General features: G+C 40.7%; 46 protein-coding genes and 2 pseudogenes (2 of these 48 running past the window's edge). 18 read left to right on the top strand and 30 right to left on the bottom strand.

What is annotated here, in order from left to right; all coding sequences use genetic code 11:
- The 24 genes and pseudogenes from IEY67_RS06005 to IEY67_RS05890 all read right to left on the bottom strand — a co-directional run.
- Positions 1 to 1,373, bottom strand: partial view of a hypothetical protein gene (locus IEY67_RS06005; protein ID WP_229800970.1) — the 5' portion only. The gene continues 595 nt to the left of window position 1, outside the view; the window shows 1,373 of its 1,968 coding nt (coding positions 1-1,373); the start codon lies at positions 1,371 to 1,373; its stop codon lies off the left edge, out of view.
- Positions 1,374 to 1,515: 142 nt separating this feature from the next.
- The gene (locus tag IEY67_RS06000) at positions 1,516 to 1,953 is read right to left on the bottom strand and encodes an HU family DNA-binding protein (protein WP_183669178.1); all 438 of its coding nucleotides are present in this window, start codon (positions 1,951 to 1,953) and stop codon (positions 1,516 to 1,518) included.
- A gap of 163 nt (positions 1,954 to 2,116) precedes the next feature.
- Positions 2,117 to 3,673 (bottom strand): DUF4221 family protein, encoded by a 1,557-nt coding sequence (locus tag IEY67_RS05995; RefSeq protein ID WP_183669180.1) that lies wholly within the window; start codon positions 3,671 to 3,673, stop codon positions 2,117 to 2,119.
- Positions 3,670 to 4,872 carry a DUF4934 domain-containing protein gene (locus IEY67_RS05990; protein WP_183669182.1) on the bottom strand — a complete coding sequence of 401 codons (1,203 nt, stop codon included), beginning with the start codon at positions 4,870 to 4,872 and terminating at the stop codon, positions 3,670 to 3,672. The genes IEY67_RS05995 and IEY67_RS05990 overlap by 4 nt, the downstream gene beginning before the upstream one ends.
- A gap of 233 nt (positions 4,873 to 5,105) precedes the next feature.
- Positions 5,106 to 5,441, bottom strand: a pseudogene (locus IEY67_RS05985) (S26 family signal peptidase); the annotation flags it as partial.
- Positions 5,442 to 7,460 carry a discoidin domain-containing protein gene (locus IEY67_RS05980; protein ID WP_183669184.1) on the bottom strand — a complete coding sequence of 673 codons (2,019 nt, stop codon included), beginning with the start codon at positions 7,458 to 7,460 and terminating at the stop codon, positions 5,442 to 5,444. It abuts the pseudogene before it with no gap.
- A 100-nt stretch (positions 7,461 to 7,560) separates the two neighbouring features.
- Complete coding sequence (locus IEY67_RS05975; protein WP_122356972.1) at positions 7,561 to 8,598, bottom strand: hypothetical protein; 1,038 nt, start codon at positions 8,596 to 8,598, stop codon at positions 7,561 to 7,563.
- Between the two features lie 129 nt (positions 8,599 to 8,727).
- On the bottom strand, positions 8,728 to 9,048 hold the full coding sequence (locus tag IEY67_RS05970; protein ID WP_122356970.1) for an NVEALA domain-containing protein: 321 nt from the start codon (positions 9,046 to 9,048) through the stop codon (positions 8,728 to 8,730).
- A gap of 201 nt (positions 9,049 to 9,249) precedes the next feature.
- Positions 9,250 to 9,459: pseudogene (locus IEY67_RS05965) on the bottom strand (DUF1573 domain-containing protein); the annotation flags it as partial.
- Positions 9,460 to 9,577: 118 nt separating this feature from the next.
- Complete coding sequence (locus IEY67_RS05960) at positions 9,578 to 10,690, bottom strand: BF3164 family lipoprotein (protein WP_183669186.1); 1,113 nt, start codon at positions 10,688 to 10,690, stop codon at positions 9,578 to 9,580.
- 431 nt (positions 10,691 to 11,121) lie between these two features.
- Positions 11,122 to 12,963, bottom strand: a complete 1,842-nt coding sequence (locus IEY67_RS05955; protein WP_183669188.1) for an O-antigen ligase family protein — start codon at positions 12,961 to 12,963, stop codon at positions 11,122 to 11,124.
- Positions 12,960 to 14,882, bottom strand: coding sequence for a discoidin domain-containing protein (locus IEY67_RS05950; RefSeq protein ID WP_183669190.1), 1,923 nt, complete (start codon positions 14,880 to 14,882; stop codon positions 12,960 to 12,962). Before IEY67_RS05950 ends, IEY67_RS05955 begins: the two co-directional genes overlap by 4 nt.
- Before the next feature lie 10 nt (positions 14,883 to 14,892).
- On the bottom strand, positions 14,893 to 15,762 hold the full coding sequence (gene lepB, locus IEY67_RS05945) for a signal peptidase I (RefSeq protein ID WP_183669192.1): 870 nt from the start codon (positions 15,760 to 15,762) through the stop codon (positions 14,893 to 14,895).
- Positions 15,763 to 15,790: 28 nt separating this feature from the next.
- Positions 15,791 to 17,734, bottom strand: a complete 1,944-nt coding sequence (locus IEY67_RS05940) for a transglutaminase-like domain-containing protein (protein WP_183669194.1) — start codon at positions 17,732 to 17,734, stop codon at positions 15,791 to 15,793.
- Positions 17,735 to 17,758: 24 nt separating this feature from the next.
- A complete protein-coding gene (locus IEY67_RS05935) occupies positions 17,759 to 19,270 on the bottom strand; it encodes a transglutaminase-like domain-containing protein (RefSeq protein WP_183669197.1) in 1,512 nt (503 codons plus the stop codon).
- A gap of 6 nt (positions 19,271 to 19,276) precedes the next feature.
- Positions 19,277 to 20,299 (bottom strand): hypothetical protein, encoded by a 1,023-nt coding sequence (locus IEY67_RS05930; protein ID WP_183669199.1) that lies wholly within the window; start codon positions 20,297 to 20,299, stop codon positions 19,277 to 19,279.
- A 30-nt stretch (positions 20,300 to 20,329) separates the two neighbouring features.
- Positions 20,330 to 21,451 (bottom strand): 6-bladed beta-propeller, encoded by a 1,122-nt coding sequence (locus IEY67_RS05925; RefSeq protein ID WP_122376130.1) that lies wholly within the window; start codon positions 21,449 to 21,451, stop codon positions 20,330 to 20,332.
- A gap of 84 nt (positions 21,452 to 21,535) precedes the next feature.
- Complete coding sequence (locus tag IEY67_RS05920; RefSeq protein WP_122376131.1) at positions 21,536 to 21,787, bottom strand: NVEALA domain-containing protein; 252 nt, start codon at positions 21,785 to 21,787, stop codon at positions 21,536 to 21,538.
- 207 nt (positions 21,788 to 21,994) lie between these two features.
- Positions 21,995 to 22,876, bottom strand: coding sequence for a DUF1573 domain-containing protein (locus tag IEY67_RS05915; RefSeq protein ID WP_183669201.1), 882 nt, complete (start codon positions 22,874 to 22,876; stop codon positions 21,995 to 21,997).
- A 285-nt stretch (positions 22,877 to 23,161) separates the two neighbouring features.
- Complete coding sequence (locus IEY67_RS05910; protein WP_122376449.1) at positions 23,162 to 24,334, bottom strand: DUF4934 domain-containing protein; 1,173 nt, start codon at positions 24,332 to 24,334, stop codon at positions 23,162 to 23,164.
- Positions 24,335 to 24,744: 410 nt separating this feature from the next.
- A complete protein-coding gene (locus IEY67_RS05905; protein ID WP_122376448.1) occupies positions 24,745 to 24,990 on the bottom strand; it encodes an NVEALA domain-containing protein in 246 nt (81 codons plus the stop codon).
- A gap of 207 nt (positions 24,991 to 25,197) precedes the next feature.
- The gene (locus IEY67_RS05900; protein WP_183669203.1) at positions 25,198 to 26,079 is read right to left on the bottom strand and encodes a DUF1573 domain-containing protein; all 882 of its coding nucleotides are present in this window, start codon (positions 26,077 to 26,079) and stop codon (positions 25,198 to 25,200) included.
- Between the two features lie 8 nt (positions 26,080 to 26,087).
- Positions 26,088 to 27,146: a BF3164 family lipoprotein gene (locus IEY67_RS05895; RefSeq protein ID WP_183669205.1), complete on the bottom strand. Its 1,059-nt coding sequence runs from the start codon at positions 27,144 to 27,146 to the stop codon at positions 26,088 to 26,090.
- 3 nt (positions 27,147 to 27,149) lie between these two features.
- The gene (locus tag IEY67_RS05890) at positions 27,150 to 27,386 is read right to left on the bottom strand and encodes an NVEALA domain-containing protein (protein WP_122357334.1); all 237 of its coding nucleotides are present in this window, start codon (positions 27,384 to 27,386) and stop codon (positions 27,150 to 27,152) included.
- 230 nt (positions 27,387 to 27,616) lie between these two features.
- Between IEY67_RS05890 and IEY67_RS05885 the strand changes: the two genes are divergently transcribed.
- Positions 27,617 to 29,119, top strand: coding sequence for a ligand-binding sensor domain-containing protein (locus tag IEY67_RS05885; protein ID WP_122357333.1), 1,503 nt, complete (start codon positions 27,617 to 27,619; stop codon positions 29,117 to 29,119).
- A 177-nt stretch (positions 29,120 to 29,296) separates the two neighbouring features.
- Here IEY67_RS05885 and IEY67_RS05880 read toward each other — a convergent pair whose 3' ends face one another.
- Positions 29,297 to 30,157 carry an Rpn family recombination-promoting nuclease/putative transposase gene (locus tag IEY67_RS05880; RefSeq protein ID WP_183669207.1) on the bottom strand — a complete coding sequence of 287 codons (861 nt, stop codon included), beginning with the start codon at positions 30,155 to 30,157 and terminating at the stop codon, positions 29,297 to 29,299.
- Between the two features lie 284 nt (positions 30,158 to 30,441).
- On the opposite strand from IEY67_RS05880, the gene IEY67_RS05875 reads away from it, so the two are divergent.
- The 6 genes from IEY67_RS05875 to IEY67_RS05850 all read left to right on the top strand — a co-directional run bounded on the left by IEY67_RS05875 (position 30,442) and on the right by IEY67_RS05850 (position 33,105).
- Positions 30,442 to 31,047: a DUF4373 domain-containing protein gene (locus tag IEY67_RS05875; protein WP_183669209.1), complete on the top strand. Its 606-nt coding sequence runs from the start codon at positions 30,442 to 30,444 to the stop codon at positions 31,045 to 31,047.
- Entirely contained in the window at positions 30,959 to 31,573 is a 615-nt protein-coding gene (locus IEY67_RS05870) for a DUF6633 family protein (RefSeq protein ID WP_229800969.1), read from the top strand. Before IEY67_RS05875 ends, IEY67_RS05870 begins: the two co-directional genes overlap by 89 nt.
- Complete coding sequence (locus tag IEY67_RS05865; RefSeq protein WP_122357329.1) at positions 31,566 to 31,796, top strand: DUF4248 domain-containing protein; 231 nt, start codon at positions 31,566 to 31,568, stop codon at positions 31,794 to 31,796. The genes IEY67_RS05870 and IEY67_RS05865 overlap by 8 nt, the downstream gene beginning before the upstream one ends.
- A 182-nt stretch (positions 31,797 to 31,978) precedes the next feature.
- Positions 31,979 to 32,428 (top strand): N-acetylmuramoyl-L-alanine amidase, encoded by a 450-nt coding sequence (locus IEY67_RS05860; RefSeq protein WP_122357328.1) that lies wholly within the window; start codon positions 31,979 to 31,981, stop codon positions 32,426 to 32,428.
- A complete protein-coding gene (locus tag IEY67_RS05855; RefSeq protein ID WP_122357327.1) occupies positions 32,415 to 32,648 on the top strand; it encodes a hypothetical protein in 234 nt (77 codons plus the stop codon). The genes IEY67_RS05860 and IEY67_RS05855 overlap by 14 nt, the downstream gene beginning before the upstream one ends.
- A complete protein-coding gene (locus tag IEY67_RS05850; protein WP_183669213.1) occupies positions 32,632 to 33,105 on the top strand; it encodes a hypothetical protein in 474 nt (157 codons plus the stop codon). The genes IEY67_RS05855 and IEY67_RS05850 overlap by 17 nt, the downstream gene beginning before the upstream one ends.
- A 59-nt stretch (positions 33,106 to 33,164) precedes the next feature.
- Here IEY67_RS05850 and IEY67_RS05845 read toward each other — a convergent pair whose 3' ends face one another.
- The 3 genes from IEY67_RS05845 to fabD all read right to left on the bottom strand — a co-directional run bounded on the left by IEY67_RS05845 (position 33,165) and on the right by fabD (position 35,930).
- Positions 33,165 to 34,448, bottom strand: coding sequence for a type II toxin-antitoxin system HipA family toxin (locus tag IEY67_RS05845; RefSeq protein WP_183669215.1), 1,284 nt, complete (start codon positions 34,446 to 34,448; stop codon positions 33,165 to 33,167).
- On the bottom strand, positions 34,438 to 34,770 hold the full coding sequence (locus IEY67_RS05840) for a helix-turn-helix domain-containing protein (RefSeq protein ID WP_122375743.1): 333 nt from the start codon (positions 34,768 to 34,770) through the stop codon (positions 34,438 to 34,440). Before IEY67_RS05840 ends, IEY67_RS05845 begins: the two co-directional genes overlap by 11 nt.
- Positions 34,771 to 35,048: 278 nt before the next feature.
- Positions 35,049 to 35,930, bottom strand: coding sequence for an ACP S-malonyltransferase (gene fabD, locus IEY67_RS05835; protein WP_122356142.1), 882 nt, complete (start codon positions 35,928 to 35,930; stop codon positions 35,049 to 35,051).
- Between the two features lie 140 nt (positions 35,931 to 36,070).
- Between fabD and IEY67_RS05830 the strand changes: the two genes are divergently transcribed.
- The 3 genes from IEY67_RS05830 to IEY67_RS05820 all read left to right on the top strand — a co-directional run bounded on the left by IEY67_RS05830 (position 36,071) and on the right by IEY67_RS05820 (position 39,459).
- Entirely contained in the window at positions 36,071 to 36,265 is a 195-nt protein-coding gene (locus tag IEY67_RS05830; protein ID WP_007652767.1) for a Sec-independent protein translocase subunit TatA/TatB, read from the top strand.
- A gap of 3 nt (positions 36,266 to 36,268) precedes the next feature.
- Positions 36,269 to 37,141 (top strand): twin-arginine translocase subunit TatC, encoded by an 873-nt coding sequence (tatC, locus tag IEY67_RS05825; RefSeq protein WP_122356144.1) that lies wholly within the window; start codon positions 36,269 to 36,271, stop codon positions 37,139 to 37,141.
- Positions 37,142 to 37,242: 101 nt separating this feature from the next.
- The gene (locus tag IEY67_RS05820) at positions 37,243 to 39,459 is read left to right on the top strand and encodes a GH92 family glycosyl hydrolase (protein WP_183669217.1); all 2,217 of its coding nucleotides are present in this window, start codon (positions 37,243 to 37,245) and stop codon (positions 39,457 to 39,459) included.
- A gap of 84 nt (positions 39,460 to 39,543) precedes the next feature.
- Here IEY67_RS05820 and kdsR read toward each other — a convergent pair whose 3' ends face one another.
- Positions 39,544 to 40,371, bottom strand: a complete 828-nt coding sequence (gene kdsR, locus IEY67_RS05815) for a 3-ketodihydrosphingosine reductase (RefSeq protein WP_183669219.1) — start codon at positions 40,369 to 40,371, stop codon at positions 39,544 to 39,546.
- Between the two features lie 81 nt (positions 40,372 to 40,452).
- Between kdsR and IEY67_RS05810 the strand changes: the two genes are divergently transcribed.
- Entirely contained in the window at positions 40,453 to 41,469 is a 1,017-nt protein-coding gene (locus tag IEY67_RS05810; RefSeq protein WP_122356154.1) for an isoaspartyl peptidase/L-asparaginase family protein, read from the top strand.
- Positions 41,470 to 41,825: 356 nt separating this feature from the next.
- Here IEY67_RS05810 and IEY67_RS05805 read toward each other — a convergent pair whose 3' ends face one another.
- The gene (locus tag IEY67_RS05805) at positions 41,826 to 42,689 is read right to left on the bottom strand and encodes an alpha/beta hydrolase (RefSeq protein ID WP_122356156.1); all 864 of its coding nucleotides are present in this window, start codon (positions 42,687 to 42,689) and stop codon (positions 41,826 to 41,828) included.
- Between the two features lie 136 nt (positions 42,690 to 42,825).
- Between IEY67_RS05805 and IEY67_RS05800 the strand changes: the two genes are divergently transcribed.
- The 7 genes from IEY67_RS05800 to IEY67_RS05770 all read left to right on the top strand — a co-directional run.
- Positions 42,826 to 45,087 carry a monovalent cation:proton antiporter family protein gene (locus IEY67_RS05800; RefSeq protein WP_122375739.1) on the top strand — a complete coding sequence of 754 codons (2,262 nt, stop codon included), beginning with the start codon at positions 42,826 to 42,828 and terminating at the stop codon, positions 45,085 to 45,087.
- 107 nt (positions 45,088 to 45,194) lie between these two features.
- Complete coding sequence (locus IEY67_RS05795; RefSeq protein ID WP_183669220.1) at positions 45,195 to 46,034, top strand: DUF5032 domain-containing protein; 840 nt, start codon at positions 45,195 to 45,197, stop codon at positions 46,032 to 46,034.
- Positions 46,035 to 46,181: 147 nt separating this feature from the next.
- Entirely contained in the window at positions 46,182 to 47,348 is a 1,167-nt protein-coding gene (locus IEY67_RS05790; RefSeq protein WP_183669222.1) for an alginate lyase family protein, read from the top strand.
- 48 nt (positions 47,349 to 47,396) lie between these two features.
- Positions 47,397 to 48,638, top strand: a complete 1,242-nt coding sequence (locus IEY67_RS05785; protein ID WP_183669224.1) for a glycoside hydrolase family protein — start codon at positions 47,397 to 47,399, stop codon at positions 48,636 to 48,638.
- 23 nt (positions 48,639 to 48,661) lie between these two features.
- Positions 48,662 to 51,130 (top strand): glycoside hydrolase family 2 TIM barrel-domain containing protein, encoded by a 2,469-nt coding sequence (locus tag IEY67_RS05780; RefSeq protein ID WP_183669226.1) that lies wholly within the window; start codon positions 48,662 to 48,664, stop codon positions 51,128 to 51,130.
- Positions 51,131 to 51,193: 63 nt separating this feature from the next.
- Positions 51,194 to 55,306 (top strand): hybrid sensor histidine kinase/response regulator transcription factor, encoded by a 4,113-nt coding sequence (locus IEY67_RS05775; protein ID WP_183669228.1) that lies wholly within the window; start codon positions 51,194 to 51,196, stop codon positions 55,304 to 55,306.
- Positions 55,307 to 55,466: 160 nt separating this feature from the next.
- Positions 55,467 to 57,671, top strand: partial view of a SusC/RagA family TonB-linked outer membrane protein gene (locus IEY67_RS05770; protein WP_183669230.1) — the 5' portion only. 933 nt of this gene lie beyond the right edge of the window; 2,205 of the gene's 3,138 nt are visible here — the first part of the coding sequence; the start codon lies at positions 55,467 to 55,469; the stop codon falls past the right edge of the window.

Here is a 57,671-nt window from a genome sequence, read left to right as displayed (position 1 = left end):
TCGTATGCCCTCGTACCCGAAACAAAATAAGTGCTGTCTTTAGATCTTGTGAAAGCCTCCAGCATCGGAGGGACCAGGAAACAGCCGATCGTACCTTCCCGGTAGAAACATTCTCCGTTCGAGTACCAGCCCCGGGCATATACGCCATTGGTCTGCTGGTCGTTTTTGGCGAAGTCGCAGATACCGAAAGCCAGGCGTTCGTATTCCGGCCTGTATAATCCGCATGCTTTCACGAGGTCGGCAGCTTCAAAATAATTAAGGGCTGCCGTTCCCAGGTTGCAGGCATCTAAAACGATGTTGTCATTCAGATTTTTCTGATTGGAGACGCGGTCGTAATTCGTGATAAAAAGCCCGTTGGGTAGCTGGCAGAGTTTGGCCCATGCGTCGAGGGTTGCCAATCCTTTTTCCAGGGATTCCTTATTCTTATATTTAATGTAATCGAAAAGAAGGGAATTGGCAAAAGAAGCATTTTGTCCGCACCAGCCGATCTCATAACCTTTCCGCTTGCTCCATCCCCCGCTTTTGTCCGGCGAGAAACCGATCGTAAAGCCTCTGAAAGCTCCGTCTTCCACCCATAGATACTCTTTGGCATACCGAAGACCTAAGTTCCAGATTTTTTCAGGAGGATAAATATCTGTTCCCTGCTTGTCTGCCCGGTCCCAGGCTTCGCGTAAAAAGTGGCGTATAGCGTAATGGTGCGGCTGGAGGTCGCTGACAGTAAGATAGGCAGTCAATGTGATCGTATCTCCTGCAGATAGTTTTTCCTGTTTTTGATATCCGGGTTTGTACCGGTCTCTGGCTGCATACATAACAGGTTTTTCCTCTTCCGGCCATACCAGCCGGTGTGTAGTGGTTTGTTTGTCCGGCATCAGCGAACAAGAGAAACTTTCTTTTTCATTTTGAGGAACATCGCTCCACATGGCAACGGCAAATCGGGCTCCTTCCGAGTAGGTTGCCCCGGGTATGGGTGTGCTGCGGTAAGAATACGTTCTCCATTCTCCGTTCTGTTGTGCGCCTTTGGGTTCTTTTCCACGTCCCCAGTTGTTCCCGTTGTAGGAGACGGAAGGGATCATCCAATAATCTGAAGCAGATCTGTGCACGAAATCCAGACAGATTCTGGCTCGTTCGATATTTTCCAGCGCAATATACCGGCTGGTGATCTTAAAGGTACAAGAATCGAGTTTTTCAATCTGATCCGTACGGTTCATTCCTTTGGTTACAGATGGATTCAGTTCTCCTACAATGGTCTTTCCGGACATGAGAACCATTCTGTTATCCTGATTCTTCCAGCGATATGTATCCTGGGTATGACAGGAGCAAAGGACAAAGCATAAAATGAAATAGAATGCGTGTAACTCCCTTAATGTTTTCATAACCAAATAACTGATGAATAAGTGTATACAAATGTAAATAAAATATCCGGATAAAGTGCTCAAAATGAACATAAAAAGAGAGTATGCCGGGATTTTTTGGCATACTCTCTTTTAGATTGTTTAATTTACCGTGTCGACTGCTTTATTCAATTTCCGGTCTGTCGCTGTTACCTCCGTTGTTTTTTACAACCGTTTCTCCTTTTTTCTCAAAGCCAGCGTCTTTGCGGGCTTTACGCAGGGTAGTACCCGGGCTGAAAACGATTCTCGGAATTTTGATCATATTGGTTTGAAATTCATCTTCCGTGGCAGAACCTGTCGAACCTACCCCATAGCGGAAATTTCCAAATTCGCCGAACTGTACCCGTCTTCCGGCAGCCAGGTGTTTTCTTATCAGGTAGTTCATACGGTCGATGACTCCTTTCACTTGGTTGGAGGGGATACCGGCTTCACTAATCTCACCCAATAACTCTTCAAACCCGACCAGATCGGAATAAACAGGTTGTGCATATAGCTTTACCGGAGTTTGATTTTTATCATTCCCTAAATTTTTGCGCTCAACTAAACGATACTTTACTGACATAATCTTACATTTTTTAGTGTTAATAGAATTACTTTGCTTGTTTTCGAAAACATTACAAATGTAACCCCTCTCCAAAACGCTAAAACGGTTTATCAGGGAATAGATAGGAATAAGAAGGATTAAAGAGGAATAGCATCTATCGGTAACACCTCAATAACATGATTTATTCGTTATTCTCACATGAGTTGACTTTATTTTTATGATTCTCCAGGTAGTTGTCAATAAGAAAAGGTACATGGAAAGCAAAAGTGATATTGGGATAAATCTGTTTGATTAAGTGGCCTATCCTGAGCGCTTCTTTACGAAAATTCTCATTATCGGTAGTTGTTGCTATCTCAGATATATTGTAACTTATAACATTTCCTGTACTATCACTTTCTAAAACAACATATACATATCCTTCAATCTTGTTTTCTAATTCATATTCAGGATATATCATATTCTCTTTTATAAAGTTACCGATTTTCTCAGAAGTCATTACAGGAGCCTTTCCCGGTTTAGTTGATACCTTTTTGGGGGTTTGGCTGTTTTTGTTTTTAACAGCAGTTTCCTGGGGGAGAATATTCGCTTGCGATGGACTGGGCACTTTGTAAATGTTGGAGTTTGTTAGTTCTGCATAACTGAAATAGTCTTCATCCAGACCTTTCATGAAAACGAATATTAGCCCGTTAGGTGCTATATTGAATACGGGATAAGTATTGGACGGTAATTTTATTTCATTGATTTTCTCAAACTGCGAATTTATGATAGCAAGAAATGTCTCTTTGTTATTAAATGCCGATTTGTCGTTACTTTTATCTGTATGTATGCGGTAATAAAGATTTCTATACTCGTCGTATTGCATATTATGAAAAAACAGCGAATGTAAATAGTGGTCAAATACCCTTTCCATATTGGCGTTTTTGTCTAAGCTTTCAGATAAATTGGGGGTATAATCACTTTTTATATTATATTCATAGGTCTGTTTATTTATACGATCGTATATATATACATATGATGAGTTTGCAAAATTGTATATTATACTATCCCCTTTGCTTAGTATCTGGGCAGTCGCTAATTTCCCATAATACTTATTTGTTACGGTAGAAGGAAAATACGCAGGAAGTAAATTCACAGTCTCTTTTTCTATATCTATTGTCGCAATACAGGATTTATCCTTTAGTGCCAACGGATCTGTTATATTGATGGGTATTATTAATTCATTGTATTTTTTATCGAATATGAGATTTTCAAAATTGGATAATGTAATACTTGTAGGGAAAAAAGAATATATGTTTTGATCGATGAGGTTGTTTAATTTGTCTTTGGATATTTTCCTGATGATTTCTCCCCGATGATTCATTAGTATATAGTTCGTTTCATTTTGAATGAAAATGGAATCACCGCAAACACAAAAGGCCTCTATGTTTGTTATTCCATTTGCCCCTTCACGGTCTATCTTTAATTGGTTAATGAGTTGTTTCGCCGATAGATCGAATATATCGATGCAATGTTGTAATTTATTGAAACAATAGAAGTTATTTCCATAAACTCTGTTTCTTAGTGTAGTATATGTTTGAAGACAACTGTCTCCGATCGACATCTTTACTGTATCGATCGAATAATCTTGATTGAAGGAAATTGTCTTGTGATCTTTACATGAATTGAAAGAAATGATTGCTATCAATACTATAGTCCAATTAAACAAATAAAGATCAGTTCTTCTTTTTTGGGGTATCATAAGGTAACTTTTCTGTATTTTACTAACATTATTACAGGATTTGAATCCTCTTGCAGTTCCGCTGCAATGTCTTTCAATTTCCCTTTCAATTGTCCTTTTGCATAAGCCTCAATAAGTTCATGGGGTTCCATTTTTTGCCAAAATGCGATTTCACTGTTAGTGGTTTCCTGCATTGTAAAATTCACAAGGCCTTTTTCAGGAAAATCTTTATTGAGCATAATATATTCAAATAATGTATTTTCTTTTTTGTCATATACCAACTGCGTTTTCGGGAATCCTTCATTTCTTAAAAAATTAGCTTCCATTGTTATTGTTTCCATGAAATGGTAGCGATCGGTAAAAATGCAGGGTAAGAGGAATACGGCAGGTTTCATGGATTGTATGGACGGTGTCCTTGCCATAAAAGGGGATAAACTATAATCTTGTGAGATTCTGAATATCGTATCGGAAGAAGGTTCCATAAGAAGCCAACCATCGTGATAAGGGATGATAGGATAAGGGCGAGGTGCAGCTCCTGTATTTCCTGCATGGTTGGTTATTCCCCATTCTATTTTCTTTTCAAAATAGATTCGAAAATCTTTGACAACATTTCCATTTTGTTTGGATATAAGCACAAATAGTTGATTATCTGTGTCTTTACCTTTCTGGGCAGATGGCGATTCTCTGGCGATCAAAAAATCTGAGTTATAATTACTTGCATTGATCCATTTAACTTTGTCTCTATGGATGTTTCTTAAAAAATTTCCATATAAATCATATACTAATACGTTTCTGATTACTTCGTCAACATATATTTCACCTTTATCCTCATCCAAGAAAACACTTAGGTTAAATATGTATTCTTCAGAGCCTTGGCCCTTACGGTTGAACTTTCTCAAACCTTTGCCGTTTCTGTCAAAGATAAAAATGTCACCATCGTTGATGACGTTCTTCACTAATATAATTTCTTTGCCTATAGCTTGTACAACGCCTTGGCAAAGAAATTCGTCTGTAGACTCTAACGGAATATATTCTACATCCATAATATCCTGAAGAATTAACTCCTTCAGGGGGTATTTCTTACTGACATCAACCGTGATGAAAGTGTCCTGTGTAGCAACTGTGCTGGTGTTATTATTGGAGCTGTTCGATTTTTTATTACCTCCGCACCCTGTTGCTATTATCAGGAATATAGCTAAAATTACGTCAACTCTTTTCATCTAAATCTAACTGTTTGCTATATTAAAATCAGATCATCGGTGTAAATGTATTCATTATTTATACGTTTTGAAAATATTTCTTTGAAATAAATCTGACTTATTCTAGTTCATAAATCAACCGTAAAGTGCTGTTTTCCATCTGGGAACCAATGAATCCCCGGTGCGGAAAATCTTTGTAACCGCCGCATAATGATATTTTTCTTTTCAGGATTGCTTTTTTCATTGTTTTAGATTTAATGAATGACTTTTAAAAAACGATTCCACCGAAATTTATCAGTATATGGATCGACCGATTTCCAAATAATCCAGGCTTTCCCTACAATATATTCTTCGGGCAGTAATCCCCAGTAACGTGAATCCATGTTGCCGAGAGGCATTTGTACGCCTTCCACATGAAAGAATCCGTTTCGGATGGATAAGGTATCTCCCGGTATTCCGACACACCGTTTGATGTAATATTTGAGTATATGCATTTCAATTTTATCCCAACTGTTTGGATGTGGAAAATTGAAAACCAGAATATCATTGCGTTTTATCCTTTTAAAACCGGGAATGCGATAAATTTCTGATTACCACCAATATATCCTCCCGTTTTTATAGGTGAAAATTCTTTCTGTAAAATACGGATCTGCCGGTTTGTCGGATTTTATGAGATACAATGCCTCGGATGGAATGTTCTTGAAAGTGATGCTTTCCCCATTGCCTTTGACTGTTTTTTCCTCTATCCACTTGTTGTCCCAATAATACAAAGTGTAGTTTGTCCGGTTATCCACCTGTATTCCCGACTTGGGAATAATTGATATGGCAGTTATTTCCGTTTCTTTGCCCAAATCGAATGTAAGTATCTTCTCTTTAGGGGTATCTTTATCGAAAGAACCCAGAAAGCCGGTTCCGGATAAACCATCTACGATTTTATAAAGTTCTTTTACTGAATCCTTCGAAACATTTGCGGTTACGCGGATATCCGGTATTTCTTCTGGTCGGTTCTCGTTTTTTTCATAAAACGTAATTTCACTGAGGGCAATGGTCTTTTGCGGCAAAGCCAAACAAATCTTCTGGTACTTTCTTGAGGTATCAAATGTGATATAATTGCAGTAGCTATCTATCGAATCTGTCAATGTACATAAAGTATCCTTCCGTTCTTCACTACCGGATATATAGCATCCGATCCAATGGGCACCGGCAAGTGTGTGGGTGAGACCGGTACTTAAAGGAGTTATCGTGTTGACCGTGATCTCTTCTTTTTTATGTCGGTTGGGAGTAACCTGTTTGCATTTATCGTTTTTATCAAGAATAAAAGGTGGAGCGGCAGGTATGACTTCTCCGTTTTGGTAGAAAGCCGGTAAATACACGATGCCACGTCCCATATTTTTGAAAATGACTTTTTTCTTGTTTATTTTCCCCCATTGAACAGGATGCCAGGTCATTTTCAGGGCGTTGTAGACACATAAATAACAATAACAGGTATTCTCGGGAATGTTTTCCGACAAGTCTATCGTTACGTCAGACGTTTGGAAGTATTCGGTAGAGACATCTCGTATCCAAGGGTTTTTGAATAAATTAGGAATGTTGTTCGGCTTTTCGTTCTTGTCTGCCATCGGTCCGGTCAGATAGTATTCGTATGATTTTCGGAACACTTTCGGCAGCCTGAACTTCGATGCTTTCAGATCGATAAAATCACTGTTGCCGTACAGTTTGTTGTACTTCCATCTGTCTTCATCCCAGAACGGTTCGAAGGGATGAGTTTTTCCATCAACAATTAATGCGTTCCAGCTATGTCCTTCCGAGCGGTTTCCCCACATTGGTACAAAGTCAATGGCGACAGCCATTCCCAAAGCAGACATGAGGTGCGCGTTGAATTGGGTTTGCATATCGCATATTCCTCTTTTGATCTGTTCATATCCCGCGATATTGCATATCGGCATGGAAGCCGCATAACCGGCACTATTCATTATATCGCTATACAAAAAGTGCAACGAATCGGTTACCTCCCTGAAATCTTTTGACACATCGTCGAATATCCCATGATGGCGGTCATAAAAAGTCTTTCGGTTATTATCGAGACAGAATTTGTCACTGAATCGGTAGGGTAGGATATATTTGCAAAACTCCTCAAAAGGGGCGTTTTTTGTATAAACATTTTCTTTCCAAGCCTTGAATGCCAAATTTATTTCTTTGATCAACCAATCCGCTTTAACCGTTTGGGCATCTTGTATGTTGGGATACTTATATAAATTGATTTTCACTCTTTCTTCATTCCACAATTCATTGATCTCTTTCCTCCAGTCATTCGGTCGTTTCCAATCGTATTTTTGGGAAATGGCCACATGCTTTTGGTAAACCGGTTGTAAGAGAGGGATAATGGAAGGATCATATCCCGTGTGTCCGGTCATATTCATAATCAGGAAGCGGGCGGCAGCCTGTTTCAAAGAATCACCGGCATAATATGAGAGTACTTTCTCCAACTCTCCTCGGTTGTTCCCAGCAAACGCCAAGGCTTGTTCCAGGCGTAGGTCATCTGGAGAGGTACAGGCTGTCAGGAAAAAAGACAGGATGAGGATTGTTTGTAGAAATAGTGAGTATTTCATTTGATTATTATAAATTTAATTCATTTAAATCAATATAGTACACTTCATCCGTATCATGATTTTGTGTGTAAAGTCTATTCTATATTGAAGCAAATTTTTGTTATAAGAAATCTAACTTGTATGCCAATATTTGATCGTTTTCGTCTATACCATACAGGGTCTTATTTTTTTCATTGATACAGCAGTAGGATACATTGGCATTTAAACGAACTTTATATTTAAAATTTCCATCCCAATCATACACATTCAGTATGGTTTTTGCAGCTTCGTCTTTTCTTAATCCCCAAATCAAAGAGTCTGTGGCAAAAGCCTCGTAATGTATTTGATTTTTTTGTTCTATTGCTAAAAGAGAATTTAACCCATTGTCCGATAAACCTAATTTTGTTTTCTTCTTCGTGTTTAGATCGATAATAACAATGGCATCCATATAGGTATAAAACAAAGCTATTTTATCTTTGTGACAGGGGCGAATGGCCGGATAGGCACTGTAAATTAAACGATTCTCTAAAGATATATCTTTCAAATCGTTGATGTAAATTGTGTCATATACTTCGTTGGAATGGTAATTCCATTTTACATAGAAAGGGTTGGGATTCTCTTTTATGGTTTGAGACCGAATCGGGTCTTTGGTCAGTAGAAAAACAGAATCGCTTAATTCGAATACGGCATTGGATTCTTCAAATAGGGCTTTTGATTTGCCGGAAACAAAATTGACTTTTCGCTCAAATACTACCCTATTGTTTTGTACGGACTTATTAATATCCAGTAAACCCATAAAATTAGGAAAAGATTGTATCCAAATAAAAGAGTGGTTATTTTGTTGATAATACTGGTTGAAACGTGTGAATAAGACGATTTCGTCCGGTCCATTTCCTTTGCTTAAAATATTATCGGACAACTTGCGTCCTTCCAAATCGAAAATCCTTAAGATTTTACTTTCATGTCGTTGGACAAAAACTAAAAAGCTATCCAGTGAAACGATGCCGGTTGGATTTAACAGATCAATCGGTAATATTTGGGGCGATACCTCATATTCCGTCATCTCTTCTTTTACGTATTTTATATCGAAAGAATTACTTTGTTGCTTTTTACATCCCATCAATGCAAAGCAGAATAACAAACAAAATGCATATTTCATAATCGTTAATTTTCTCTATTGTTTCAATATCATCTAAAAAGTTATTATACCATAACTTCTTAGATGATAAAGGTTAATATGTGGTGTTATTAATCACAAATACCATTATTGGCACAAATGTTACCAGTATTAAATGTATTGGTAACATTTACCAACCAGTGTTATACCCCAAGCTGGTTTTTGTGAAGTAGCTGCACCACAGGGATATTTTACGGATTCGTCAGTTGAATATTGACTACATGTTAAATAGATATTACTATCATATCCACTAAAAGCAGTATAACAAGTTTTTTCTACTATAGGTCCCCATCCTTCTTCGTTAGCCAGTGCTTCCACATTGGCTAGTGCTAAATTTGACATTTCAATTTTATTTTCATTCTGCTGGTAGTTCCAGCTTGCTGTAATTGCGAGTGCAGCTATGAGTGTTGCGCCAAAAAATTTCTTGTTCATCTTATTTATAAATTTATTTCGTTATTTTTCATTGCAGGTAATTCTCTATCTTTGTCAACCTTATTCGGATTTAGATAGTCGAATGATATCTGTATCATTCTGTTTTGCCGGTTATATTACCATCATACACCTCCTTTTCGGGGTCTCCGGGAGTTTGCTTGTACAATTTTGCCGTCGTGCAGCAAACTCCCACTTGCTCGATCACCGAACATTCCCCTTAATTTTTACTTTGACAGTTTGATTGTTCATGCTGTTGTACCTGACTGTCACGACTTCATCGAAGAAACCTATATCCTTCGGTGTCATCTTGATTCTCACGCGGAGAGTTTCTCCGGATTTTGCAGGCCGTTTCTCATAAGTGGCTGCCGTGCATCCGCAGATGGTACTTACGTCCACGATTACGAGGGGATTGCTGTTTCAGATACCATATTTTTAATTATATGATCGGATTCTCGCTTTTCCCTTCGGTAGCGAGAATGTAGTTGTCTCTTCGTTACTGTCTATGTTACTTGAAAAAGTAGGATTTTCTCTAATGAAAGATAATATCTTCTGAGTCTAAATAATACACTTCGTCATTATTCAGATTTATTGTATATAATCGTTTTCTTACTGGATCTAGCCATACACGATAGAAAGAGCGATCAGTTGTAAGTTTATAAAGGAGTTTACCGTTCCAGTCAAATACATGTATCATATTAAACTTCGGAAGTTCAACGCCAAGATGGTCATTCCATGGTTTTCTCCCCCAATAAGTTGCATAAATATAGTTGTCATCTGCATGTACACAATTATAAAACACATCCATGGACTCCATATTCGTTTCCAAAAGAGAAAAATCAGGACTGTTTTTCATTCTGTATCCTGTAAGGTTTCCTGTAGGAATGTCTAAGATATTTATTTGCGGAAGGTGTTTCATAACCTGGACAATCTTAGAGCCATCAGGTTTCACTGCATCCCATGTATAAAAAAAGAAGTTTACAGAATTTCTCTCGTTTACATTATTGTTTTGTACAGACTTTGTTTTGTAAATGGGATAATCCTGTATTAACTTGTTCGTGGAAATCGTACGTTTTTCATAATATGGAGTAGCAGCTTCGTTCGCGTTCAAATATTCAGCAGGTTTATAGGCAAAAAGTATATCATCTGATTGATAAAATTCGAAGAATATGCGATCATTGTTATATGGGACAATTGCATCATATACTGTCGTGCCTTTTTCTATAGATTGGCTGATATTCCATAAAAATAATTTACCTTCATTAGAGGCATAAAGTAAAGTCATTATATCATTTCCTTTTTTAAATAATTGCATTATACAACCGACGGATATTACCTCATTGTCGCCCCGCCCTTTGTTACAGAAGGTTCCAATTTCTTCCCCTGTATCCACATTGAAAATCTTAAAGAAATGATTTTGATAACTAGGACTCCAACAAATCAATAGTGAATCATATACAGCTATCATGCCGGTATTATTCCCATTCAATGTGAGAATTTTACTCTTGACTACTTTTGTTGTTGTACTGTTTTCTTCAAAATATTGAATATCTCCATTAAAATATTTCTTGTCACAATTATTGGAATTACAACAAATAAATAGACTAAGAAATACAACCGAAATGATAATGTTAATTGTTCTCATGTTAATATCATAATTTATGAAGCATTATTTGCCTACTTTTATTCAGCTCAGATGTTTGAATAATATTAGTATCCATTGGATACCACCATCATTCTGATTGTTGATTTTAAGTGATTTTGATATACCTCCTTTCTTTTATAGAAATACACTTCTCACGTGCAAAATATTTAGAAAAGAGTATTTTTTTGTAATATTTTAATTGATCTGTTTTTATTTCTTAATAATAAACTATCGGCAACGGGGGGCTTTAAGTCATTACATTCAATCAGATAAGCTCCGACTAGCGTTTTTCCATTGTATGGGTTACCATTCTTTTGCACTGAAAACGTATAGATAGCAATAACGTGTATTCTTTTGAAATAAATACCTGTCATTGAAATAGAACCACTTAGAGGTTTAGGATATCAAATGATTATCCTAAATTTTTAAATTTATAAGGAGTTATTATGATCTGAGATAATATGGTTATTATATTCATCTATTAACTTAGTTACTTCCGTTCTCATTTCGCGGATTGCTGTGCTCTCCACTTTCGGCTCTTTTGTCAGTACGGCATCAGCCGCTTTGATAAACTTATCTTCCTGAAAAAAAGTCGTTTCCGAGTATAGTTTAGTCAACAGATAATAGGGATAGATCCGTTCCGGCAGTATTTCTATTGCATGTAGCAATAAATTTTCTGCTTTCTGATAATTTCCCAGGTCCTGTTCATTTTTTGCCGCCATATAATGTATCATTGGATCACCACTCAGTTTCATCGCCCGTTCCAACAAACGGTTCGCCTCAGCAAACCGCTCCGTCTTACTCAAGCATTGCGCTGCTTCAAACAGTAGTTCCGGCTTATGTCCCATCAGCGGTACCAATTCTTCATACCCGTCCGCCGCCGCTTCATAAGCTTTGCTATTATATAACATCTTCAATGTATTCCATTTCTTATATCCCTGGTAATAGCCTTTCTGCTGCCAGAAAATCCATCCGCAACATACCGCCATCCCCCCGATTACGGCGACTGAAAGTATCTTTCTCCCCTCTCGAGAGGGGGTAGGGGGTGTGTCAGTGACAACAACGGAGCTATCGATAATCCCCATCAACACCACCAACACCACCCAGAACTCCGGTAGCTGCAACGGATAAGACGCCAGGCTGAATACCATCAACGCCAATATCCCTCCTGCCGCTCCTGCCTGCCTGTTTTTCACCCCCTGGAACAAGGAATAGCCTAACAACAATACAAAAACCATTAAACCCACCAACCCTTGTTCCAAACCAATTTGTAAGAATTCATTAAATCCATATTCCGGACAGCCTGCGACCATCATCTCAGTTTCCGAGGCTTTCCCGGAGGCAAAATACTGCGCCTGTGTTTCTGCATAAGCAGCTGGAAAACCTCCCAGTCCGGTTCCGGTCCAGGGTTGTTCCATTATAGCTTGTCCAGTTATTTTCCATAAAAGTAGCCGGCCATTGGCTGAATCTTTCTTTAGAAGAAAAATACCCGTCAATGCACCGGCTACAGAAATTAGTACCAAAACAGATGATATTATAGTTAAGGTTTGGAATTCATAAATGTATGTTTTTGTTTTTTTCCATCCGATCTGTTGTACCCAGTACACCCATGCACATGACATGGCGGCAGCGATCCAGGCTGTCCGGCTCATTCCGGCAGGCAATACTACGATGATTGCCAGCAAGGTAATCCATGCCAGATAATACAGATACATTTTTGTTTGCCGTAAGATCATCCACAGGCAAACCGGCAATACGATTGCGAGATATCCTGAATAGGGTCCCGGATTATAGAAATCCCCGGTCAGCCTGAACAGGGAATGGTTAGAGCCTTCAAAGCCATGCAACTGCCGCATCCCCAAAACAGCTTCGACCAATCCGGTTACAACGATCGTTGTCAGAAAAAACAATCGTAGTTGAGGCCATCCGGTAAATATAAATCGCAACAGAAACCACAGTACGACCAGTTGTCCTCCGAACAACATTTTCTCCGGTTCCGGATTCAGTTGCCAGTTATAAGTGAGCGCAACGATAGTTGCCAAAACAAGCACTAATCCGTCTGCCTTTGAAAAAGCAAACAGTTTCCCCGGTCTTGTCAGCACGGCAGCCAGCAGGCTGCATGTCGCCAGAAATAACATCGACAGATGAAACCAAAGAATTTTCCCTGTGACCACCCCGTTAGCCAGTCCTGTGTCTGTGGCAAAAACGGTGCACAGCAGAAAAATTCCGCTGATAACAAGTAATGAGTAACTTATATATTGTCTGTATTTCATAAATCAACCGTAAAATACAGTTTCCCCTCTTTATAAATAAAAACCTGTTCTTCCCGTCCTTTGGTCCGGTCGCGCAGCCATAACAACGCATTGTCCGGAACACGGTATTCCAGTTCCCAGCCGGTAGCGGTTTGAATCCCGAGCGATTTCCACCCGTTTACTCCGTCCTGATAGAAGAGCTCGTATTCATCTCCCGGCCAGACATAATTGTCATCGTTGCGTGGTGAGAAAACGACTTTTCCAATCGTTGTCGTTTTTCCCAGATCATATGTGATAAAACAAGAAGTATCTCTTGCCTGAAAATAGCTGAGTATATCTCCGTCTGTTATGTGATCCAATGCCTGTACAGGTTCTATGTCGTTCATTCGTTTTAATGGAATCTGTTCTTTGCATAAGGAATCCTTGAAAACAGAAAGTTCACTGAGTTCCATTCGTTTTCCCGATGGAGCAATATATTTTATGTATCTGTATTTCTTGTTAATATCCGGAGGTGTCAGTTTGTAATAATTGTAATCCAGTGTATCATTGAACTGATATACCAGATCCGGTTGGGTAAAAGAAAGATCTGTACTCACTTCTATTTTCGACCCGATAATGGCCCGATAAAGAAATTCGGCAATAGTTGGCATAAGCGACATTTTTCTTTTCAGTATAACTTTTTTCATGGAAATCGTATCCGGTTTTAGCAAATAAGCTGTTTCATTCTTATAAATAAACGGATAACCAGCCGCCCGGTGGTTTTGCCCGTCCGAGATCAAAGGCTGGTAAATAACATCCGGTTCCAGGTTGTGGAAAGTCACGCTTCCTTTGTGATTGAGTGCCATATCGACCGGAATCCAGCCGCCCGGACTGAAAACTCCCAGGTAAATAAATTCATCATAACCTGCCTGTACGGAAAGGTTTACTTCATTCTCCCCGAAATAATTAGCTGTCACATCCTTGATATAGCGGTTTCTGAACAGAGCAGGGACTTTTTCATCTCTTGTGATTCCGGTGAAAGGTTCTTCCTGCATACCGAAACAGTAACGATAGACTTTCCCTTTCTTTCTGCCGTCTGTCCCCGGATTCGTTCGGGAAGCTTCGAACTCATTGAAACCGAACTGTATAAACTTTCCGGTCGTATCGCGTAAGGTAGTCCAGAAATGGGGGTGCTGATATTCGGGTGAATAAACGAAATATTCACTTGCAACCGGAATGCCGCAGGCTCGCATGGCATAAAGCGTAACATCACAAGCCTCCCGGCAGAAACCGACACGGTGATAGAATAAAAAGTCTGCACTCTGATGGGGGATACTAAAATCCGTATTCCACCGATAATAGACCCTTTTCAAATCTTTATCTACGGCTTTGCAGGCTTCTATCACATCGTCGCCCTGATAGGATGAATCGAGTATAGCTGTATAATAGTCATGATACAATTTCCGCCACGATGACAACGGCTCATCCCCGATACGGTAGGGGAGGATCAGTTCGCAGAAATCATCGAAGCCCAGGTCCCGGTTCCACGGATACCTTTTCCACACATCGAAGGCCAGGTCGATATTTTCGATCAGGTAATCGGCTGTGATCACTTTGGCGTCATATACTTTCGGCAGTGAATAGAAAGAAACCCGTTGCCATTTTGCTATTACCTCTTTAGGAACGGTTTCTCCTTTTTCTTTTTGTATCAACACCGGCTTGATGGAATCCAGCTGCCAACCTTCATATCCATACCATCTAGGCATATTGCGAATCAGGAAACGGGCAGCTTCCAGTTTCTCCGTGTTATCTTTATAATGGTTCAAAACTGTCTCCAATTCTCCCCGGTTGTCTCCGGCAAAGGCAAGTGCTTGTTCCAGGCGTTTTTCTTCCGGCGAACTGCATGCCATAAGACAAACTGCTAATAGTATGTTTATTCCTGTTATAAATGCTTTTTTCATTGTTTTAGATTTAATGAATGACTTTAAAAAAACGATTCCATCGAAATTTATCAGTATATGGATCGACCGATTTCCAGATGATCCAGGCTTTTCCAACAATATATTCTTCGGGCAGTAATCCCCAATAACGTGAATCCTGTGAGTTCATGCCTTTGTCGCCTGCCATAAAATAGTAGTTTTTCCGGAAACGGTAACCATTAATCGGAGTCCCGTTAAGAAGAACCGTAGAATTTTTGTATTGAAGACTACCCTGTTGTTCCCATTCGATCAGTTTTTTATATAACCGGAAGTTTGTATGATCTAAAGTAACGGAATCATCTTTTGCTGGTATATAGAGCGGTCCGAAATCCTTGATGTTCCAGCCTATGATACTGTCGAATGGGAAACTCCGGAATATGCCGTCTTGAAATTTTTCAGTCGCTGCTATTCTTTTTTGTGAATCCATGTTGCCGAGAGGCATTTGTACGCCTTCCACATGAAAGAATCCGTTTCGGATGGATAAGGTATCTCCCGGTATTCCGACACACCGTTTGATGTAATATTTGAGTATATGCATTTCAATTTTATCCCAACTGTTGGGATGCGGAAAATTGAAAACCAGAATATCATTGCGTTTTATCTTTTTTAAACCGGGAATGCGATAAATTTCTGTTTGTTCATTTCTCATGGAGGCGAACAGATTGAATATGCGAGGTCCAACAGTTGGTTTCCAAACAAGTATATTGTCTCCTGTGATTAATCCAGGTTCCATCGAATCGCTGGGGATTTTGAAAGAGGCTAATATGAATACCTGTACAATAAACCACAAGGCAACTGTCATACATAGCCAAAAGACAATGTCAATGATTTTATTGATCAGTTTATGTGTTTGCTTTTTCATATTCGTTTGAATAAATTATGACTAATTTTTACCACCAAACTTGTTTTCCATTCTCATACGTAAATATCCGTTCCTCTTTTCCTCTGGTATAATTGCGTAGCCAGTATAAAGTACCTTGAGGGATCTGTTTATATATTAATAATTCATCCTGCTCTGCCGTTTGTTTTCCGGCAGAGGCCCATGCTCCCGATTCATCTATATAGAAAAGTTCATAGGTATTGTTTTTTCGTATTCCGTTATCATCATTCCGGATGATATAACGTATTTTGTTGATATGTGCCGGCTTTGATAACGCCAGACCAGCCCAACTCATGCTGTCGCGTGTGTGGAAGAAGGTGAGAGGGTCTCCGTCGAATACATTATATTTGGTCGCATGCGGGTTGTAGATGCTGGTGTTGTCTGTTCCGATAATTTCCCCTTTAAGTATTTCCTGACTGTTTGTATCATAAAATTCCAGTTCAGCCATATTTCCTCGTAGATTGGGAGAAGACTGGTATCTGTAATATTTGTAACTCTTTTTAGGATTCACATCGATAGCGGTGTACTTGAAGCTTGGAGCCTCTGTGAACGTATATAAATCTTCCGCTATCCGGAAATCCGCATAATCCGATCCCTGGAATTTGCCACCGACAAATGCCGGAGGTATGGCTTCAAGATGTTTGGGTTCACGGTACTTACGTTCAAGGTACAGGTCTTCTTTTTCTCTCCGGCATTCGAAAAGGGTAACCTTTCCGGTGGAATCGACGATAAAGGGAGAACTTAACGGTTGCATGGAGTTATCCTTATAACTGTTGACCTGATAAATAATATCCGAACCGATATGGTTAAATGTCACTTTTTTATCGGATATCTTTCCCCAGTCTACCGGAAACCACCCCTGCGGATCGAATACGCATAGATAGGCATATTTATTGTGGGTATTTTTTATGGTCAATGGAACGGATACGGTCTGCGGATGAATAGCAGGAAAATGTTCCGTAATATCTTTCATGAAAGGATTTTTGAAAAATGCCGGAAGTTCTTCTTTAGAGGTATTTGTCATCACTAAAGAGTTTTGTTGTACGGAAAATGTCTTTTGATAGACTTTCGGTATGCCATCAAAACGTTTGAGATGATCTCCCGGATGGTGTTCACCTCCGGCAAAATCATAATAGTTTCCATCTTCGCCATATAGAAGGTTGAATGCGTGGCTATTATTGCTATGTCCCCAATGCGGAATACTTCCTGTTGTAACAGGTATCCCCACAGATCGCATGGCATATATTGCCAGGTTGGTATAGTCGCCGCATAAACCAAATTTTATATGAATAAGGCTACTGGGTTTTATGTCTGCAGGTTTAGGGAAATCGGTAAAGACATGGATCGGTAATTTAATCAGTTCATTGTTGATGGAAATACAGGCATTGCGGGCGGTCAATATACTATCCGTTAATAATCCGGAAAAGGCATTATAGTATTCTTCCCTCCATATCTCCGGTAATTCGTTTCCAACCCGGTAGGGGAGTATCCATTCGCAAAACTCATCAAAAGAAAGATGTTTATTCCAGGGTTTTTGCCATACTTGAAAAGCAGCATCTATCTGTGTAATCAGGAAATTTGCATTTATTCGTTGTAAGTCAGCTTGTTGTTTTGCGTAGTTGTGTTGGTATTTGTTATTAGCTCTATAAGTGTTATTTATAGTCTGTTGGTCGTATTCTTCTTGTTCTATCTGGTATGCAGAATCGATAAACTGGTGGAATTTGTCAATTTTATCCCCCTCCAGATAGTATTTTCCCAACATATTCTGTATCAGAAACCTGGCAGCTTCTTCTTTCTGTTTATCCCCTTTATAATGTTGTATCACTTTTTCAAGTTGCTGGCGGTTATTACCTGCTGTTTGTAAGGCTAATTCCAATTGTCTCTTGTTCGTGTTGTCGCATCCCAACAAAAGGAACAGATATAGTATAATAGTTGTAGATAGATAGGATCTCATAGTGCTGTAATCTCCTTCATTGAATTAATAGTTTTTTATACTGTCGTTTTCAATAAAAAATATCCGTTGGTTAACGATCCTTTCCGGTATAGTGAACCATAGTAATGCATTTGCTGGTATTTGATCGTATGTTTGTGTAGTATCAGTTGAACTGACATATTCTAATGGGGTAAACCTGTCTTTCTCTGTATCCCAGAAGTATAGCGTATGTACTTGATCCGGTTTTTTCTTACGTTTATTCAATGTGAATGTTTGTTTATGTTCTTTTAGAGGGATAAATTTACGAATATTTCCGTCTTTATCCGTATAAAAGGGAGTAGTAATATTTCTCAATTTGCTCCCATCCGGTGAATCGGCAACTATGAAGATGTTATCTCCAACAACGTTTTCGAAATAACAAACGGTATCTTTTCTATGTCCGATCGCTATCGGGCACCATTCATAGTGATTGTAAGTACATAAATAGACTTGATTTGATTTTCCTTTTTTTCTGTTGTTTTTGTCGACGGAAACTTTTATCGATGTCGTTTTATCCAGATATTCATTGGTTACATCATAAATTAGAGGACTTTTTAGAGTTGTAACATATCCGTCGTCTTTTCTGTCCATAATAGAAAAGTCCGGATCAAAACGTGAACGATATACTTTAGCAGGTCGTCGATGTCTGACTTCTGAAAAAGAGCGGGCATGTGTATCGGGCTGATCTTCTCCCGGTCCGAAGCTATAAAATTTTCCATTGTCTAAAACTACACACCAGCTATGCCCCAAGTCCATTTTAGTCCAGGTTGTCTGTTCTACTGTGACCGGAATGCCGCAAGCCCGCATTATAAAAGTACCCAGATTGCATAATCCCTCGCATTGGCTGATTCCGGAATGGTAGGTTTCGTCAATGGTCGGATAAAAGGGAAGACCGGTATGTCCATATTTCATAATGCCTTTCAGATGCTCATTAAGTACGATGCATGCCTCAAGAGGGGTTTTTACTTTAGCTGAATCAAGTATGGGAACGAAACGCTCCATAATTTCTTTTCTCAAATGAGAAACCTCTTCACATTGTGCGCGGTAGGGGAGGATATATTTACAGAAATCATTGAATGAAACATTTTTTGCCCATGGTTTTTGCCTGACAGTAAAAGCTAGTTCTATATTGTCAATAAGAAAGCGGCTGTCAAGTGTCGATATATCGTATTTGTTATGCGTTTTGATTTTGTATCCTCTTCTTGTTAATGAGTCACAGTGACTTTTTATGGATTGAAATCCGTCGAAATTTATAATCTCCGGTCGATATTGTTCTTTCCCGGAAGAAGTATAATATTGTTCCTGTGTGAAATGATAGGGCATATTCTCAATCAGGAAACGAGCAGCGGCGAGTTTTGCCGAATCCTTTTCATAATGGCTAAGTACTTTTTCAAGTTCTTGCCGGTTTTCTTTAGCATTATCAAGAGCTTGTTCCAGTTTTTTATCATTCTGTGTATTACAAGCTATTAGAAAAGCTGCTAATAAGATGTTTATACTTTTTGTAAAAAGATTTTTCATGGTTTATTATTCTAAGTCATATTTAATAATATCTTGTCCATCTTTGTTGGATGCTATGGCTAGAATATACTTATCATTTTTATCTACAGCTATTGCCCGTAGATTACGGTTTGCCTGCCAAGTGGCTATATGTTTTCCATTCCATTGGAAAACTGCTATTTTTGAGGGAGCTGTGAAATCAGAAGAACCATCATATAAGCAGTAAACGTATTGGGAGGATCCGCAAATATAGGTAAAGCATTTAGGAGTATTTCTGACATCTATTTCATCCCGGTCAGGATTTACTATAGGGATGACAGGTGTTTCTCCAAATTTAATAGTCGTCTTTAATGTTCCGTCTAATTCGTAAAAAGATACATAATTGGTAAAGCGATAAGCAGAAACAATTGTGTTTTGACTTTCGTTTAGACAAATAGTATTTGTGTATGACAGATTGTCTTTTGGCATTATCTCTTCGATTGAAGGTGATGGATCTACCCAGTAGTAGCCGGAATCTGGATTGAAAAAAAAATAAGAATTTTTATTATATCGACTTACAGGGATGGCATAAATATCTTTAGAGGTGATATTAAAATCACGACAAAACATGTTTTTTAGGTCAAATAGTTTAGATATGTTTATTTTTATATTGCTGTTTTTGTTGTTTAGGGTTATGCTTTTATAATATTGATTGTTGTCGACCAAAAATGTGATCTCTGTATTATTTAAATAGTTATGTGTTTCTTTTGTGAATAAAGGCATCCATAACTTATCTTTTTCAGAACTTCTACACAAACTTCCATAAGGATAAGATATGTTACCTTGTTTGTATACCCTAAGTACGGTATCTGATCTTTCGTCAAGAAATAAGTAAAAATTATTCATTATTTTTAAATCATAAAAATAACAAGACTCATCTTTTGAAAATTGAATTTTACCGTTTAGTTGTTTATCTGTTTTTATAGGTATGCTATAATCTTTGATGTTCATTTTATCTTGACATGAAAATGTCATAAATAAAAATGAGTAAAATAGTAATATATATTTCATATGAATAGTGTTTATTTAAGTATGTAATTTTTATTTGAACTTTAATAGGCAAATTATTGGATTGTCATCTTCTTTTATTTTTTCAACGACAGGCTTTAATTCTGATGGATAACTGTTGTATGTTGTTAATATGCTGGATTGTATCATGAATACAAAATAGTTGTCATATGTGCCTTTGACTTGGCTTAGTCCGTGTAAATTAGTGTATCTTGCGAAATCAGAACCTTTTAGTTTAAAAGATTCTCCATTTTTTTTATTATAAAAACCGATATATGCATTTAGACCTTGTGCATAATATACAACACAAATATAGTCATCTGTTTCTTTTATTGTTTGTGCAGATATATATTCTGTTTTGGATATTGTTCCATAATAATTTTTTTCAGCCTCTCTTTTTAACCATTCCATTGATGCGAATTTTTGTTTGCCAAAATCTAATTCATAAACTGGGGTTATTTTTTGAGGAGTTATTTTATAGATTGTTGGAATGAAAGGTAAATTTAGAAAACTATTTTGGTTGAATGTGTAAAAAAAAGATCCGGCAACCATTAAGTACTCAGGTTTAAAATCCGTAGGATATAATAAATTGATAGTGTTTAAATTAGAATCTGTTATTTTTACATAATGTGGATCCCTTTTACCTGAATCATAACAATTTTCTTTTGCCCAAGCTATATTTCCATCTGACAACCAGCTACAATTAGAAAAATAGAATGCTTTTAGACTATTTATGTATTGATAATTATTCAAGTCGTAATATAAAAGTTTGCTTAGACCTACATCTGCAATAGTGATAATTTGTTTTTCTTTGTCAATATTGAAGTTTGAAGGTGCTACATATTCTCCAGGTCCATTTCCTAAATTGCCAATTTGGGTGATGAATTTACCGGATATATCAAATACTAATAATTTACTTCTTTTGTCATCAATAATATATATTTTGTTATCAACAATTTTTATTTCTCTGATTTCACTGAATAAGCAACTATCATTTGTTTCCAATGGAATGAACTTGTATGTAAGAGTGTTGAATATATTTGGATTAACATCTTCATTAAATACAAGTTTTTTAATATCATTTATTGGTTCTTGTTTAGAACATGAGTATAATAATATTATTGATAATGAGAGCACAATATATTTCATTGTCATAAGAATGAATTTGAGTTTATAAAATGAAAATGTAATATAATAAGAGTGTGTCAAAAAGCCTGACACACCCTTATGGAATTGGTCTTATTTAGTACAAATACTGCTGCCACCTGGATCGCAATCTATTTCAACATGTACATCACCGCCAGATATTGATCCGCCAGGGTGTACACGGACTATGTATCGATTACCGCCTGGTAATAATTCACCTTGAGCTAATGCTTCCGTATTAGCCAGTGCCAAGTCTGACAGTTCCACTTCGTTCTGACTTTGGCTGAAGTTCCAGCCTGCTGCTGCTATCGCTGCTATAGCAATGACACCAAATAACTTTTTCATATTCGTATCTGTTTAATTGTTTATTTAAATCATTATTTAATCAGGCTATTTTCTATCTTTGCTTACTCTATTCGGATTAGATAGCCGAATGTTACCTGTAGCATTCTGTTTTGTCGGTTATATTACCATCATACACCTCCTTTTCGGGGTCTCCGGGAGTTTGCTTGTACATTCTTGTCGGGATGCAGCAAACTCCCATTTGTTCGATCACCGAACATTCCCCTTTATCTTTGCTTTGACAGGTTGGTTGTTAATACTATTGTACTTGATCGTAACGACTTCATCGAAGAATCCTGTATCTTTCGGTGTCATCTTAATTCCTACCCGAAGAGATTCTCCGGGGTTTGTGGGGCGTTTGTCATAAGTGGCTGCCGTGCAGCCGCAAGTGGTACTTACGTCCACTATCACAAGGGGATTGTCCCCAATGTTTCTTACTTCTATGGTTGTTTCCTTTACTTCCGATTTTCCAAAAGTACCGAAGTCGATTTCTGTCTGTGTTGCTTCGGCTGTTATTTTTGGGATATTTTTGTTCGGATTGTCTTTGCCGGTGATCTGTTTCAGATATAGGTCTTTCACCGCCGTGTTGTGTACCGGATTTCCTAATACAGCCACTTTATTGTCTTTATCCAACAGAAATGTCTGGAAGGTCATATTTGCCGGGAACTTGTTCAATTTATTCAGTTGATCCTCTAAGTCGATGTAGATCGGACGGTCGAAGCCGTCTCGTTTCAACAGATAGCGTATTTCTTTCGTATCTTTGGGATGGAAGAAGAAAAGGAAAGGCACTTTTCCCTGTGTGGCCGAATCGGTATACTCGATCAGTTCCTTCCATTTATGCAGTTGTAATTTGCAGCTGGTACAACCAATGGAATCTACATATATTAATACCTTATAATCTGATTCCGGAATTTGGAAATCCGTAGTATCTGTCAGATAACGGATGAAGATCAGGTTTTCAGGGAACAGTATTTGCTTCCCTTGCCATTCGCTGACCAGATGTGCAATCTTATTTTCCTTCTCTTTCTGTTCGTAGTGACAGGAGAAGAAGGTGGTTGCTATTAATAATATGTAAAGATAAAAGGTTTTCATACCGTTTATTATATCATAAATTCTATGATCGGATTATCTCTTTTCGCCGCTGTGCCGACGATGGTGCTTGTTTTTTCGTTAATGTTAATACTGTTCGCTGCATACGGGGGAAGGAATTTTCTGATCTAGCTAGACTTCTCCGTATACAGAACCGATTTACTGTATAGTATATCATCTTCGGTCATTAATTCCACTTCCATTAAACCATGGAAATTTTGAATGAAGCAAACACTAACAAACTACAAAACAATTGTCATACACAGTCAAAAGATAAAATTGATTGTTTTATTTATCACTTAATGCGGAATCTAACTTGCTGATTCTTATTATCGGATTATCATCAATATGTAAGTTTGATGCTAGTTCTCTGAGATTATTGTCTTTTATTTGTGATAAATTGTCGATAAATAATTCATTATCATAAGTTGTGAAAAAGTAATTGTGTCCAGGAAAAAAATTAGCATCATATTTATTTCCGTCTATTATATATTCCCCCATAAAGCTAGGATCAAGAAGTAAGTATGAATAAATGCTAGATTTATTTATACTATCATAACAAAAAAAATATCTCTTATCATGATAGTATTTAAATAATAATTTTTTTGATGTACTTATCAAAGATGTTATTCCGTATGCAGCTGTTCTTTTAGATAATTTGTTTTGAAATTCAACGATGTTGTTGTGTTTATCCTCAAATAAAGATTGGGGTATTTTATATTTGCCAAAATCAATATAGTATAGAGGTTTACAACTTGTGGGGGAAATTTTATATATAGTATCATTATATAGCTCATAAAATAGCAAATCATTATTACTTATAGTAAAATTAGAACTACTATGAACATGTAAATAGTTTGATTTATTATTGGAGATATTAAAGAAACTATCAGTGATTTTTTGCTTAAATATGTTGAAACATATGAGTTTGTTATTGTTATTTGATGACACTTGATTACCACAGTATAATATCAATAAAGAATCGTTCAATTGCTGCATTCCTATTGCCCAACTGTCTATTTTAGATTTATCAATAAAGTTTCCATTATAGTCGTATGTTATTATTTGTTTCTTTCGAGTGTCTAACACATTAATGATTTCTCCATCTTGACTGATGTCAAAATCTGATAAACGAGCGTATTCTTCAGGACCATCACCTTGACGTTCTACTTTGTATTTAAATCTCCCGTCTTCTCCAAAAAAATAAATTGAATAATCATCTCCTATTATTATTTGGTTATTAATGTAATATATTTTTTGTATTTTCTTTATAAGGCAAGAATCATTTGTTTCAAGTTTTACAAAATGAGTATTTAGGGATAATTCAGATAAATCTAACGGTGTATTCTTAGAATTTTCTACAAAGATAGTTGTAATATTTAGATTCTCTATATTCCTATCTTGTTTAGTTGTACAACTAAATAGTAATAGACAAAAAAATAATATGTAAGTTATTTTCATACGTAAATAAATAATTATGCTCTTCTCTAAAAAGAGCTTGTTAAACTTTTCATGAATTATAAATTTAATGCGTTCATGATTTCGCTGGATAGTAGCTGTTTTTGATTTTGTTAAAGAATAATTCAAGGTGTTATGTCTATAACTTTTTACTTAAAGATCTTTACCACTTCTTGCTTATTTTATATTATTGTGGGTATCTATTCATAACCACTGTGAATAACTTGTAAGAAGATTGCTGTAATGTTGGCATATTCTTTATTAAAACTATCCATATTCACCACCTACTTTTTATTTGTTTAAATAAAATTTATTTCATGGATATCTAATCTTGATTCAAAAGGGGACAGATAGGATTTATTGGAATACAATATTTGATAAAATCTATCTGTCGCCCTATATTTATTATGTTGTTAACATTTAGCGCAAGCGGATGCTCCACAAGTTTTATCTCCAGGACAACAACAATTCGTGGTATGGCCGTTTTTGTCTGGCTCTGTACTATATAATGTTCCTTTACTGTCACTTTCATTGTCAGCCAATGCTTCTACATTAGCCAGTGCCAAGTCTGACAGTTCCACTTCGTTCTGACTTTGGCTGAAATTCCAGCCTGCAGCAGCTATAGCTGCGATAGCAATGATACCCAATAACTTTTTCATATTCGTATCTGTTTAATTGTTTGTTTAAATCATTATTTAATCAGGCTATTTTCTATCTTTGCCTACTCTATTTGGATTAGATAGTCGAATGTTACCTGTAGCATTCTGTTTTGTCGGTTATATTACCATCATACACCTCCTTTTCGGGGTCTCCGGGAGTTTGCTTGTACATTCTTGTCGGGATGCAGCAAACTCCCATTTGTTCGATCATCGAACATTCCCCTTTATCTTTGCTTTGACAGGTTGGTTGTTAATACTATTGTACTTGATCGTAACGACTTCATCGAAGAATCCTGTATCTTTCGGTGTCATCTTAATTCCTACCCGAAGAGATTCTCCGGGGTTTGCGGGGCGTTTGTCATAAGTGGCAGCCGTGCAGCCGCAAGTGGTACCTACGTCCACTATCACAAGGGGATTGTCCCCAATGTTTCTTACTTCTATGGTTGTTTCCTTTACTTCCGATTTACCAAAAGTACCGAAGTCGATTTCTATCTGTGTTGCTTCGGCTGTTGTTTTTGGGATATTTTTGTTCGGATTGTCTTTGCCGGTGATCTGTTTCAGATATAGGTCTTTCACCGCCGTGTTGTGTACCGGATTTCCTAATACAACCACTTTATTGTTCTTGTCCAGCAGGAATGTCTGGAAAGTTATATTTGACGGGAACTTGTTCAATTTGTTCAGTTGATCCTCTATGTCAATACAGACCGGACGATCGAAAGCATCCCGTTTCAACAGATAGCGTATTTCTTTCGCATCTTTGGGATGGAAGAAGAAAAGGAAAGGCACTTTTCCCTGTGTGGCCGAATCGGTATACTCGATCAGTTCCTTCCATTTATGCAGTTGTAATTTGCAGCTGGTACAACCAATGGAATCTACATATATTAATACCTTATAATCGGATTGCGGAATTTGGAAATCCGTAGTATCTGTCAGATAACGGGTGAAGATCAGGTTTTCAGGGAATACAATTTGTTTACCCTGCCATTCGTTCACCAATTGCGCAATCTGTTTTTTCTCTTCTTTCTGTTTGTCTTGACAGGAGAAGAAGATCGTTAATACTAATAATATGTATAGATTCAGGTTTTTCATGGCGTTCGTTATATCTTAAATTCTAAAATCGGATCGTCGCTTTTCGCCTCGGTGGCGACAATCGTATTGGTGTCTTCGTTAATATCGATACTGTTAATCCGTTGGTCGAGTTCGTACCGGCGCACCGGATTTCCTTCCAGGTCGAACACATAGATGTATTTTGCCCCGTTTTCAGGCTCTTTTCCCTGTTTGATGGCGGCTATTTTGTCTTCAAACCGGATGCCTTGAAAAACAGCATAGATATATTTACTTGTCACTTTGATGTCGCTAAAGCCCATGATCCCGGTGGGGATACCCGAACCGTCTTGGGCTGCTTTGTATTGCGGCTCGCCTTCGGGTCCGTAAAGCACCTTATGAGTATTCTCTTTCAGGTTGAAAATTTCGAAAACTTCTCCCAATTGGGTTGCCATTGCCAAGATTCCGTTGTCGGGATTGTAGTCCATGAAACTTCGCCATGCCTGTGCAAGTGCCGGACGGACGGTGTTTTCGTCGATCGTTTCGGATGGTATTTCCCCGATACTTTTGACCGGCTTTCCGTTGTCGTCCACTTGCCAATAACGGAACTCTCCCATGTAGTCGGGAATGAAAAACCCCGATTCCATCGTATGAAAGTCGAGTGAACGGACCAGTTTCTTATCCAGTTTGATCTCTTCGACCCGTTCCGCAGAACCGGTAGCCGGAGATATTTTCCAACGTGTAATCTCCATTTTATTGGCGTCGATCGCCCATAAAGAGTCTAAGGAGTTGAATTGAATGTTGTCGGCGGAAAGCATCTCCATAGGTCCTTCCCCGCGCTTTCCGAAAGAGGCTAGGTGTTTCCATCCGGGATAGGTAAAAGCATGTAGGAAATGATCCATATTATGCAGGTCCATCACCACGGCAATACCATCCCTGACCGCTACCCGGAATGGGTAACGGAGCAGGATAGTATCCAGGTCTGCTACCTGGGCCTTGAGCACCTTCGTTTCGGGAAAGTCAGCGTACCGGGGGAAAGTGGTTTGCTGGTTTCCTGAACAGGCGACAAGGGTACTAATACCTATTAATAATATGTAAGGGAGAGATTTCATACGTTAGTCTAAACTGAAACCACTGAATCTAATTTCAAATTTCTCGCCGTCACAATCTACTTCACCTCTACCGTAACATCGATAGTTTTCGCCATGTTGACCATTTTCATTATTAGCTAATGCTTCGATGTTTTCAAGCATCAACTCATTCATTGGATTTTTATCCGAAGTAGTGTGACCGAAATACCATGCACCGAATAATAATAGAAAGACAAACCCTGTTTTAATAATTTTTTCCATATTGATATTATTTTATTCTGTTTATATTACTTTTGTCTACAAGCAAGACTCCTGTTGGTTTTTATGACTTACAGTGTAAAAGTAGTGTATCACGTTTGAAAAACAAATAGTTTATCTGGAATGTGTTCTGATCGTTTGATTTAAGGTGCTGATATATAATGTGTAAGAGGGAAATATTGTCAATATTTGTGAGACTTCTGTTACGATTATTATAAAAAAGCGGGTAAAAAATGGAAATGAAAAGACAAATTAGTAAAATAGGAATAGGTGGAATTGCCTCTATTGGGGTTATTATTTTACTGATGTTATGGTTTGGAAATGTTTACCTGAATCAGAAAAGAAAACTGCATGCCGAACTTAGGGATTTGTTTATAGAGGCGATGCTAGATGAAAAAAAACAACAAAAAGATATCCAAATTCAAAAAGGTAGCTATGATCCTCAAAGATCTCCCAATGATATTTCAGGAGAAGAGAAACATGCTTGGTGCGATCAAATTTATCTTACCATGCATGATCCTAACCGGCATCTATTGGATAGTCTTTTTCAAGCTATATTACAAAAAAAGAATATAGAAGTAAAAACAGCCATACGCTACATAGGTAGTGGAAAAGTGATTAATTCTTCGACCGACAGCCTGTTTTATAAAAATGCGACCCTTTTAAATCCTGTTGTTTACAGGATAGATGAAAATGAAGAAAAGAATATAACGCTCCAGGCTTATGTCGATGTTCCGATTCGGATTGTGTTGGAACGAATTGGATGGTTTTGGGTAATTTCTTTTGTTATTTTGATTCTATTGGCCGGTGGTTATGGAATTTATTTTAATAAATTAAAAGGGTATATAGAAAAGATCATCAAGTCATTGAATGAAAGTGAGGCCTTGGTCGTACAACTGAAAACTGAACTGAATGAATTGCAAGCTAAAAAACTGGAGACAGAGCGGATTAGCAAACAACAATCTGAATTGATTGAACGGAAACAGTGTGAACTAACTCAGTTACAAGCTAGCAAGCAGGAAATGGAACAGGTTAGCCAACAACAAGCCGGAGTGATTGACGAAAAACAAGCAGAATTAACTGAACTTCAAACCAAGTTGCAAAATGTTGAGCAGATTAGTAAACAACAATCTGAATCGATTGAACGGAAACAGTGTGAACTAACTCAGTTACGAGCTAGCAAGCAGGAAATGGAACAGGTTAGTAAACAACAAGCCGGAGTGATTGACAAAAAACAAGCAGAACTAATTGAACTTCAAGCCAAGTTGCAAGATATAGAGCGGATTAATAAACAACAACTCGAGATGATCGAGAAAAAAGAAGCTGAGTTATTAGTCTCGCAAAATAAAATAAAATCTTTATTTCCGAAACAAAAAATAGACTGGATCATTTTGCCATGCGGTGTATTATTTGATGAAAAACATGGAGTTGTACGTATTGAGAATGGAAAAACGATTCGTTTGAAGAACAATCCGCTAAAGTTGTTTGGTTATTTTATTAAGGCTGAGGATTATAAATTAATGTTTGAGGATATTTGTACCGATGTTTTGGAGCGCCCAATTAAAAATGGATTAAGTGACTCGGACCGGGAAATTATTTCGACTACTGTAGGTCGTTTAAGGAAGTCTTTGAAGCCATTCCCCTGTATTGAAATTAAGTCACACAGAAAAGTCGGTTATCAGATGGTTTTTTCCAACTATCAAAATGACACTACCCTAGCGGGTAAATCGGACTAATATACCGGGTATTTGAAAATACCCCTGCGACTAATATTTTTTAACATATCATTCCGTTATCAAACAAGCAATATTACCTATCGAAATGATAATCTGAATTTTGAATATATTGTCTTAAAAACAAAATCCCGGGGAAAGAGACTCTCCGGGATTTTGTTTTTTTATACTGTCAGGTTTTTAAAGTTTTTCGATTTCTTCTATCGACAAGCCCGTAGACCGGGAGATTATTAGAGGATCGATACCGTTTTGTTTCAGGTTTGTTGCTATAAGCCGTTGTTCTTCCGCTTTCCCCTCAGCTTTTCCTTCAATCCAACCAGTTTTAATTACACTGCGTTGATAACGCAAAGCCTCCATGTCTGCATAATATTGTCGTCTGTCTTTTTCATCTAACTGGTCGATACGCAAACGTTCGCGTGCTTCCTGTAAGCTATGAACCGTACTGTTTTTATCGATCTCGCCGGTTTTCAGGAAAGCGATCCATTCGTCCAGAGGCGTTTTCGCTTGTTGGTTAAAGCCGTCTACCCGTAATACGTAATATTCGGGAAAAATATCTCCGACTTCATGACGTACGAATTGTTCGCGTTGGCGTACGGATAACTGGAGTATATCATTATAATGAATTCCTTTAAAACTGGTACGTCCATGATAAACATAGTCTTTGCCTTGTCCTAATTCAAAATAAACAATGTTGATTGAATATACTTTACGAATAACACCATATTCCTGGCCTTCGTTGATATAATCGGTGGTCGTTTTGGGTGCTCCGTACAACATACGATGATAATAATAGAGCTCACGATTATTGTGTAATTCAATGATGATAAGTTCACCTTTACTGTCTTCTGCCAACATCTCTACCGGGTTGAACTTATTATCGACACTTTCCTTATTACTTTCGCTTTCCAGCATCTTGACAATACGAATCTCTTGCCCAAGTAATGTAGACAAAAAACCTTCCAGCACAACAAAGTTGGATTTATTACGCAAAAGGCGCTTTACGGCCCAGTCAAAACGGACCAATGCAGGATCATTTTTCATAGTTATTTATTATTTAATTTGTTACGGTAGCAAAGATAGATTTTTTTTAAATCTAAAAGCATATTATCCTGATTTTTACCGGATAAATAGGATATAAAAATATATTTGTCTATGTTTACCGTATAAAGAGTCTAAGGGTTGAATTTTAAACGGGAGTTTGGAGTTCAACTTTTACTGTTTTTGTACACGCCAAAGACTTTTCCTGTAAATCACTTCCTTTCTTTCGCACCGGATTGTGTTAACCGTTGGTGCTTCAGGTAATCAACATTTAAAAAATTAGAATTATGGCTAGACCATTAAAAAAAGGACTGGGCTATTTTCCGCTGGATACGGACCTGTATTCGGACAGGAAAATACAACGCCTGCTCCGAAGGTACGGGTGTAAGGGCATCTGTATTTATTTAGCGATCCTTTGTGAAATTTACCGGGAGAAGGGGTATTATATTCCTTATGACAGTGATTTCTGTTTCGATATCTCTGTTATCCTGGGGTTGGATGAGGCCACGGTTAGTGAGGCGGTCCTTTATTGTATAGATCTTCAGTTGTTCGACAGGGAACTGCTGGAATACCGGCAGGTACTTTCTTCGCTGGCGATACAGAGACGCTTCAGGGAGATCAGTAAAAGACTCGGCGTAAAGATCGACCCGGATCTCGAAATACCGGATAGTTGGGCGAATGAAGGGGTTATTGTTGCAGAAACCCCGGTTATTGCAACGGAAACTCCGGATTCTGTAACGAAAACCCCGGAAAATGGAAATGGAAATCAAAATGTAAATCAATCTACACAATATGGAAAATCAAATGAAACTCGATTTTCAGGCGATAACGGAGAAGCAGCCCGACGGGAAGAACTCCTCCGCATGGCTGAAGAAGCAACAAGAAGTTGCTGATATGACGGCTCGTTACGGGAATGCGGAGAAATTCCTGAATACGTTTAAACCGGATATGCAGGTAATGGCTGCCCGTTATGCCGAGCGTGCTTACTTTGGTACGGCTCCCATGCTGGAAACGGTTTGCCTGGGGTATGGCGAGCTGGCGGCAATGGTGTTCATATGCGCTCTGCTGGAAGATATCAACCTGTTTGTCGGGGTGAAAGAGAAAATGCCGGTCAACCGCCAGCGCGAGTTGTCGCGTCTGGTGCTGGCAGAATATCCTTATCTGAAGGTGACGGAATTGCTGTTGTTTTTTCATCGGCTGAAATGCGGGCGTTACGGCCGTTTTTACGGGATGGTGGATGCGCTGACTGTCACCAGTGCGCTGATGCAGTTTATGGGTGAACGCCTGACGGAGACAAACCGTTTTAAGGCGGCACGAAAGAAGGAGGAGAAACCGGAGAAAGTGGCGTCCGGCGGTATCACTTACGAGGAATATTTGCAATTGAAAGAGAAACAACAAAAACAAAACAATCATGGATAAGAGCAAGGTTTGGGGACATACGCAGCTGGCTATGTTGTATTTCCCGGGTATTTTACCGAAATCGGCTTCTGCACAGTTGTCGTTGTGGATCAAACGGGATGAAGAGCTGCTGGACGATCTGACGAAAGCGGGTTACCGCAAGGGGCAGCGTATGTTTACGCCGCGCCAGGTGGAGATCCTGGTGGATCATCTCGGCGATCCTGAGACCTGGAATATTCGATAATAAATAGAAGCGGGACGGTGAACGTGTTCGGGTTCAATCCTTGTCTCTTTACCTGAATACTCCGGTTCCCGGTAAAATCTTTCTTATTCCCTCTTATTCCCTGCTATTCCCATTTAAACCGATTCCGTCCTTTTTCCTTCACGTACATTTGCTTTCATATTAACGATAAACAGAATTGAATCATGAGAAAAATTAATCTGATTGTTTTGCATTGTTCGGCTACCCGTGAGACGATGGAGTATACGCCGGAACAGCTGGAACGTGACCATAAGGCGCGTGGTTTCTTTTCGGCCGGTTATAACTATTATATCCGCCGTTCGGGTGAGGTCGTACCGATGCGTCCGCCGGAGCAGATTCCGGCACATGTGAAAGGGTATAATGCGTTCAGTTTGGGGATTTGTTACGAAGGTGGGCTGGATGCCGGTGGGCATCCGAAAGATACGCGTACGGAGAGGCAAAAATTGTCTATCAGGGGATTGCTGTTGCTGCTGCTGGTGCGGTATCCGGGATGTCGGATCTGCGGACACCGTGATTTGTCGCCCGACCGGAATGGCGACGGGAAGATCACGCGGGATGAATGGTTGAAGGAGTGTCCTTGTTTTGATGCGGAGGAGGAGTATGGGATATTGTAAAAGAAGGTGCTGGCTGCTTGGTTGCCAGTTATGGGTGGCGGTTTTCCTGTCGCTGGCAGGTGTTGTATTGTTGTTTATGGGGTTCTGGTGCAGCCCGACGGGGAAGATAGATAGTTCGGTGTTGGTAGGATTCGGCGAGGTGTCGACGTTTTCAGGGGCGTTGTTCGGGGTGGATTATAGTTATAAATATAAGATCAGAAGGGATGAGAAAGAGGAATAAGGAGTTGGTCGGGGTGTGTTTCGGTGTGTGTTTGTGGGTTTTGTTGACGGATGCCGGTTGTGTGGGGAAGAGGGGTGTGGTTACGGGGCGGGAATTCAGGGAAAGGGATTCGTTGATGGTTGAGCGCTTCGATAGCCTACGGATGGAACATATGTGGAAATCTTCTGCGGCTGTGGCGGTCCGATGGGAGGAGGTGGAATTTTCCGCACCGGATAGTAGTGGGCACCAGTATGTGGAGCGGGTCAGACAGGCAGTGGCGGACAGTCGGGAGGTTTCTGTTAACCGGGATACATTGCTCTTGCTTTCACGGCAGGAAGATCGTCGGTTGCGGGAAACAGTGGTTACGGAACAGAAAGAAAGCGGCTGGTTGATGGGGCACTTACCGATTTGGTGGGTACTGGGTGTGGGAGGTATATTGTTATTAGGAGTTTGGTGGTGTAATAGAACCTATACCTGATATTGTATTCATAAATATTTGGAGGAAAAATATCGATGAAAAAAGTTTTTTTGGCTCCTTTAATGGAGTAAATCTGTTTTACTCTTGATAAATTGCGAAATTAGCTCTGTATAAATTGTATTGATTTTTACATCGATTGCTTTGTCTGTGAAAGACTGTACCACTTCTGAAATTTCTTTGACAATATGTTCGGCATTTCTCACATCATTTTCATCGGCCAACCTAACGAATTGATTCATTGAAATATCCCGATTACATTCTTCAATGGTCATGATATGTTTGTCACCTATGAATCTATTCTTGAAATTTACAGTGAAAGTTTCATCGTAGGCTGGAGAAAGGCGCCATCTACCATCTTCATCCATTACAAATGAGAAATTTTTATCATGATCATCACAAACTCCCGAAAGGTAATTGAATACTGCTCTTCTGAAAATTTGTTCAATATCGTGATAGGGCAACTGAAGCTTTCTGCATACTTTGAATATTTCTTCGTATGAAGTCACTGTTCCGCATAAGGACTGTAGGGTGACCGAATGTAACTTTCGCCCCTCTTTACGGTCAAATCGCTCTGTTAAAAAATGGTTCTCACCGTCGATTTCAAGTAATGAACATTTTTCCATATCTATTGATGCGTCTTTAGCCATTAAATAGTAAGCGTATTCAATCTCGGCAGTAGGCCATTTGTCTGAATCCTTAAATTTTAATATATACTGTGTGAAGTCATTTGGTAAGATAAATTGTCCTGATCTGACTTCTCCTGTCGACCAATTGATGGCTACAATCGCCTTGGGATGCTTTCCACCTGCACTCATGCCTACAGCCATAAGATCATTGATTTCCGGTCTGTCTTGTATGTTGATCGAAACGCCTTCACGCATAGACTCTATTTCTTTTGCCAACCCGTAAAGGTCTTCCAACGCTATGGCTTCGTCAGAGCGCGGGTCATATAGCTGTGGAACAAACTCAAAGGCTCCCATACCTCGCCGTCCTATGAAGGCTAACTTATCGACGGGAGTTAGATCATGGCTACGGAGGCCATTTTTTTCAATCCATAAAGAAAACACTTCATTCCCCCAATCATCCGGTAAAGAACTACTTAAGAAGCGGGGGATGCCATTGTACTCATTGGCATGGCAAATATCTGACATGCCTTTTTGTACTAGATAAGTAGAATGGTTATAAAAACCTACAGGGTCTACATCAAAACCAAATGAATGATATTCAGGATTAAATGAAATCAACGAACCGACTTTCCCGAACTTTTGTCGGTAGCCACCTTCCCATTTCAGTTTACAGATTTCTTTCCCCCATAAGAGAACACTGACTATATTATTTTTCATTACTACGCTTTTTTACTCTTTGTTTTTCCTTTTTGATTGATGTGTCATAAAGACTTATCGGCATATCCGGAATACATTCGGAGATACCTTCTAATTTTTGGATTGCACGCATGAGCGAGATAAAATTGTCAAGCCTAATGGTAGCTCCTTCTCCTCTTTCAAATCTTACGATTGTCATGACGGAAACGCCACTCTGATAAGCTATTTCCTTTTGGGTCATGCGCAGTGCAATTCTATAGTCCCGGAATCGTTTTCCAAGATCTATCACAATGTCATTATTGGACTTTTCGTAAAGATCCAGTCTGTTTAATTCATTAATCATGCTACAAATATATATAAATGATGATTAATAGCAAAATATATTTATAAATAATCATATATGATATATTTATGATTGGGTGTAATATTCGATAGAAGATGTCTTTTTGAATCTGGATGGGCCTGGGAGAAGGGTTGTCTTGTGCGAGTACGTCTAGCACATTGTGAAATAAATATTATCTTTGCCCGCATCCTTATTTGTAATACCTGAAAGTTTAATGCTATATAAAAAAGGTTGGCAAGAATTTCTTGCCAACCTTTTTACATGTATGGATTTGCTGCTTATTGCATGCCTTCTGTTGTCATTTCTTTATTGATTTTCTTAACCAATCCCTGAAGAACAGCACCTGGCCCTAATTCGATGAAATGGTCGGCACCGTCAGCGATCATGTTCTGAACACTCTGAGTCCAGCGAACAGGAGCTGTCAGCTGAGCGATCAGGTTAGCCTTGATCGTTTCCGGATCAGTTTCACCTTTCGTACTTACATTCTGATAAACAGGGCAAGCCGGTGTATGGATCGGAGTAGCTTCGATGGCAGCAGCCAGTTCGGTACGTGCCGGTTCCATCAGCGGAGAATGGAATGCGCCGCCTACTTTCAGTTTCAACGCACGTTTAGCTCCGGCAGCCAGCATCTTTTCGCAGGCAGCATCGATTCCGGGAATTGAACCGGAGATAACCAGCTGGCCCGGGCAGTTGTAGTTTGCACAAACAACTACTTCATCTTTTATACTTGCACAGATTTCTTCAACTGTTGCATCCGGCAAAGCCAGAACGGCTGCCATGGTGGAAGGAGTGGCTTCGCAAGCTTTCTGCATAGCCATGGCACGTTTGGATACCAATACCAGACCATCTTCAAATGACAAGGCTCCGGCTGCAACGAGGGCAGAAAACTCACCCAGGGAGTGACCGGCTGTCATATCCGGTTTAAACTGGTCGCCTAGTGTTTTGGCGAGAATAACCGAGTGTAAGAATATGGCAGGTTGCGTAACCTTTGTTTGTCTCAGATCTTCGTCTGTTCCTGCGAACATAAGGTCTGTGATGCGGAAACCGAGAATTTCGTTTGCTTTCTCAAACATCTCTTTTGCAAGGGGATTGTTATCGTAAAGGTCTTTTCCCATTCCGACAAACTGTGCACCCTGACCGGGAAATACATAAGCTTTCATCTTTCTAATCTTTTTCTAATTTCAGTTTTTTAAGACGGTGCAAAGGTAATAAATTTAGAATAATGGAGTGACTATTCGTTACAAATAGTATCTTTGCCCCATATAAAAGGCGAATATTAACGACTAATTATTATAATATCATGAACGAATTACTATTTTTAGGAAATTTAGGTACAGGCGAAATTGTGATTATCGCCATTGTTGTGTTGTTACTTTTCGGTGGTAAAAAAATTCCGGAACTGATGAAAGGTATCGGTAAAGGAGTGAAAAACTTTAAAGACGGTGTAAAAGGTTTAGAAGACGACATTAAGCTGGACGACAACGATAAGAAGTAGGAAATGGAAGAAGAGTTGGAACAAAATGAAATGTCATTCTGGGACCACCTGGAAGAACTTCGTTGGACTTTATTCCGTTCTATTCTAGCGCTCTTTGTTTTTGCTATCGGTAGTTTTGCCTTTATGCGTGACCTTTTCGATCACGTCATTATGGCTCCCTGCTATGCTGATTTTATTCTTTACCGTTGGTTATGTGAATTGAACAAGTGGCTTATCGATATAAGTCCTTGGTTTGATGTTTTACCGGATTTCTGTAATGATACTTTTCATGTAGATATCGTAAATATCAAGCTGGCTTCCCAGTTCTTCACCCACATGACCACCTCATTCTGGCTGGCCCTTGTATTGACTTTCCCTTATCTGATGTATGAGGTATGGAGATTCATCAGTCCGGCTCTGTATGACAACGAAAAGAAAAATATCAGGTGGGTATTCTTTTTCGGAACGATTATGTTTTTCATGGGATGTGCCGTAGGTTATTTTATGGTATTCCCGATGACACTCCGTTTCCTGGCAACGTATCAATTGAGCGCTAATATTACAGAACAAGTCTCTCTGGATTCGTATATGGATAACTTCCTTATGCTGATCTTTGTAATGGGAATTGTTTTTGAAATGCCGTTGGTATCGTGGTTGCTGTCGAAGCTGGGACTGTTGCACAGAGGATTTTTCCATAAGTACAGACGGCATGCTATTGTCGGATTGCTTGTTGCAGCAGCATTCATTACGCCGAGTAGCGATCCGTTTACATTGAGTGTCGTATTCTTCCCGTTATACGGATTGTACGAATTAAGTGCATTCTTCGTAAGGAAGCCCCCGGTAGAGGAACCGGATGAAGAAGACGAAGAGGATAACGAAAAGGAAAATGAAGGTTAATAAACCATAGACATTGGAAATTAGTTATAGAAAGAGACGTACATATTTAAATGTTACGTCTCTTTTTGTATATTTGTCAAGACTTAAACAATTTATAAACAATGAGGCACTTCTCTTTATTGGCGGTCTCCTTGCTGGCTTTGGTGGCCTGCACGCCTGAGAAACAACAGGAGGTTGATTATGCGCAGTATGTAAATCCGATGATCGGTACGGATTTTACCGGAAATACTTATCCGGGAGCACAGGCTCCTTTCGGGATGGTGCAGTTAAGTCCTGACAACGGATTACCGGGATGGGACCGTATCTCCGGTTATTTTTATCCCGACACGACAATTGCCGGTTTCAGCCATACACATCTTTCCGGTACAGGAGCCGGTGATCTGTACGATATCTCTTTTATGCCGGTGACCCGTCCGTATAAAGAAGCAGAAGCACCGTTGGGTATTTACTCTACCTTCTCTCATAATGACGAGGCTGCCTCTGCCGGTTACTACCGGGTATTGCTGAAAGACTATAATATCAATGTGGAACTGACGGCAACCGAACGATGCGGTATCCAGCGCTACATTTTCCCGAAGGCGGAAGCCTCTGTCTTCCTGAATCTGAAAAAAGCGATGAACTGGGACTTTACACTCGATTCTTATATAGAGGTAGTAGACTCGGTGACGATCCGCGGATATCGTTTCTCACAGGGATGGTCGCCCGACCAGCATGTCTATTTTCAGACCCGTTTCTCTAAACCTTTCGCTGGGTATCATATGGATACGACCGCTATCGTAACCAAAGATAAAGGACGTATCGGCACGGCTTATGTCGCCCGTTTTGATTTTAATACGGAAAAAGATGAAGAGATTTTGGTGAATACGGCTATCTCCGGTGTCAGTATGGAGGGAGCTGCCAGGAATTTGCAGGCAGAAGTTCCTCTCAATGATTTCGACCGGTATCATCAGGAGGCTGTTGCCCGTTGGAATAAGGAACTGTCGAAGATCGAGGTGAACGGGAACAATACGGACGACCTGGTTAAGTTTTATACGGCTATGTACCATACCATGATCGCTCCGACGATTTTCAGTGATGTGGATGGTTCTTATTACGGACCGGATAACCAGATACATAAGACAAATGGCGGTGACAATTACTCCACTTTCTCTTTGTGGGATACTTTCCGCGCTGCCCATCCTCTTTATACATATACAGACCCGAAACGGGTAAACGATATGGTTCAGGGCTTCCTGAATTTCTTTGACCAGAACGGTGCACTTCCTTTGTGGAATCTGTACGGACATGAAACAAATATGATGATCGGTTACCATGCGGTACCTGTTATCGTGGATGCTTATCTGAAAGGAATCGGTAATTTTAATGCGGAAAAGGCGTTGCAGGCTTGTATAGCGACGGCGAACCGGGACGATTACCGTGGTATCGGATTATATAAGAAATTAGGCTATGTACCGGCATTCAGTGATCCGGAGAAATGGGAAAACTGGTCGTTGTCAAAGACGCTCGAATATGCTTATGACGACTATTGCATCGCCCGTATGGCTGAAAAAATGGGAAAGAAGGAAATTGCCGATGAGTTTTACAAACGTTCGCAAAACTACCGGAATGTCTATAATAAGGAAACTACTTTTATGCAGCCGAGGGATGAAAAAGGCAGCTTTGTCACTCCGTTCGATGCCAAGGATTATACGGAAGATATTTGTGAAAGCAACGCCTGGCAGTATTTCTGGTATGTGCCGCAGGATCTGGACGGACTGATCGGCCTGCTGGGAAGCAAGGAGCGTTTCACGGAAAAGCTCGACAGCATGTTCACTTATGCACCGGATGCAAAAGAGGATCTGCCTATTTTCAGTACCGGAATGATCGGACAGTATGCGCATGGCAACGAGCCGAGCCACCATGTGATCTATCTCTATAACAAGGTAGACCAGCCCTGGAAGACGCAGAAATATGTAGCTCAGGTATTACACGACCTGTATCTGAATGCGCCGGACGGTATCTGTGGAAATGAAGATTGCGGACAGATGTCTGCCTGGTTTGTATTCAGTGCGATGGGCTTCTATCCGGTAGACCCGGTGAGCGGCCAGTATGAGATCGGAACACCTTTATTCCCGGAAGTGAAGATGAATCTGTCGGATGGGAAGGTGTTTACAATCCTGGCTCCGGGCGTCAGTGCTGAGAATATTTATATCCAATCGGTTAAACTGAATGGACAGCCCTATGATAAGAGTTACATCACCCACGAACAGATCATGAGTGGAGCGACACTTGAGTTTGAAATGGGTAACCAACCCGGACCTGTTTGGTATAAGAAATAAATGTCTTTTATATAAAGAACACAGTCCCCGGACCATATGATCCGGGGACTGTTGTTTTATGGGGTGATGATCCGGGTGTGCAGATTACAGCCGGTAGCCGGTTCTTACCACCCAATGAACGAATTTTTCAGGTAACCAGCTTTTACAACAGGCAAAGAGAACCTGTTCGATAGGACCTGTTTTACAACGGAAGGGTGGACGCGAACTTCGGATCAGACGGAGAATGGCATGCGCCAGTTTGTCGGGATGCGCTCCGTTCTTCTCCATCTTTTCAAAGGCATTTATGACGCGGCCGAAAACTTCCCGGTAATCCGGATTGTCGAGCGTTGCGGATGATATGCCGCGGTTTGCCGTGAAATTGGTGTAGAAGTCTCCGGGTTCGACCAGGCATACCCGTATCCCGAACGGACGGACTTCATGTTGCAGCGCTTCGCTATATCCTTCAACAGCAAATTTGGATGCGGAATAGAAACCCTGGAAAGGGACGGCAATGAGTCCTCCGATTGAACTGATATTAATGATAAAACCTTTCCGCTCTTTACGCATGATCGGGATGACAGCCTTGCACATACGCACCACTCCCATGAAGTTTGTATCCATCTGTTTGCCGATTTCTTCGTCTGTTTCCAGTTCGAGAGCCCCACTGATACCGAGTCCGGCATTATTGATCAGAATGTCGATCCGTCCCTGTTCGGAAAGTATTTGCTCCACCGCCTGTTGGATGGAAGCGGGTTGGGTTACGTCCATCGTTAACATCCGGACGCCGTTGGTACTTTCAGATGCTTTCCTGCTGGTCCCGTAGACGGTGTAACCTTGTTGTACGAGTAAGTTGGCTGTGGCTTTTCCAATACCGGAAGATGCTCCGGTGATCAGGATTACTTGCCGTGATCCTGACGGGTTTGTTCTTTTCATTATTATATTGTACTGTTTTATGGATGTAAAGATAGGTATTTTGTATTTTTGCCGTCACTATCATTTAATCTATTGTACGAGATGTTTAGAAATTTATCTTACCTGATTATTTTGTTATTCTGTGGAGCCATTAGTTTGCAGGCGCAGGAACGTGAATATGTGATTGTAGTGCATGGTGGCGCAGGAGTTATCGATAAGCTGGAAAAAGATCCGGAACGTTCCGCCCAATATTATGCGGCTCTCGATTCGGCCCTGACCATTGGCGACCGTATCCTTTCTGCCGGTGGGGAAGGTCCGCAGGCTGTTATGGCGGTAATCAATTATTTTGAAAACAATCCCTTATTCAATGCCGGTAAAGGTGCTACATGTACTGCTGAAGGCACATTTGAGCTCGATGCTGCCATCATGGAAGGGAAGGATCTCTCTGCCGGAGCCGTAGCCGGTGTAAAGACAGTTAAAAATCCGATCGATGCCGCTTATGCCGTTAAAACGCAGACGCCGCATGTTATGCTGTCGGGAGCCGGGGCAGATGCTTTTGCTGCCAGCCGGGGGCTGGAGCAGGTGGATAATATGTATTTTGCTACTCCGAAGACAATGGAATGGATCGAGAAGTTGAAAGAGGAAAGCCGGAAGAACGGTACTGTCGGTTGTGTCGTTTTGGATAAACAAGGAAATCTGACAGCAGGGACCAGTACAGGAGGAATGTTCAAAAAGCAATGGGGACGTATCGGTGATTCGCCTGTTATCGGGGCAGGTACGTATGCCGATAATAACAGTTGTGCTGTATCCTGTACCGGACACGGAGAGTATTTTATCCGTCATGCGGTCGCTTTTAATCTTTGTGCACGCTATAAATATTTGAAGGAACCTGTCGGACAGGCGGCAGATTATATTATCCATACGGAACTGAATGCGAATGCGGGAGAAGGTGGCCTTATTGCTGTCGATAAAAACGGGAATATCGCTATGCCGTTCAATACGACCGGAATGTTCCGCGGCTATCTGTATAAGGAAAAAGGGAAAACGGCGGTAGAGAAAAAGGTCGGTATCGGAAAGAATATGGTCATTCCGAACCGCTCTTTTTCAATTGAAAATTGACAGTTAGGCTTCGTAGTCGAATATATAAAACGGGAGTCTATCCGTCTATCGGTTATCTGTTATCAATATGACATGCTTAGTTACAGGTTCATTTGCCGTCAGTTTTAACTGACGGTCTACAAATTGTTTTTCTTTTTGGCTTTAGCCACATTTCTCTAAGCATAGAGAGTGTGTTTAAAATGGGACTAAAGTCCAAAGAAATAGATTCTTTACTAATCCGTCAGTTAAAACTGACGGCAAATAAACCTATAATGGCGAAGTCTCTTTGATAAGGGGATAGCTCAAACTGACAATCATTGAAACATTCAATTCTGTCAAAATGTGAGCCAATATGAATTCAGCCAACGGATATTCTGTTAATTATTTCTGCGGAATGCGCCGCTGACGAATTCCAGTATATTCGGTAACGCCGTACGCCAGTATAGCCAGGTATGGCCGCCTCCCCGTACACGGAATTCATGTTTCATACCTTTCTCACGCATGATTTGGTGAGCCTGGAAATTACCATCCAGCAAACCGTCCTGGTCGCCACAGTCGATATAATACCGGATACGCGGGAGATTCTCTTTATCCAGTTCGGAAAGCATTTTCAGTACGCTGTTCTTATGCCAGTAGTCGAGTCCCGGACCAAACAGGCGGTTAAACAAGTCCTTGTGCGACTTTGCCTGGCGTTGTTCCATCACACTGTCATCGAAAATAGCTGCACTAAGCGGTGCGCAGGCACTGAACATATCCGGATGATGCAAAGAATAGAGGAATGAGCCGTATCCACCCATGGAAAGGCCGGCGATGGCGCGGAACTCTTTGTTGCTCCGGGCACGGTAGGTCTTTTCGATATAGGGGATCAATTCTTCGAAAAACATATCTTCGTAAGGGGCCTTTCCGTCATATTGATTGATATACCAGGTATCCCAGGCATCCGGCATGACGACGATCATGGGAACAGCCTGGTCGCTGTTGATGGCGCGATCGGTAATTTCCTGCATCTGGCCGGTTTGAATCCACATCGTTTCATTGTCGGTATAACCGTGTAACAGGTAGAGTACCGGATAATAACGGTTTGAAGTGGCATAGCCGTCGGGCAGGTAAATAGAGTAGGATACTTCTTTTCCTAACTTTTTACTCTGAAACTTCACCGATTCATGAACCGTACTTTGAGCTATTCCTGCAAAATTAATGCAGAAACACAAAACAAGGAAGAGGATAATCTTGTTTTTCATATACTAACAGATTTAAGTAAATAGATAGATGTTTTTGTTTATTTCTAGCAAAGTTATAAAAAAGCATTGGCTATACTTGATAAAATCTGGAAAAATATTATTTTTGTTAGCTAACTGATTAATCCAAATTGTATATATGTCGCATTTACCCGATTTAATTTCAGATCTCGCTTTAATTCTCATATCCGCAGGTGTAATCACTTTATTGTTCAAATGGCTGAAACAACCGCTCGTGTTGGGGTATATTGTTGCCGGATTGCTGGCCGGACCTTATGTTCATATATTCCCTACTGTTGTCGATGTGGAAAATATCAATCTCTGGGCAGAGATGGGAGTCGTTTTTTTGTTGTTTGCCCTGGGGCTTGAGTTCAGTTTTAAAAAGTTGATGAATGTCGGTTCCACCGCTTTTATCACTGCGATGACGGAGGTGATAACGATGCTGATCGTGGGCTATCTGGTCGGGCATTTATTGGGATGGTCGACGATGAACTCCATTTTCCTCGGAGGTATGTTGTCGATGTCGTCCACTACCATAATAATAAAGGCTTTCGATGACCTGGGGTTGCGTAACCAACGTTTTACCGGCATCGTGTTCGGTACTTTGGTGGTGGAGGATCTGGTTGCCATCATTATGATGGTACTGCTTTCGACTATGGCTGTAAGCCAGGAGTTTGCCGGAGAAGAGATGATAGGGAGTATCCTGAAAGTTATCTTTTTCCTGATCCTTTGGTTCCTGGTAGGTATTTTCATTATTCCGGCTTTATTGAAAAAGGTCAGGAAATTGATGAATGACGAGACTTTGCTGGTGATCGCGTTGGGATTATGTCTGGGAATGGTTGTGGTAGCGACGAAAACCGGTTTCTCCGCTGCATTGGGGGCGTTCATTATGGGATCGATCCTGGCCGAGACGGTGGAGGCGGAGCGTATCGAGCATATTATCAAGCCTGTTAAAGACTTGTTCGGGGCTATCTTTTTCGTATCGGTGGGGATGCTGGTGGACCCGGCTATCCTGGTTGAATACGCATGGCCTGTGATAATTATCACATTGGTTACGATTGTCGGGAAGGCTTTCTTTTCTTCCTTTGGCGTGTTGCTGTCCGGCCAGCCGCTGAAAACATCCATACAATCCGGTTTTAGTTTGGCGCAGATAGGTGAGTTTGCTTTTATTATTGCGGCGCTGGGTGTATCGTTGAAGGTGCTGGATGATTTTGTCTATCCGATCATTGTTGCCGTGTCGGTGATCACGACGTTTACGACTCCTTATTTTATTCGTTTGTCCGGACCGTTTGCAGAGTGGTTATACCGGATATTGCCGGATAAAGCGCGTAACTTTATGGACTATTATTCGTCGGGAACAAAAACGATTAACCATGAAAGTCATTGGCGGAAGCTGTTGAAGATCTATGTGGGGAAGATACTGATCCATTCGGTGCTGCTGACTGCTATCCTGTTGTTGTCTACCCAGGTCATTTATCCGTTGCTTGTGGAGAAATTTCCGGCTATGGAGATGTGGGGGAATATTATTATGAGCGTGGTAACGCTTGTCCTGATGATTCCTTTCTTGGTCGGACTGGTGGCAAATAAGAATAACTCGCCTGAGTTATTTATGAGCCTGTGGAATGATAATAAGTATAATCACGGGAAACTGGTGGCTCTTGTCTTGTTCAGGGTGTTTGTCGCTATCTTGTTCGTTTCCATTGTGTTGATCAAATATTATCATGTGCAGTATGGTATCGGAGCGATCATTGCCGTAGGATTTCTGATCCTGATCATCCTTTTCCGTCGGGATCTGAACCAGTACTCCAAGCTGGAAGCCCATTTCCTGACCAATCTGAATCGTCGGGAAGAAGTCGACAGAAAACGGAATCCGTTAAAAGTCAGTTTTAATAATCAGTTGAGCGATAAGGATATCCATCTGGCTGTGGTTCCTGTATCGCCTTGTTCGCCCAGTGTCGGAAAATCACTGGCGGAGCTGTCTTTCAGGAAAGATTACGGGGTGAGTGTCGTAGAGATCATTCGCGGTGATCATAAGATTTATATACCCGGAGGTTCCGAACATATTTATCCGCAGGACAAGGTGGTAGTGGTAGGTACCGATGAGCAGTTGAAAGCTTTCCAGGCAAAGCTCGAAGACCAGCAAAACGGGGCGGATTGCTTCGCCGACCAGCCAAAAGAAATTACAGTCAATTCGTTTATCGTGGATGAAAACTTCCCGTTCCTGGGACAAAGTATCATACAGTCCAATGTCGGACGCCGATATAATTGCCTGATCGTCGGCATCGAACGAAATGGCGGTTCACTGACGACTCCGGATAACGAGACGGTCTTTGAAATGGATGACCTGGTGTGGGTAGTAGGAGATAAGAGCAGGATACAACAGTTGGTAAAAGGGGAGTAGAAGGCATGTTATAAAAAATTAGTTATTACTTAAAAATGGTTACTTCTGACTTTGTTCTACCAAAAATTCTAATTTTGTGCTGTTGAACTGTAAAACATATAGAAAGTATGAAAAAGAGTGTATGCCTGATGTTGATGTTGCTGATCGGTTTAGTTTCCTGCGGAGATGATGATAAACCGTCTATTCCCAAGCTGAATAAGCTGACAAAGATAACATGTAAAAAGAATGGAGTCGACTTTCCTGAATATTCTTTGGATATCACTTATAATCAAGATGGAAATGTGAGTAAAATGACGACATCCAAAGGAACTTTTAACCTGATTTATACGGACAATAAGATCTCGATGATCAATGCTTCGAATGTGCATACGGAGGATTACCAGATAAACGGGAATGTGATAGTGAACAGACAGGAATGGGCTGTCAACGAATATACTCCGAGCGAGGTCTATGTAAAAAATGAATATCGTTATAAATATAACCGGAGTAATCTGACAGAAACCGATTGGGTTTTTCAACGTCCGTTGGAAGAGGGAGGATACAAGAAAAATGATCCTGTAGCTCTGGATAAGTATACCTGGTCGGGCGGAAATGTTACGGTTTACCAATATCTGCCCCGCGATGAGGTGAATTATACTTACGGCAGCCAGCTTTGTCCTGCTAATTTCCCGTTCCGTGCACTTAGTACATTAAGACCGGTTACACCGGATTTAGTAAATCCTTTGAATTCGTTATACGGGGCACTTAACCGTAATTTGCCTGAATCGGCCAGCCGTTATCAGTTAGGTGAAAGCAAAAATAATGCGGAATATACTTTCCGTTACCAGACTGTAGGCGATTATATTACTTCTATGATCATTACTGAAGATATAAAATCGGTAGATGGTTCGGAAGCCGGGCAAAATACCTACGAATATTCTTTTACTTATAATTACGAGACAAACTGATACCCGCATAGTTTTATCTGTCGGTATTGTATAAATATCTCACAAATACCCCTTTTGCAATAAATCTACAAGCTTTTGCGATAATATTAAAAACGAAAAAGGGGAACAAACTGTATTTTTGGGCTAGAATATAAGTACGTCTATGCCATGAATACAAAGTTATTATTGCTGGTTCCAATAATTGCATTTGTTTTTTGTTCCTGTTCTCATAAAACACGATTGAAAAAACAAGTGACCGACCTGTTACACTCCGAAATTATCCTCCGGGGAAATGAAGCATTGGGGGAGGAGCCTGTCACAATAACTTCATTTGTGGCAGAACGGAGTGCCGGAGGAATTCACGATTTTTATTCCGAAGGCGATTACTGGTGGCCGGATCCGGTCAACCCCGATAGCGCCTATATTCGTCGTGACGGCGAAACAAATCCCGATAATTTTGTAGCTCACCGCCATGCTATGATCCGTTTTAGTACTGTCGTAGGCGACCTGACGTCTGCGTGGATCGTTACGCAGGATAAAAAATATATCGAACAAGCCTTGAAGCATATCCATGCCTGGTTTATCGATCCTGAAACATGCATGAATCCTGACCTTCAGTATGCCCAGGCTATCAAAGGGATCGTGACAGGCCGGGGCATCGGTATTATCGACACGATCCACCTGCTGGAAGTTGTGCGTTCCCTGATCATCATGGAACAGAATGATTTACTGTCCGTAGATGAGGCGGTTGCGACAAAAGACTGGTTTTCGAAATATCTGTTCTGGCTGACCGATCATCCGTACGGAAAAGAGGAGATGGAGGCAAAGAATAATCATGGAACCTGCTGGGTGATGCAGGCTGCCTTGTTTGCCCAATACACGGGAAATACGGACGTGTCGGATTTTTGCAGGGAACGTTTCCGGAATGTTTTGTTACCTAACCAGATGGATACGGACGGTAGTTTTCCTTTGGAACTGAAGCGGACAAAACCATACGGCTATTCTCTTTTTAACCTGGATGCGATGGCGACGGTCTGCCATATCCTTTCGGATGAAAATCATAATTTATGGCAATATACGACGGAAGACGGACGGAATATGCAGAAAGGGGTAGCGTGGATGTTTCCTTACATAAAGGATAAATCCGCATGGCCGTTCGATAGAGATGTGATGTACTGGGATGAATGGCCTGTCGCTCATCCGGCTTTGCTGTTCAGTGCTTACGATACACCAGACGACGCCTATGTGTCTCTTTGGTCGGCATTGGAACATTTTCCCGTTAATGACGAGGTCATAAGGAATTTACCTGTTCGCCATCCGTTGTTATGGTTGTGAAAATAATGTTTTACTATATAATCGATTTACTTTATTTGTTGAAAAAATATGAAGCTCAAAACTCCTCTTTTACTGTTATTGGTTGCTTTGACCTCTTGCGGAAATAAGCCTGATCTTGTTCAGGATAATTTCTCTTTTGCTTCGACACAATTGAAGCAGGCTTTTGTTGAAATGGATGCTGTCCGGTCCGCTGAACCCCGCGAAAAGCAAGCCTTACGTGATAAACAGAACCTGGGGCCGTTAGCCAGTCCGCGTAATGTGGAGGCAGACGGTACATTGCATATGGTCATTTCCCGTGACTGGACCAGCGGTTTTTTCCCCGGCGAACTCTGGTACATGTATGAATATACAAAAGATGACTTCTGGAAACAAAAGGCCCGGGAGCAAACGGCTTTGATAGAGCGTGAAAAGATGAACGGAGGGACACATGATATGGGCTTTAAGGTGTATTGCAGTTTCGGGAACGGTTACCGGTTGACCGGAGATGCTGCTTATAAAGATGTTTTGTTGCAGGCTGCCTATACGTTGACTACCCGTTATAAAGAGAATGTGGGGGCGATCCGCTCCTGGGATCATAGCCGTGATAAATGGGATTGCCCGGTTATCATCGACAATATGATGAATCTGGAACTTCTTTTCTGGGCGTTTAAGACGAGTGGCGATTCTTTATTCTATAATGTGGCTGTGAACCATGCCCGTACTACGATGAAGAACCATTACCGTAAAGATTATAGCTCTTATCATGTGGTTGATTATGATACGATCACCGGAGCTGTGCTGCACAAACATACGCATCAGGGATATGCACATGAATCGGCCTGGTCGCGTGGGCAGGCATGGGGACTTTACGGATATACGCTGTGTTACCGTGAAACAGGTTTGCCCGAGTTTCTGGAGCAGGCAAAACAGATAGAAAATTTTATCTTTTCCCATCCGAACCTACCGAAAGACCTGATTCCTTACTGGGATTTCAATGCTCCGGGTATCCCCGCCGAACCCCGGGATGCTTCTGCAGCAACGGTAACGGCTTCTGCTTTATATGAATTGAGTATGTATGATCCTGCAAATGGAAAGGATTATGTAATGAAGGCAAATACAATCCTGGAAAATCTTTCCAAAGGGTACCGTACTGCTCCCGGCAAGGACAGAGGTTTTCTGTTATTACATAGTACAGGTTCTAAGATGCATAACGTAGAGGTCGATGTCCCGATCGTATATGCCGATTACTATTACCTGGAAGCACTTCTCAGGAAACAGAAATTAGAAAAAGAAGGAACTGCGATATTATAAAACTATAAAAACAAATAAACATAATGAGAAACATTCTTTACACTTGTCTTTTCCTGTTTTGCTGTTTTTCGATGACAGGAAAAGTACCCTCTAAACAGAAAATACGATTAACGGAAAACTGGGAATACCTGAAAGGCGACCTGGGAGGGATCTGGGAAGCAGTACGCCCTGCTTCTCCCGGTAATCCTGAAACTGTCCCTGTCTGGCAGAAAGTCACTTTACCCCATTGTTTCAATGCGGAGGATGCCGTAGATCCCGATGTCAATTATTATCAGGGACCAGGCTGGTACAAAACATTACTGACTATTGATAATCCGTATGCCGACGGTCGTATCGTACTCGATTTTGAAGGTGCCGGGCAGAAAACGAAAGTGTATATCTACACGACGTTGGTCGGTGAACATGTAGGCGGTTACGACGAATGGAGTGTCGACATTACCGAAGCTGTGAATTCCTTTATGGCAGACGGTCAGTTAATGAAACGTTTCAAAGGAAAAATTCCCTTATCAGTCCGTTGTGACAATTCACGCGATCTGGAAATGATTCCGTCCGATTTGTCGGACTTCAACTTATACGGCGGTCTTTACCGTTACCTGAACCTGGTTTATCTGCCGAAAGCCTCTTTTGAACTGATCCGTCTCGAACCGGTACTTTCAGCCGACAGGAAGGAGGGAACCGTCAAAGTAAAGGCCTCTTTCTATAACCCGGAAGATATCCGTAAAGCGAATGTCACCGTTGCTATCTATGATGCAGAGCATAAACAAATATATTCTCAGACGGTACAGAACATCCTACCCCTCGGTAATCAGCTCCTTGCGGAAGCCAGGATCAAGAACCCGGCTTTATGGGATGTCGATTCACCGGTTCTTTACACCTGCGAACTGACGATCGATGCCGGTGGACAAACCCTGGCAACTGAAGAGCGTTTCGGCTTCCGCCAGTTCGAATTTAAGGAGAAAGGTCCGTTCTTTCTGAACGGCCGGCGTCTTTTGCTTCGCGGAACACATCGCCATGAAGATCATGCCGGAGTAGCACAGGCTATGACCGAAGAAATGATGCGTACGGAAATGCAGATGATGAAAGACATGGGTGTCAACTTCATCCGCCTCGGACATTATCAGCAGTCGGATATTATCCTCCGGCTTTGCGATGAGCTGGGTATTCTTGTTTGGGAAGAAGAGCCCTGGTGTCGCGGAGGGCTTGGCGGAGAAACCTATAAAGAACAGGCACGCCGCATGTTGACGAATATGATCGACCAGCATCATAATCACCCTTCTGTCATTATCTGGGGATTGGGAAATGAAAACGACTGGCCGAATGATTTCAGTACATTCGATAAAGGTGCTATCCGTGCCTTTATGAAGGAACAGCACGATCTGGCACATCGTCTGGACGATACCCGTATGACGGCTATCCGCCGTTGCGAGTTCTGTAGTGATATTGTCGATGTTTATTCGCCTTCTATCTGGGCCGGTTGGTATCGTGGTGTGTTCACTGATTATAAATCGGTCTCTGAGGAAGAAATGAAGAAAGTGAAACATTTCCTGCATGTCGAGTGGGGAGGTGACAGCCATGCCCGCCGCCATTCGGAAAATGTGTTTGCCAACCTGAAAGGTATCGAGTCGGGGAAAGGCGCGGATGAACGTGACGGGGATGCTTCCCTGTATGGAGGTGCCGCCCGTGCATCCAAAGACGGAGACTGGTCTGAAAGCTATATCGTCCGCCTGATCGACTGGCATTTGAAGGAACAGGAGACAATGCCGTGGCTGACCGGTGCTGCCTATTGGCCGTTCAAGGATTTCTCTACGCCTGTACGTCCTGAAAATCCAGTTCCGTATGTGAACCAGAAAGGTGTTGTCGAGCGTGATTTTACTCCGAAAGAGAGTTATTATGTTTTCCAGTCGTATTGGACTACCGAGCCGATGGTACATATTTACGGTCATAGCTGGCCTGTACGTTGGGGTAACAAAGGGGATCGTAAGGAAATTCTGGTTTATTCTAACTGTGAAGCGGTGGAATTGTTCGTCAACGGTGTCAGCCAGGGAATAAAGAAACGTGATAGCCAGGATTATCCGGCTGCCGGCTTGCGTTGGAATTGTGTATATGAGGAAGGTAAGAACGAGATACGTGCAGTTGCCGTAAAAGGAAAAACAAAGGTCACGGATGAGATCGTCCAGGAGTACCAGACGGCAAAATGGGGTAAAGAAGCTGTGGCGACCTTATCTGTCGTTTCCCGTGAAGGCGATACCGTTTTACTGGAAGTACAGCTTCTGGATAAAGAGGGCGTCCGTTGCCTCGATTCAAAGAAATACATTGAATTTGAAATCGCAGGCGATGGCTTGTTGATACAGAATCAGGGGACATCTACCGGTAGCCGGAAGGTACAGGCTTACAATGGTCGGGCATGTATCAAAGTCAATCTGAATAAAGGGAAGAGCATGGTTGCAGTTAAAGCGGAAGGCATACCGACCGCTTTTATGGAATTGATGTAAAGACCTGTTCCCATTAACCAAAACTTTTACTATTTTTGTTTTATCTAATCAGATTCAACTACCATGATAAGGAGATTGTCTTTCATATTATTTCTGGTCCTTTTTGCATCGATATTACATGCAGAAAGGACTAATTATTTGTATTCCTTTAATTCGGATTTGAATGAAGGTATCTCCCAGCTATCCGTCATGGATATCTATCAGGATTCAAAAGGATATTTATGGTTTGCCACGAAGAACGGCCTGAACAGGTTTAACGGAAAGGAGTATGTGATTTATCGCCGGGAAGACGGGAATGAACATAGTTTGTCCGGTAACTCGATCGCTTCGGTCACAGAAGATCAGGAGGGGTATCTTTGGGTGGGAACGAACAACGGGCTGAACCGGATAGATTTGAATACCGACCGGATTAAAAGATATAATTCGGGAGTAGATGGCTTAACCCAGAGTAGTATTACCAAAGTATATTCCGATGCTGCAGGTTACCTGTGGGTGGGTACATGGGGCGGATTATACCGTTTTAACAGGGAGGAAGATCGTTTCGAACGGATTCTTTTGGATAATGGCCTCGAAGATATCTCTGTTTCGGCTTTATTTGAAGACAGTGCAGGACGATATTGGATCGGAACAAGGGACAAAGGAGTTTATTTGTGTGACAATCAAATGAACATAATCAGTCATTTTACCCGCGAATCTAAAAATATGCCGTTGAATAACAATAATATAACCTCCATATATGAGGATACGCAGAAACAGATATGGATCGGTAGCAAGTATGGGGTGAACAAGATCAATTTACGTGAAAATGAGGTTCTGTCTTTTACGAGTGAGAACAGCAAACTGAGCAATAATACTGTCCGTTGCCTGGTCGAATGGCAGGGGAAACTGCTGGTCGGGACTTTTGACGGTATATTCGCTTTGGATCCTGAATCCGGGCAGATAGTAAAAGTGGCGGGATATGATGATATAAACCATTCTTTAAGTCATTATTCTATCTATGCTTTTTGTGTGGACCATGATCATACGTTGTGGGTCGGGACATTTGCCGGGGGGATCAATTACCTGAATAAGTTCACCAATCGTTTTGTACTTCACCGGCCGGAAGATGAACTGAATATCAGGACGGGGATTTATGGAGCGATAACATATGAATCTCCCTCCAATTTGTGGATAGCCACCGAGGGATACGGATTGTTGAACTATAATTATCAGACGAATACGTCACATTATTATCTGATCGACCCGTCTGCCCATTTTGCCTTTAATACGAATATTATCAAGTCTGTCTTTTATGAGGACGGATATGTGTGGTGCGGGACGACGAAAGGGGAAATCTATAAATTTAATATCAGGACCAAGACGTTTTCTCTTTATCATAAATATCCGGTTGAATATTCTATCTATTCCATTATACGTGACCGTAAAGGAAATTTATGGGTGGGAGGTGCGTCTACGGAATTTGGCCTGACCTGTTTTGTAAACGATCGATTGGTCACGACTTTTACCAATAATGTAGATGAACCTTTTTATCTATCGAATGTCCGTTGTATCCTGGAAGAAGAAGACGGTGTGTTGCTGTTAGGCAGTACGGCTGACGGATTACTTCGTTTCGATACCAATAAGAAACAGTTGACGAAATATTCGAATGAAGCGACAGTGGAAAGCTATCGTATTCCTAATAATTATATTTCTGCCATTGTCCGTACAAAGTCAGGCGAAATATGGGTATCGACGTATGGGGGCGGTATCTTCCAGTTTGATAAAACAGAACATGTTAAACGGGTTATGACGGCCAGAGACGGATTGTTGGATAATAATATCTGCTCGTTGGTAGAGAGTAGCGACCGGAAGTTGTGGATGAGTACCGTGAACGGATTGATCATGTTTGATCCCGTAGGAGGTGAGGTCAGGAATTACCACCGTCATAACGGGATAGATATCCGGGAGTTTACTTTGCATAGCGGGATTGCTTTGCCGGATGGGAATCTTTGTTTTGCCGGGAGCAATGGTTTTGTCACTTTCCAGGTGGCTGCGATGGATAAGAATGAGAATATTCCGTCGGTGGTACTGGAACAACTGTCTGTCAATAATCAACCGATCGAAGTGGGGGATGAATCGGGGGTACTGGATAAAGTGCTGGATAGTATGGATACGATCCGCTTACTCTATAATGAAAATAATTTCTCAATAACCTACCAGGCATTGAATTATATCTATTCTACACAAAATCAATATGCCTATAAATTGGAAGGATATGATACCGACTGGAATTATGTGGGAGGACGTAACTCCGCTTTCTATACAAATCTAAGTCCGGGAAAATATGTTTTCCATGTAAAAGGATCTAATAACGACGGTGTCTGGAATGAGCAGGGGCGTTCGCTGACCATTATCGTGCAACCCCCTTTATGGAGGACCTGGTATGCTTATTTGTTTTATGTTATTGCATTGGCTGTTATCAGTTATGCGATTCTTCATTATGTAAATATTAAGCGGAACCTGGAAGCCGGTTTAAAACTGAAACAGTTGGAAAAACAGAAGCAGGAGGAGTTCCATGAAGCAAAGATCCGCCTGTTTACGAATTTCTCCCACGAATTGCGTACCCCTTTGATGCTGATCATTACCCCGTTTGAGGAATTGGTCAAACGGGTGGATATTCCGGCAGAATTGCATGACAAACTTTCCATTATATATAAGAATGCCCAGAAACTTCTGCTTCTGGTGAACCAGTTGATGGATCTGCATAAAAATCAGGCTGGTAGTCTGGACCTGAAGGTCAGTGAAGGAGATGTCTGCGAATATATAAAGGAAATATATTATGCCTTTAACCAGATCGCTCTTACGAACGAAGTGAAGTTTTCGTTGAATTGTACGCCTAAGACGATCAATGCCTGGTTCGATAAGTCTTTATTGGAAAAGGTTGTTTTCAATCTTTTATCGAATGCATTCAAATACACGCCGTCCGGTGAATCCGTTACGATGGAAGTATCGGAAAAATCATGGAACGGACTGGGTACAAAGCAAACAGATGGGTTGTATAAGGATGAAAATGCGAACTATCTGGTATTGCGGGTGAAAGATTCCGGTAAGGGGATAGAAGAAGGGGAAGTCGACAAGATATTTACTCCTTTCTATCAGATTCCGGAAACGTCGGGAATCAATCTGTCCGGGACAGGTATTGGCCTGAGCCTTGTATATACGATCGTACAGCTTCATCGTGGGGTTATCTATGTAGATAATACGGAACGGTCAGGAGCCTGCTTTGTTGTGATTCTCCCGATCTCCCGTTCCGCTTTTTCCGAAGACCAGATTGAAAATATAGAGTTTGATAAGATTTCGGAAGTGACGAATACGGATGATATTTCCGCATCTCTTCCTGCTCCGGAAAAAGTGGAAGGACCGAAATATAAAATCTTGCTGGTCGAAGACGATAAAGATGTACGAAGTTATCTGAAAAAGAGTCTGGAAGCTGAGTATACCGTTATAGAAGCGGCTGACGGTGTAAGAGCATATGAAAAAGTAGTTCAGGACTTTCCCGATCTGGTCCTTAGTGATATTATGATGCCGAAACGGGACGGACTGGAACTTTGCACGCTGATCAAAAACGATATAAGGGTAGGGCATATCCCTGTGATCCTGATGACGGCGCGTTCCATGGTTGTCCATATCAAGGAAGGATTCCAGGCTGGTGCGGACGATTATATTGTAAAGCCGTTCAATATGGATGTGCTGCAAACGCGTATCCGTAGTTTACTGGCTTCGCGGGAACAGTTGAAAAAGCTGTATGGAAAGCGTTTCTCTCCGGAAGTGATGGGAATAGAGGTTAAATCGGCGGACGAACGTTTCTCTCAGAAATTATTTGATGTGATCGAGCAGAATATCTCCAATGATAAACTGGATGTGGAACTGTTATGCACGGAGATCGGTATCAGTCGCGCGAACCTGTACCGCAAACTAAAATCCATTACCGAGCTTTCTCCCATGGAACTGATCCGTAATAAACGGTTGGAGATGGCTGCGAAACTATTAAAAGAATCGGAAATGAACGTTTCCGAAATAGCCTTACATCTTGGATTTAATAGCCACTCTTATTTTTCAAATTCTTTTAAGGCTTTTTACGGTTGTACTCCGACAGAGTTTGTACAATCGAAAGACAGGCCGGGACAGGAGAGCTGATAAATTTGTATCACATTCCTGTTACTTTTGTCTCAAACTATTCATATAGAATAATTTAATACTAAATTGGAAGTATATTTTTCTTTTGTGAAAAAGAGAATATGTTTCTTTGTGTTATTGAATTTGTTGAAATTTTAAGTCTAATTAAATCCATGATTAAATGAAAAAGGAAATTAAGAAGGCCACTTTATCGTTTTGGCGATTATTATTATTAATGGTGGCGTTTAACTCGGGTTTGAGTTTGTTTGCGCAAACACAAACTGTCTCCGGAATTGTTTTGGATGAGTTCGGAGATCCGATGATCGGAGTATCTGTACTAGTGAAAGGAACAACCACAGGGATTATTACAGATGTAGACGGAAACTTTACCGTTCCGGCTAACAACGGGGATGTATTATTGATCAAATATCTTGGTTATAAGGATCAGGAAATAAAAGTGACAGGTAATACCCGTCTGAAAATTACTCTTCAGGAAGATTCTCAAAGTTTGGATGAAGTTGTTGTTGTTGGTTACGGTACACAGAAAAAAGTGAATCTGACCGGTGCCGTATCTGCTGTAACCGGCGAAGAAATTGCAAAACGTCCGGTAGCTAACACCTCAACAATGTTACAGGGGCAGATGCCGGGTTTGCGTATCACTTCCGACAAAGGTCAGCCGGGTAGCGAGTCTGTTCAGATACGTGTACGTGGACAGGGTACTTATTCCGGTACCGGTTCTGACCCGTTAATCCTGATTAACGGAGTCGAGGGAGACCTGGCCTCCCTCGACCCGAACATTATTGAAAGTGTTTCGGTGTTGAAAGATGCCGCTTCGGCTTCTATCTATGGTTCGCGTGCTGCAAACGGTGTAATTTTGATCACGACCAAGAATGGTACAGATGTGAAAGAGCGTGTTTCAATCCGTTATAACGGTAACTTCGCCGTTTACAATCCGACAACTCTGTTGGATCTGGTATGGGATTCTCCGACGTATATGAAGTACTTCAATATGGCGAAAGACAATTCAGGTGCCCCGGCTACCGACCGTTACTCGGATGAAATGATTGCGAATTACACGAATCCATCCGACCCGACTAAGTATCCGAGTTTTAACTGGTTGGATTATATGTTTAATCCTGCCTTTGTACAACAGCATAACCTGAGTATTGCAGGTACGACCGGTAAAACTTCTTATAATGCTTCTTTAAGTATGGTCAATCAGCCGGGAACATTGAAGGGCTCGGAATTTAAGCGTTACAATGCAACGCTCGATCTCACTTCGCAAGTGAATAACTGGGTTAAATTCGGAATGTACTTTACCGGTAGCCGTAGCAATCGCCAGGAAACTCGCCAGGGAGATACGGATGCTTATCTGTCGACAATCTCACAGGCTCCGACCTATATGCCCTGGTTGCCGGATGACGGAACAGGTATCAGACGCTATGCTTCTAAAGCTTTTTCGTTTGAATCTAACAATAAGAATATGGTTGCAATTGTAGAAACGGAAAATTTCAAAACAACTGTCAATACGGATGTCAATGCACAGGCCTGGTTAGAAGTAAATCCGATCAAGGGGGTGACTTGGTATACTAAAGGTGCTATGCGTTACAAACAGCAACATGATAAAGTTTGGGGAGCTCTGCCGACACCTATCTATTATTATCACGATGGAAAGCAGAACGGAACCTTGAATACGGGAGGTACCGGTTTGACAAGTACGATGAATAATAGTTCTTATTATAACTTGTATACTTATTTGAAATATGACTGGGCGACTCCGAATAAGGAACATGATTTCTCTGTAATGGCTGGTTACAACCTGGAATATTATAAACTGGATAAACTGGAAGGCTATCGTCAGAATTATGACTTCCCGTTGCATGAACTGGAGACAGGTATTTCTTCTGTACAGACGAATACCGGTAAATCTGAAGAATGGGGAATTATGTCTGCTTTTTTCCGTGCCAACTATGCATTCAAACAACGTTATCTGTTGGAAGTAAATGCCCGCTATGATGGTTCTTCACGTATCTCTTCCGAATCTCGCTGGGGTATATTCCCTTCATTCTCTCTGGGATGGCGTGTGACTGAAGAAGAATGGATGAAGGATCTGAACTGGGAATGGTTGAACAGTCTGAAACTGCGTGGTTCATGGGGTATCTTGGGTAACCAGAACATCGATCTCTATTCTTATTATGCATCGGTTACGACCGGTAAGGATTATAGTTTTGATAATTCGAATCTGGATGCCGGTGTAGCTCAGACTGCGCTTACTAATCGTAACCTGAAATGGGAATCTACTTCTATCGGCGACTTTGGTGTTGATATTACTGCTTTCAATGGTTTTAATGTAACTTTCGACTGGTATAAGAAAAGAACATACGAT

It is taken from the genome of Parabacteroides faecis (genome assembly GCF_014647375.1).
Lineage (GTDB): Bacteria > Bacteroidota > Bacteroidia > Bacteroidales > Tannerellaceae > Parabacteroides > Parabacteroides faecis.
This window is presented reverse-complemented; position numbering and strand designations above follow the sequence as displayed.

Coding starts and splice junctions, on each gene's coding strand:
- IEY67_RS05990 (WP_183669182.1), bottom strand. CDS start 4,872: ATGAAAAGAGTTGACGTAATTTTAGCTATATTCCTGATAATAGCAACA.
- IEY67_RS05995 (WP_183669180.1), bottom strand. CDS start 3,673: ATGATACCCCAAAAAAGAAGAACTGATCTTTATTTGTTTAATTGGACT.
- IEY67_RS05805 (WP_122356156.1), bottom strand. CDS start 42,689: ATGAAAAACAAGATTATCCTCTTCCTTGTTTTGTGTTTCTGCATTAAT.
- IEY67_RS05910 (WP_122376449.1), bottom strand. CDS start 24,334: ATGAAAATAACTTACATATTATTTTTTTGTCTATTACTATTTAGTTGT.
- IEY67_RS05820 (WP_183669217.1), top strand. CDS start 37,243: ATGAGGCACTTCTCTTTATTGGCGGTCTCCTTGCTGGCTTTGGTGGCC.
- IEY67_RS05970 (WP_122356970.1), bottom strand. CDS start 9,048: ATGAACAAGAAATTTTTTGGCGCAACACTCATAGCTGCACTCGCAATT.
- IEY67_RS05925 (WP_122376130.1), bottom strand. CDS start 21,451: ATGACAATGAAATATATTGTGCTCTCATTATCAATAATATTATTATAC.
- IEY67_RS05900 (WP_183669203.1), bottom strand. CDS start 26,079: ATGAAAAACCTGAATCTATACATATTATTAGTATTAACGATCTTCTTC.
- lepB (WP_183669192.1), bottom strand. CDS start 15,762: ATGAAAAAGCAAACACATAAACTGATCAATAAAATCATTGACATTGTC.
- IEY67_RS05905 (WP_122376448.1), bottom strand. CDS start 24,990: ATGAAAAAGTTATTGGGTATCATTGCTATCGCAGCTATAGCTGCTGCA.
- IEY67_RS05870 (WP_229800969.1), top strand. CDS start 30,959: ATGAAACTCGATTTTCAGGCGATAACGGAGAAGCAGCCCGACGGGAAG.
- IEY67_RS05935 (WP_183669197.1), bottom strand. CDS start 19,270: ATGAAAAATCTTTTTACAAAAAGTATAAACATCTTATTAGCAGCTTTT.
- IEY67_RS05790 (WP_183669222.1), top strand. CDS start 46,182: ATGAATACAAAGTTATTATTGCTGGTTCCAATAATTGCATTTGTTTTT.
- IEY67_RS05890 (WP_122357334.1), bottom strand. CDS start 27,386: ATGGAAAAAATTATTAAAACAGGGTTTGTCTTTCTATTATTATTCGGT.
- IEY67_RS05980 (WP_183669184.1), bottom strand. CDS start 7,460: ATGAAATACTCACTATTTCTACAAACAATCCTCATCCTGTCTTTTTTC.
- tatC (WP_122356144.1), top strand. CDS start 36,269: ATGGAAGAAGAGTTGGAACAAAATGAAATGTCATTCTGGGACCACCTG.
- IEY67_RS05865 (WP_122357329.1), top strand. CDS start 31,566: ATGGATAAGAGCAAGGTTTGGGGACATACGCAGCTGGCTATGTTGTAT.
- IEY67_RS05845 (WP_183669215.1), bottom strand. CDS start 34,448: ATGAAAAATAATATAGTCAGTGTTCTCTTATGGGGGAAAGAAATCTGT.
- IEY67_RS05885 (WP_122357333.1), top strand. CDS start 27,617: ATGGAAATGAAAAGACAAATTAGTAAAATAGGAATAGGTGGAATTGCC.
- IEY67_RS05975 (WP_122356972.1), bottom strand. CDS start 8,598: ATGAAATATGCATTTTGTTTGTTATTCTGCTTTGCATTGATGGGATGT.
- IEY67_RS05855 (WP_122357327.1), top strand. CDS start 32,415: ATGGGATATTGTAAAAGAAGGTGCTGGCTGCTTGGTTGCCAGTTATGG.
- IEY67_RS05795 (WP_183669220.1), top strand. CDS start 45,195: ATGAAAAAGAGTGTATGCCTGATGTTGATGTTGCTGATCGGTTTAGTT.
- IEY67_RS05950 (WP_183669190.1), bottom strand. CDS start 14,882: ATGAAAAAAGCATTTATAACAGGAATAAACATACTATTAGCAGTTTGT.
- IEY67_RS05930 (WP_183669199.1), bottom strand. CDS start 20,299: ATGAAATATATATTACTATTTTACTCATTTTTATTTATGACATTTTCA.
- fabD (WP_122356142.1), bottom strand. CDS start 35,930: ATGAAAGCTTATGTATTTCCCGGTCAGGGTGCACAGTTTGTCGGAATG.
- IEY67_RS05940 (WP_183669194.1), bottom strand. CDS start 17,734: ATGAGATCCTATCTATCTACAACTATTATACTATATCTGTTCCTTTTG.
- IEY67_RS05880 (WP_183669207.1), bottom strand. CDS start 30,157: ATGAAAAATGATCCTGCATTGGTCCGTTTTGACTGGGCCGTAAAGCGC.
- IEY67_RS05850 (WP_183669213.1), top strand. CDS start 32,632: ATGAGAAAGAGGAATAAGGAGTTGGTCGGGGTGTGTTTCGGTGTGTGT.
- IEY67_RS05895 (WP_183669205.1), bottom strand. CDS start 27,146: ATGAAATCTCTCCCTTACATATTATTAATAGGTATTAGTACCCTTGTC.
- IEY67_RS05920 (WP_122376131.1), bottom strand. CDS start 21,787: ATGAAAAAGTTATTTGGTGTCATTGCTATAGCAGCGATAGCAGCAGCA.
- kdsR (WP_183669219.1), bottom strand. CDS start 40,371: ATGAAAAGAACAAACCCGTCAGGATCACGGCAAGTAATCCTGATCACC.
- IEY67_RS05875 (WP_183669209.1), top strand. CDS start 30,442: ATGGCTAGACCATTAAAAAAAGGACTGGGCTATTTTCCGCTGGATACG.
- IEY67_RS05775 (WP_183669228.1), top strand. CDS start 51,194: ATGATAAGGAGATTGTCTTTCATATTATTTCTGGTCCTTTTTGCATCG.
- IEY67_RS05840 (WP_122375743.1), bottom strand. CDS start 34,770: ATGATTAATGAATTAAACAGACTGGATCTTTACGAAAAGTCCAATAAT.
- IEY67_RS05830 (WP_007652767.1), top strand. CDS start 36,071: ATGAACGAATTACTATTTTTAGGAAATTTAGGTACAGGCGAAATTGTG.
- IEY67_RS05780 (WP_183669226.1), top strand. CDS start 48,662: ATGAGAAACATTCTTTACACTTGTCTTTTCCTGTTTTGCTGTTTTTCG.
- IEY67_RS05955 (WP_183669188.1), bottom strand. CDS start 12,963: ATGAAATACAGACAATATATAAGTTACTCATTACTTGTTATCAGCGGA.
- IEY67_RS05800 (WP_122375739.1), top strand. CDS start 42,826: ATGTCGCATTTACCCGATTTAATTTCAGATCTCGCTTTAATTCTCATA.
- IEY67_RS06000 (WP_183669178.1), bottom strand. CDS start 1,953: ATGTCAGTAAAGTATCGTTTAGTTGAGCGCAAAAATTTAGGGAATGAT.
- IEY67_RS05785 (WP_183669224.1), top strand. CDS start 47,397: ATGAAGCTCAAAACTCCTCTTTTACTGTTATTGGTTGCTTTGACCTCT.
- IEY67_RS05915 (WP_183669201.1), bottom strand. CDS start 22,876: ATGAAAACCTTTTATCTTTACATATTATTAATAGCAACCACCTTCTTC.
- IEY67_RS05960 (WP_183669186.1), bottom strand. CDS start 10,690: ATGAGAACAATTAACATTATCATTTCGGTTGTATTTCTTAGTCTATTT.
- IEY67_RS05810 (WP_122356154.1), top strand. CDS start 40,453: ATGTTTAGAAATTTATCTTACCTGATTATTTTGTTATTCTGTGGAGCC.
- IEY67_RS05860 (WP_122357328.1), top strand. CDS start 31,979: ATGAGAAAAATTAATCTGATTGTTTTGCATTGTTCGGCTACCCGTGAG.